Raw genomic sequence first — 56,630 nt, 5'->3', positions numbered from 1 at the left:
CTCCTGGTGATGTCCCCGCTCCTGCTGGCGGAACTCGATCACGCGGCCACGCGCGAACTCGGGCGGGAGGCCGCCATCAGCGCGATCGATGACCTGCGGCGGTGGATGAGCCGGGGTCGGATCGTCATGCCCGAGATCACGCAATACCACTTGGGCGCCGCGCAGTCCGTCCGAGTCCGCTACGGCGCGCTCGACCTGGACCTGGCCGACGCGGTGAACGTGGCGCTCGCCGCCGACTACGACACCGACGCGATTCTCACCCTCGACCGAAGGGACTTCCGGGCCGTACGACCATTGGGCCGCCACAAGGCGTTCCGGGTACTCCCGGACGACCTTCCGCTCTGACGCGAGATCCTCGGCGGCCAAGCGCCGGCTCCCGCAAGGAAGTTGCGCCCCTCTTGTCGAGATGCGCGATGAGCGGTAGGCGTCCGGCGTCGTTCGGGACGGGCAGGCTGAGTGCTCCGACTACGCGAACCTGCTCATGGTTGACGTGAAGTCGCAGGCCAGTGCCGTGCTGCAACGTGAGCGGGCTGCACCCGCAAGGCACTCGTGCCCTCCGCATGCGCCCCATCTTCGAGCGCGGCACGTGCCAGAAAGTGCAGAAGAGCCCCGCTCGTGGCACGCCCTGGGCACGGCGCGGTGACAGGACGGGGCGATGCCCGTGCACGGCGGTTGGTGCTCCGGGTTCGGCTCGCTCCGGTGTCCGGCCCGGGGCATCGTCGCGAGTGCGCACATGGATGGTGACCGCGTTCGCTGTCAGTCCTCCGGCTCGGAAGTGCGTTGGAGGTCGGCTCGGCCTTCGGCGGCGCGGATGAAGCGGGTCATGCCGAACTGGCTCGTCCCGGGGGCGCCCTGAGGGGTGGTCGGCTTCGACTCGGTGGCGCGGGGTGCGGACGGCAGGACGTAAGGGCGGCGGAGTACCTCGTCGAGGATGATGACGGTCTCGGTGGCGCGTACCGCGGGGATGGTGGACAGCTGGTCGGTGACCAGGCGGTGTACGGCGCCGACGTCGCGCACCCGGACCTGGATCATGGCGTCGTGCTCGCCGGTGGTGACGGCGCAGTACTCCACCTCCGGCAGCTGGGCGAGGGCGGTGCGGAACTGCTTCCACAGTTCCTGGCGGACGGTGACGAAGATCAGGGCGCAGATCTCGAGACCGACCCGGCTGTGGTCGACGCGGGCGCTGAAGCCGCTGATCACGCCGTCGGCGCGGAGGGCTTCGAGGCGGGTGTAGGCGTTCGCGCGGGAGACGCCGACGCGCTCGGCAAGGGCGGCGACGGAGATGCGGCCCTGGGTGCGGAGGACGTCGAGGATCTTGAAATGTACGGAATCCAGGGCGAGGCCGATGCCGATCCGTCCAGAGCGGGGTTCGCCGGACGCGTCGGGGCTGGACAAATCTGTCATGGGAGCGCCTTTCCTGGATGCTTCGTCTCGATCGTGTCCCGTTAGTCGGAAGTTGTGGTTAGTTTCAGCCCACCCTAACGGTGAATCGTCCAGGGACTTCCTCCGGCGGCCGTCGATGCCCGCCGTGCCTTCTTCCGCTCCGTCCCCCTGCTCTCGGAGGCACCCATGTCCAGATCGCGCACCGGGTCGTACCCGGCGGCAGTCTCGCTCGTCGCCGTCGCGGCGCTCGCTCTCAGCGCCTGCTCCGGTGGCGGCGGTACGTCCGGCTCGTCGGGCAGGACGCTGGTGATCGACACGACCTTCAATCTGAAGACCGCCGATCCCGGCCGTGAGTTCGAGACGACCGGCGGCATCGTGGACAAGGCGCTGTACGAGACGCTGCTGACGTTCAAGGGCAGCGATGTCACCAAGCCGCTGCCGGGTCTTGCGTCCTCGTACGAGGAGTCCTCGGACAGCAGGACGCTGACCCTGCATCTGCGCACGGGGGCGAAGTTCTCCGACGGCAGTGCGGTCACGGCGGACGATGTCGTGTACTCGTTGCAGCGGGTCATCGACCTCAAGGGCAACCCGTCGTTCCTGCTGGACGGGGTGACGGTGGCCAGGACGGACGCCTCGACGGTGACGCTGACGTCGAAGAAGGCCAATCCGGCGCTGCCCTTCATCCTGCCGAACCCGGCGCTGGGCATCCTCAACGCCAAGGTGGTCAAGGCACACGGGGGCTCGGAGGCGTACCTCAACAAGACCTCCGCCGGCTCCGGGCCGTACACGCTGACGTCCTTCAACACGAACACGCAGGTCGTGCTCGCGAAGAACGCGAAGTACACCGGGTCGAACGAGCCGACGTACGACAAGATCGTGATCCGGAACGTCCAGGCGCCCACGCAGAAGCTGAACGTGCAGCGCGGTGACAGCCAGGTGGCCCTGGACCTGAACTCGGACCAGGTGACGGGGCTGGGCGGCGGGCTGAAGGTGCTGAGCGGGGCGTCGTCGGATGTGATCTTCCTGCTGCTGAACATGGACAAGGGGATCAGCGGTACGACGGCCGACGCAAAGTTCCGTGAGGCGGTCCGCAAGGGCCTCGACTACACCAGCCTGCTGGCGCTCGGCGGGACCGGCGCGGTGCAGGCGCCCGGGCTCATTCCGACGACGTTCGTCGGTGCGCTGCCCTCCTCCCAGGCGCAGCAGCGGGACCTGGCCGGGGCGAAGGCGGCCCTGAAGGCGAGCGGGGTCAGGAACCCGACGGTGAAGCTCGGCTACCCGAGCGACCTCAGCGTGGACGGCCTGTCGCTGCAGACGCTGGCCGAGCGGGTGCAGTCGCAGCTCAAGGAGGTCGGCATCACGGTGACTCTCGCGCCGGCGCCGACCACGACGGAGCTGGACAACTACCGCAACGGCAAGGAGGAGGCCGGCCTCTGGTACTGGGGCCCGGACTACCCGGACCCCAGCGACTACCTGGTCTTCCTGCCCGGCGGCCTGGTCGGCCTGCGCGCGGGCTACAAGGCGGGCGCCGACCCGGCGCTGACGGCGCTCGGCGACAAGGCGTCGACCACGACCGACGCCGCGACCCGGAAGAAGCTGTACGAGCAGATCCAGACCGGGCTGAATGACCGCGGTCCGTTCATCCCGCTGATCCAGCCGAGCCGGCACATGGTGTCGGCCTCGACGGTCACCGGCCTCGCGTACAACCCCGTGTGGACGATCGATGTCGCCGCCCTGGGTGCGAAGTAGGCGCGTGGGTGGTGGGCGGCTCCTCGCCCGCCACCCGCTCGCGCGGTTCCTGCTCCGCCGCACCGCGGTCGCCGTACTGCTGGCCTTCGGGGTGACACTGGTGACGTTCGTCCTCACCAACCTCGTGCCCGGCGATCCGGCGGCGGCCGCGCTCGGGCAGCGGGCGGTCGGGGACCCGGCGATCGTGGCCCAGTTCCGGCACCACTACGGCCTCGACAAGCCGCTGCCGGTCCAGTACGTCACGTATCTGGGCAATCTGTTCCAGGGGGATCTGGGAGAGTCGCAGCAGAGCCATCAGCCGGTGCTGACGGACCTGTCGACGGCGGTGCCGGCGACGCTGGAACTCGCCGGGGCCGCGATCGTGATCTCGCTGGTCGTGGGCGTGGCGTTCGGTGTCGTCGCGGCCCTGCGCCGGGACCGGTTCACCGACCAACTCCTGCGCGTGGTCAGCCTGTTGGGGGTGTCGGTGCCGACCTTCTGGCTGGCGCTGCTCGCCTTCTACGTCTTCTTCTACCGACTCGGCTGGGCGCCGGGCAGTGGCCGCCTCGACCCCGGTATGACCGCCCCACCGGACGTCACGGGCCTGTACACGGTCGACGCGGCACTCGCCGGGCAGTGGCCGGTGTTCTGGAGCGCGGTGGGTCATCTCGCGCTGCCGGCACTGGTGTTGACCGCGTACACCGTCGGCCTTCTCACCCGCTTCACCCGCTCCGCCGTCCTGGAGGTGCTGAACCAGGACTACGTCAGGGCGGCCCGCGCCAAGGGCCTGCCCGGCCGCACGGTCCTCTTCCAGTACGTGCTCCGCGCGGCCCTCGTGCCCGTCATCACGGTCGCCGGACTGGCCTTCGGGGCGCTGCTGTCGGGCACCGTCCTGGTGGAGTCGATCTTCGCCTGGCCGGGCCTGGGGGCGTACGCGTACCGGAGCGCGACGACGCTCGACCTGCCGGCCGTGATGGGGGTCGGGCTGGTCGTCGGCCTGGTGTATCTGACCGTCAACCTCGCCGTGGACGTGCTGTACGGCGTGATCGACCCGAGGGTGAGGGTGCAGTGAGGCTCAACCTGCTGAAACGGCTGCCGCCCGCCTGGCGCCGCCCGCTGGCCGTCACCGGCGGCCTGGTCGCGGCGTTCTGGCTGGTGATCGTGCTCGCCGCTCCGCTGCTCGCCCCGCACGACCCCCTCGCGCAGGACCTGCCCCGGCTGGCGGCCCCCGGCGCCGGGCACTGGTTCGGCACGGACGAGCTGGGCCGGGACGTGCTGAGCCGGGTGCTGTACGGGGCCCGGGTGTCCATCCCGCTCGCCCTGCTGCTCGTGACGATGTCCCTCCTCGTCGGCGGGATTCTGGGCGCCTGCGCCGGGTTCTTCGGGCGCTGGGTCGACGAGACCGTGATGCGGATCGCCGACCTGGTGTTCGCCTTCCCCACCGTCATCCTCGCGATGGTGGTCGCCGCCGCGCTCGGCGCCAGCCTGCAGAACGCGGTACTGGCCGTCCTGGTGGTGGCCTGGCCGTCGTACGCCCGGGTCACCCGGGGCCTGGTCATGGGCCTGCGGACCCGCGAATTCGTGCTCAGCGGGCGGCTGTTGGGCTTCTCCGCCGGGCGCTCGCTGCGGGTGGACATCCTGCCCAACGTGCTCGGGCCGCTCCTGGTGCTGGCCACCCTCGACATCGGGACCGCGACGCTGCTGCTGTCCGGACTGTCCTTCCTCGGCCTTGGCGCCAAGCCGCCGACCGCCGAGTGGGGCGCGATGGTGGCCGCCGGTACGCAGCAGTTCGACAGGTGGTGGATCGGGGTCTTCCCGGGTCTGGCCATCCTCACCGTCGTCCTCGCCTTCAACTTCCTCGGCGACACGCTGCGGGACGCCCTCGACCCGGGCACCGCTCGCACGATCGGCGCGGAGAAGGAGCGTGTGGCATGAAGGAGCGTGTGGCGTGAAGGAGCGTGCGGCATGACCGACGGCAACACCCTCGACGTGCTGAGGATCAGCGGTCTGACCCTCGACCTGGGCGGTCGCCGCATCCTCGGCGGCGTCGACCTCGCGCTGCGGCCCGGCCGTATCCACGGGCTCGCGGGGGAGAGCGGATCGGGCAAGACCATGACCGGTCTCGCCACCCTCGGCCTGCTGCCGCCCGGCGCCCGTACCGGCGGGCGGATCGAGTTCGAGGGCACCGACCTGCTGACCCTGCCCCCCAAGCGGCTCGGGGCGTTGCGCGGCCGGATGGTGAGCATGGTGTTCCAGGACCCGTCGACCAGCCTGCACCCGATGCTCAGCATCGGACACCAGCTCACCGACCACCTGCGCCACCACCTCAAGGTGGACCGCAAGGCCGCGAAGGTGAAGGCCGCCGAACTGCTCGCGCAGGTCCGCATCCCCAACCCCCGCGAGGCGCTGGGACGTTACCCGCACCAGTTCTCCGGAGGCATGCGGCAGCGCGTCGCCATCGCGATCGCGCTGGCCTGCGAGCCGAAGGTACTGATCGCCGACGAGCCGACCACCGCCCTCGACGTGACCGTGCAGGCCGGTGTGCTGCGGCTGCTGCGCGGCCTCTGCGACGACCTCGGCCTCGCCGTCCTGCTGGTCACCCACGACCTGGGCGTGATGTCCGCGATCGCCGACGAGGTGAGCGTGATGCGCCACGGCCTGGTCGTCGAGACCGGCCCACGCGGCCAGGTCCTCACCGACCCGCGGCACGAGTACACCCGTACGCTCCTGGACGCGCTCCCCGGAAGGAGCACCGTATGACCCCCCACGCGACGGCCCCTCTCCTCGCGGTCGACGACCTCGTCGTCCAGTACCACCGGCCGGGCGCGCCGCCCACCCGCGCCGTCGCCGGGGTCAGCCTCCAGGTGCGGGCGGGGGAGGTCGTCGGGCTGGTCGGCGAGTCGGGCTGCGGCAAGTCCACGCTGGCCCGCGCGGTCTGCGGCCTCACCCCACCGGCAGCGGGCCGGATCACCTTCGACGGCACACCGGTGCGCCCGCTGCGGGTGCGCCGCCGCGACCCGGCCCTCACCGGCGTCCAGATGGTCTTCCAGGACCCGTACAGCTCCCTCAACCCCCGCCGCCGGGTGGGCGCGCAGATCGCCGACGGCATCCGTACCGCGGCCGAGCGAGGGGAGGCGCCCGAGGGCACCTCCCCGGAGGACCTCCTGACCCGGGTCGGGCTGCCGGCGAGCGCCGCACAGGGCTACCCGCAGGAGTTCTCCGGCGGCCAGCGGCAGCGCATCGCCATCGCCCGCGCGCTCGCCGCCCGCCCCCGGCTGCTCGTCGGGGACGAACCGATCTCCGCCCTAGACGCCTCCGCCCAGCTCCAAGTGGCCACGCTGATGCGGTCGTTGGCCGTCGAGTCGGGCGCCGGGCTGCTGTTCATCAGCCACGATCTGTCCGTCGTACGGTTGATCGCCGACCGGATCGCGGTGATGTACCTCGGGCGCATCGTGGAGACCGGCCCCACCGCCGAGGTCTGGGACAGCCCACGGCACCCCTACACCCGGGCGCTGCTGGCCGCCGTACCGCAGCCCGACGGGGCGGGAGTGCTGCCCGCCGAACTTCCCGGCGACGTGCCCGACCCCGCCGACCCGCCGAGCGGCTGCCGCTTCCACCCTCGCTGCCCACGGGTCTTCGACGGCTGCGACCGCGAGGAACCGCAGCTGATCGCCGGGGGCGTCGCATGCCGCCTGTACGTGGCCTGACCTGGGCCGAACGGCCTGCGGGGTGGGGCCCGCCCGGTACGCGCGGCCCGGTGACTCACCCAGGGTTGCACGGCCGACCCACGGTGTCGCCCGGCCCGCCCGCCGCGTTCCCGGTGGCTCCGCGTGAGCCGCACACCGCGCGTGACCATCCCGCCCGCACAACACCTCACGACCTCACGACCTCACGGAGAACCGATGCCCGACGCCCCGATGCCGGACGACAACCACCCCGGCCACCCCGGCCACCCCGGCGAACCGATCGCGAACCTGTACCCGGCCGACCGCCTTCGCGTCGCCCGGGAGGCCACGGCCCGAGCCGGTCTGGACGCCCTGCTGATCTCCCCCGGTGCGGATCTGCGCTACCTGACCGGCTACGACGCCCTGCCACTGGAGCGGCTGACCTGCCTGGTCCTGCCGGCCGACACCGACCCCTTCCTGCTCGTGCCGGCCCTGGAGGAACCTGCCGCGCAGGCATCCCCGGCCGGCGACCTGGGCATCGAGATCACCGGCTGGAACGAGACCGACGACCCCTACGCCCTCGTCGCGGCCCGGCTGCCCTCCCGGACGGCCCGCCTCGGCGTCGACAACCACATGTGGGCAGAGAAGACCATCGCCTTCCGCACCGCACTTCCGGGCGCCCACCAGGAGTTGGCCTCAGACGTGCTGAACGAGCTGCGGATGCGCAAGACCCCGCAGGAGGCGGCCGCCCTGCGCCGGGCCGCCGCGGCCATCGACCGGGTGCACGCCGGCATGGGCGAGTGGTTGCGGGCCGGACGTACCGAACGCGAGGTCGGTCGGGACATCGCGGACGCGATCATCGCCGAGGGACACGTCCGCGTCGACTTCGTCATCGTCGGCTCCGGCCCGCACAGCGCCAGCCCGCACCACGACCTGTCCGACCGCACGATCCGGCCCGGCGACCCCGTGGTGGTCGACATCGGCGGTACGACCCGGGACGGCTACTGCTCCGACTCCACCCGGGTGTACGCGGTGAGCGAGCCGCCCGCGGACTTCCGCCGACTCCACGACGTACTGCTGCGTGCCCAGTGCGCTCAGACCGACGCCATACGGCCCGGCATCACCGCCGAGCGGCTGGACTCCATCGGCCGGGACATCATCTCCGACGCCGGATACGGGCCGTACTTCATGCACCGCACCGGACACGGCATCGGTCTTGAGAGCCACGAGGAGCCCTACATCGTGGCCGGCAACCAGCTCCCGCTGGAGCCCGGCATGGCCTTCTCCGTCGAACCCGGCATCTACCTGCCCGGCCGGTACGGAGCGCGGATCGAGGACATCGTGATCTGCACCGAGGACGGCGGGGAGCGCCTCAACCGCACGGCCCGCGACCTGGTCGTACTCCCCTGATCCTGTGACCCCGACAGCACCTCACCCACCCACAGACAGGAACAGGTACCGCGATGACCCACGAGCCCAGGGCCCGTCCCACCGTCCCCGCACAGCTGCGGGTGTCCGGCGAGGGCCTCTCCTGCGCGAGTGGACCGAGAACGACCTCCCCGCCATGACGGAGCTGTTCGACGACTCCGAGATCGCGCACTGGACCCCGCTCGTCTCACCGTTCGACCTGGCCGCAGCCCGCGCCTACCTCGCCACCGCCCGGCAGGCCCGCGTCGACGGCCTGCGCATCCAGCTGGCCATCACACCCGACGGTCGTCTTCCCCTGGGCGAGGTGCTGATCATCCACAGGAACGCCGACGACCGTACTGCGAGCCTCGGTTACTCCGTGGGCGCCGCACACCGTGGCCGACGCCTGGGGTCCAGGGCCCTGACGGTCATGACGGAGTACCCCCACCACACCATGGACCTGCCCCGAGTGACGCCGAGCATCGAGGCGGAGAACGGCGCCAGAGCTGCGGTGGCCCGGGCTGTGGGCTGTCGCCTCACCGACGAGCCGCCGATCCTCACCGTCGACCAAGGACGGTCGCTTGCCCTGCGAACCTGGGCCCACGACCGCCCCTGACCCGGCTGCACCTGCTCCGCCACCCCACCGAAGGGACCCAGCCATGCCCGTTTCGCCGCCCCGTACCGCTCAGCCCGCACCCGGCGGCGCCCGCCCGGGTGGCGCACCCGTCGACCTGGCGGCGGTGTGGGCGGTGATCACAGACATGTACGCGGGCTACACCGCAGGCGATCGCGAGCGCATCGACTCCTACCTGGACCCGGATGCCACCATCTGGGACTCCGCCACCCCCGAACTGCTCTGCGGCAAAACCGACTTGGACCGCGTCCGGGACAACCGCCCCACGGCCGACGCCGGCCACGCCGAGACCGGTCTCACGCCATACGGGCAGGTCATCGACGTCTTCGGAGAACTGGCCGTGGCCCGCTACTGGCTGCGGGTCGACTTCCCCACGGCGCTGCCGGAACTGGCGCGCAACACCGCAGTCCTGCGACGCGCCCGCTATGACGGCCCCTGGCTCCTCGTGCATCTGCACGAGGACATCCAGAGCGCTCCGGACGCGTAGCGACGTGGCGGAGAACCGGAGCCGACCGCCGAGCCGGTGACCCGGCCGGAGAGGAGAACGGCATGGAACAGCAGGCTGAGGGCTCTCACTCGGTGAGTACGCGGCATCCACCAAGCCCTCGTGCCCTCCGTGTGCCCCGTCTTTTCAAGAAGAGCGGGTGACGAGAATCGAACTCGCGCTCTCAGCTTGGGAAGCTACGTACGGAGCTCGGTCCTCGGACGGCCGCATGCTTCAGCTTGTTGGCAGCTGACTCTGGTGTTTTCAGCGTTGTCGAGACGGTCACGGTCAGAGCCACGGCCAGGGCGACCGCGGCGAATACCCGGCGGCGATGGCGCTGTACAAGCGCGCGGCTCCCGGCGTGAGCCGCAGTGATGCCTCCGTGCGCCGTGTGATCGCGTGCGGCACACGGCGTGATCTGGTCAGCCGATGGCCACAGTGACAGAGTGATCAGAACTCTTCGCATTCTGGTGTTGGTGCTGCTATCGGCGCTGGCGGCTGTGGTACCTGTGGAGGCTGCCCCGGCCGGACTGCCTGGCGGCAAGACCAACTTCGTCGTCTCCACGGGATATTTCAGGGACGGTGCTGCCCACGACAACTGGGTCCGTCTCGGGACGTACGTCTTCGACCGGGCGAGCGGGCGGGTTACGGCGCGGATGTATCGCTGGGACCAGAGACATCCGGTCGGAAGGGAGAGGGCCGGGGTCACCCCCGACATCGGCTGTGCCCCCGTGGGCAGGTGGGACTTGCCAGGGCGGCGACGATGCCCGGTCATGACGGCGGAAGGCTTCCGAGGGGCGCCGAACGAGGTCCGTACTGGTGGCTACCTCCTGCGCTCGGGCTCGGGGAGTGATGCCGACCGGGACGTCGTCTCGATCTCCTGGGGCGGCGGCATCGCGCCGGAGGAGTGGTACGTCGTCCCGGGTGAGGGGCTGGTCCGGCTGGAGTTCAAGGGCGGGGGCGGCGCGACGAAGGGCTACGGCTACGGGAGTGACGCCCCACTCGACCGCGGGCGGCCCATGTCCTCTGTGCACGACCACCCCGAGACCCCGCAGCTCAAGCTGGACACCATCGGATGGACCCACGACAAGGCCGGCCCGTCTCCCACCGGCAAGGTCTTCCACCACCGGAAGTTCTCCCCATGTACCGAGACGACGCGGTGCATGACCCTGACCGCGAAGTCCTCGGGGAAGGCATGCCGCGCCGACGGCGGCTGCCCGCGGTACGGCACCGGCGGTACCGCCACGGGCAGGACCGACAGCACGATCCAGAACTACCTCGCCCGGGTGGGCCCGCAGGACCGCCGTGACACCTTTTGGCACTGGTGCACCTGTTTGGCGATGGAGCACAAGCAGTTGTGCCACCGGGGCAATTCGCACGTGAAGCCGATGCTCCAGATCCTTGACGACGCCGGTGCCTTCCGCGGTTGGGTCGGGGTCGAGGCGTCCTTCTACCCTGGCACTGAGTCCGAGCACGGCCCTCGATGGCACGACATGCTGGGCGTCTTCCGGATGGCGGACTAAAGGTGAGCGACGGCCCGGACACGCCGCCGTGGCGTGTCCGGGCCGATGCCTCAGGCCACCCAGTAGCTCCAGGTGACCGTGGTCCAGCTGCCCGTCGGGTCCACGGCCCGCATGGTGATGCCGGCTGTCTTGGGCTTGTTGCCTGCCGAGAACACTGCCTGGGCGGAACCGCCTGCCCTCAGCTCGATGCACCTGCCCGAGCACACGTCGATCGGGGTGTCGTCGTCCGTGGCGTGGATGACGACGTACAGCGACTTCCCGGCCGGCACCGGGATGTTGCTCGCGACGCGGTTGCGCTGTTCGGCGCGGATGTCGGTCTTCTGGCGTACGGGTGCCTGGGCGGCGACCGAGGTGACGTCGGTCTGGGAGGCGGCCGCGGTGGCAGGGGTCGCCAGTGACGCGGCGGGCAGCGCCAGGGTCGTGGCGAGAGCGGCCGCGGTGGCCGCGGTGAACAGACCGGTCCAGATCTTTGCCTTCATGGAACGGCTTCCTTTCGTGCAGGGCGCATCGCCGCGCCGCAAGAGGGTGATGGGGATGCGGGGTCACTGTCGGGATCGTCACTCGATGTGTTGATCCGGCCCGCTGACATCAACCTGCCCGGTCGAGCGGCGGCACGCTAGGAGCACCGCGTATCCCTTCCGCCCGAGGACTGGAATACGCCTTGTGAGCAGGGAGAACGGGATGCAGCAGGAGACGGGGCCGGAGGACTTCGCGGCGGCGATGCGCCGCCTGCGGACCGAACGCGGACTGTCACTGGCCGAGCTGGCGATCGCGACCCGGTACAGCAAGAGCCACCTGTCCAACGTGGAGCACGGCCGCAAGCGCCCGCACCGCGATCTCGCCGAGCTGCTCGACCGCGTACTGAAGGCGGGAGGCGAGCTGCGTCATCTGTGTGAAGCGCCCGCACCCCGTCCGGGCCAGCGGACTGGGCCGTGCCCCTACCGTGGACTCGCCGTGTTCGAGCAGGGTGACGCCCGCTGGTTCTTCGGGCGTGAGAAGGCCACCGCGCTCCTGGCGGGCCGGGTGCGACAGGCGGCGCGGGACGGTGGCCCTGTTGTGGTCGTCGGCGCCTCGGGGGCAGGTAAGTCCTCGCTGCTGCGGGCCGGGATGCTGTGCCAGGCGGCGGAGGGATCCCTGGGAGGCGGGGACTGGCAGGGTGTGGTGGTCACCCCTGGACCCCGACCTGTCCAGGCCCTGGCCGACGCCCTCGCCCCAGCAACGCACTGCAGCAAGGAGGTCATCGCCGAGCAGATCCGGGTCGGCGATCCTCCGCCGGGTATGGACCGGATCCTGCTGGTCGTGGACCAGTTGGAGGAGGCGTTCAGCCTCTGCGAGGACCCTGCGGAGCGCACCGTCTTCCTCGACGCGTTGTGCGCCGTACCGCTAGGCGTCCTCGCGGTGCGCGCCGACTACGTCGACCACTGCCTCACCCACCCCGGCCTGGTGGCCGCGCTGCAGCGGCCCGTCGCACTCGGCGGCATGAGCCGCAGCGAACTCACCGAGGCGATCGAGCGGCCCGCCGAGCTCGCCGGGCTTGCTGTGGAGCCCGGCCTGGTGGACGTCCTCCTGCGGGATCTGGATCCTGGCGGCCACGGATACGATCCCGGTGCCCTCCCCTTGCTCTCTCACGCGCTGCTCACCACCTGGCAGCAGCGCACCGGCAAGCGCCTGACCATCGCCGGGTACCACCGGACCGGCGGCATCCGGGGCGCCGTCGCCGAGACCGCCGAACGCACCTACCTCGACCTCTCCGGCGAGGACCGGGCCGCCGCCCGGTGCCTGATGCTGCGTCTGGTGCGGGTCGGGGAGGAAGGGTCGGATACCCGCCGCCGCGCCGACCGTGGCCACCTGGGCATGGAGGAGGAGCGGGCGCTGGCCGCCTTCACCCAGGCCCGGCTGCTCACCGTGGACGGCACCGCAGTGGAGATCTCCCACGAGGCGCTGCTACGGGCCTGGCCCCGACTGGCCGGCTGGATCGACGCCGACCGGGACGGCATCCGCACCCATCAGAGACTGGCCGAGGCAGCCAGGACCTGGAAGGAGGCTGACCGCGCTCCCGAACTGCTGCTGCAGGGCGCCGGGCTGGCCGTCGCCGTGCAGTGGGCGGCCGACCGTCCCCATCAGGCCGAGGAGATCGAAAGGGAATTCCTGGCCGCGAGCACCCGTGAGGCACGCAGGGGACTGCGCCGACTGCGCCGCGCCCTCGCCGCCCTGGTCGGCCTGACGGTGCTGCTGATGGCGGTTGCCGGGTTCGCCGTCGACCGAGGGCTCACGGCGGCCGGCCAGGCGCGGCAGGCCACGGCCCGGGCCATGGCCGAGAGAACCACCGTGCTCCGCGCCACGGATCCGGCCCTCGCCGCGACGCTCGCTCTGGCCGCCTATCGCACCGACCCCGGTGAGGATCAGGCACGGCAGGCACTGCTGAGCAGTTCCGGGAGGCCCTATCCGCAAGTGATCACCGGCAACGGGGCAGCGGTGTCCGCCTTCGCCGCCGGACGCCAGGGCAGCGCCGCCGAGCGCCTCTTCGCGACGGGCTCCCAGCAGGGACTGGTGCGGCTGTGGCGGCTGCACGGCGCCGTTCCCCGGCCGAGCGCCGAGCTGAGTCTCGGCAGCGACCATCCCGTCTTCGGCCTCGGCTTCACCCACGACGGACGTGCCCTGGTCATCGCCAACCCCCAAGAGGTCCGCGTCTGGTGGCTGCGGGGAACCCGACGCCTGCTGCCCGGTCCGCGGCTTCACTCCTCCGGCGATGTCCGCGACGCCCGCATGTCGCCTGACGGGCGCCTGTTCGCCGCCGCATACCACGACGGCACACTGCGCTTGTGGGACCTCACCGACCCTCACCATCCCGGACCGGTACGGGAACTGACTGCCGACCGCAGGCGCCTGGTGTCGGTGTCGTTCAGCCGCGACGCCTCCCGCATCGCCACCGGCGACAGCGACGGCGCGGCCGTCATCTGGGCGCACACCGCGCACGGCAGCTACCGCGCCGTCGACGTCGAGCCGTTCACCCAAGCAGTAGTCGAGGCTGCCCTCGCCCCCGACGGCAGACACCTCGCCGTCAGTCTCGCCGATGGGGCCCTGTGGCTGTGCGACCTCGACAGCCGCGGTGCCTGCCCGAGGCCGCGCATCGCCCCATACGGGGGCAACTACGCCGCCGGGCTCGCCTACAGTCCGGACGGCACCCGACTCGGCGAGGCCGACGCCCTCGGCCCGCTCCGGCTGCGCGACCCGCGCACCGGCCACGTCCAGCTCACCCTCCTCAGCCCGCGCCCCCTCCAGTCCCTGACCTGGGCACCCGACCGGCCCGTCCTGTTCACCGGCTCCGCGGACGGCGGCGCCGCCCACCTCTGGTATTTCCCGCTGCCCTTGCTCCTCGGCCACACCAACGAACTCACCAGCATCGCCGTACGCACCGAACACGGCCTCGCCGCCACGGCAAGCCACGACCACACCGTGCGTCTCTGGTCGATCCACGACCCGGACCACCCCGTGGCCCGAAGCGTGCTGGCCCACCACGGCCCAGTGACAGCCGTGGCCCTCGCCCCCGACGGCCGTCGCGTGGCCGCGGGCACCAAGGACGGCAACGTCCACCTCTGGGACACCGCCGACCCCACGGGCCCCCTGCACACCGACCACCGACTACGCGAGCGGGTCTCGTCCCTCGCCTTCACCCCGGACGGCCGTCGACTGGCCGCCGCCTCCACCAGCGGCAGCACCGCTCTGTGGGACCTGACAGGCAAACAGGACCACCTCACCCGCCGGGGGTTGTTCACCGACGCAAAGGTCACCGGGGTCAGCGACGTTGCCTTCGCCGCCGGCGGGCGTCTGCTCGTCACGGCGGACAGCGACCAGCGGGCCCGGATCTGGGACGCCCGAGCCCAGGGAACGGTACGCAGCCCGCTCCACCGACTGCCCGGTCACGACTCCCTCGTGACCACGGTCGCGACTGGCGGACCACTCCTGGCGACCGGGGCCAAGGACGACACCGTCCGGCTGTGGCAATTCGACCTACAGCACCCCTTGCGCCGCCCGGCCCCAGCGTCCGGCGCACTCCGCCCCCACACAGCCCACCTCGTGGGACTCGCGTTCACCGCCGACGGCCACACCCTCCTGAGCGCGGCGCAGGACGGCACCGCCATCGTGTGGAACACCACGCAGCCCCAACGCCCCACCGTCACCAACACCCTGCACAGCCCAGGCGAGACCTTCACCGACGCCGCGATCTCCGCCGACGGAGACCAGGTGTGGACCACCGCCGGCTTCACCGGCCGCCGCTGGGCCACGGATCCGGCGCACACGGCGGACCTCATGTGCGCGAGGGCAGACACGCTGCCCGCCCGGCGTGAATGGGAAAGCCGACTACCGGACTTCGCATACCGGCCGCTGTGCGGATAACGGCCCCTGCGGCTGCGTGGCAGCTCTGGAACTCCTGCGCGCCCTCGTCGGTGCCGCCGTTCGCGTCGAGGTAGACGTCCCGGGCGTCGAGGTTCCCCCACAGAGCCGAGCACGTGGTGCCCTCGTACGGGCAGAGGGCGGCACAGACCGAGCCGCTCGCCGTGGCCCCGGACGCCGTCAGCGTGGCGGAGCCGTCGGTGGTGAGGGTGCGCACGGACGTGGTGTCCGCGGTGGCGTTCGGGTCGTCCTCGGCGACACGCAGGCTGGCGCGGCTGAGCGCGATGCCCGTCTTGGCGTTCTCCACCGCCGGGGCCTGCTGGACCTTCGCCTGCTTCAGCGTGCCGTCCTCGGCCTGGCTCACCCGCCGCACCCACCAGTCGGTGACTTCGGCGCCGCCGGTGACCAGCGCGCAGGAGCGGGGTCTGGGACGGCGCAGGTCCGGGAGACGGACGTCGTCCGGGCCGGCTGTCCTGGCGATTGCGCAGGTCGGGCCGCGCCGCTGTCAACCATGACCGTCCGCTCCTGTGGGCACGCCGTGGGAGCAGACCGAGGCCGCGCGAATGTTGGTGGCGTATCCTTCTTTGTACATCACCAACATCACCAACTTCGTGCAGGAGGTGCCGCGTGTCTGTGACCCAGATCGACATCGACGACGACGCTCTGGAACGTGCCATGGCTTTGTCCAAGGTCAGGACCAAGAAGGAGGCAGTCAACCTCGCCCTGCACTTCTATGCCGAGCAGCAGGAGCGTGCGGCGCGCATCAGCCGCCACTTTGAGCGTGCGCGTGAATGGGGTGCCGTCGAGGACGCGGAGCGTCTGCACCGGGCGGAGAAGAACAGCTCGTGATCTACCTGCTCGACACCTCCGGTCTGGTCCGGCTGCTCCGCGATCCAAAACTGCAGTCGGCCTGGTACGACGCGATCGACGCCGGGGTCATCGCATCCTGCTATGTGCAGCGCGCCGAGTTCCTCCACAGTGCCCGGAACGGACGCGAGTACGACGAGATCACGGAGATGTTCACCGACCTCTACCCCGATGCGGCCGTACCGAAGAACGCGGGGCGCTGGATCGGTGCGGTGCAGCACCGTATGGCCCGGGCCGGAGAGCATCGCAGTGCCTCGGCGGTGGACCTCGTCATCGCCGCGACCGCAGCCCATCACGGACTGGCTGTCCTGCACGACGATGCCGACTACCGCGCCATTGCCCGGCACGCATCCGACCTGACCGAACACAACATCCACGACATCGTCTGAGAGGTTTCCACCGTGCCTGCGTCAGGCGAGGGTGGCGGACCATGTCGTCACGCCGGAGAACCGTAAACGCCATCCGTCTCTCCGAGGGGACGGACAAGCTGAGAGCTCACAGACGTGGCGGATGGGGCGGACACAGCGAAACTGCAGGTCCGCGGCGGGGTCCGAAACGGTGAGCCTGCCATGGCGCCGAGAACTCGTGCCCTCCACGTGCCCGATCTTCGTGCATCTTCAGACAGGTCTCCGCCGGAAAGTCCCCGCCAATAGACAAGCCCCAGGTCGCTGACCTGAGGCTTCAAGAAGAGCGGGTGACGAGAATCGAACTCGCGCTCTCAGCTTGGGAAGCTGATGTTCTACCATTAAACTACACCCGCGTAAGACGCCGACTGGTGTCGACCGGACCAGCGCCGGAACGCACCGTCACTTTACCCCATGTCCCGCCCCCGGCGCTGAAGCCCTGGGGGCCTCAGCGCGTTTCAGGGGTGGGACATGGCTGCGGGGCGCGGGAGTTGGGGCGTACGGTGGAGGCGTGGGAGAGGGTCCGGGTGGGTCGGGGTGCCGCCTGGAGAGTCGTTCCTTTGATCCCGTAACGTGGCTTTTGTCGTCAGGCAAGTAGTAGCCAGACGCGGCTCTTGGGGAAGGGACTCGTGGACTTGATGGAGCGCACCGTCGTCCGATGTGCCGATGGGCACGTGTTCAGCACCGCTTCGTTCCCGATGCAGCAGGCCGAGCGGCTCGGCCCTGGTCGGCTCGTTCGATGTCCACGGTGTGCCCGGCTTCGCAGTGTGGTGCCGGTGACCTTGGAAAAGCGGTAGAGAAGCAGTGGACAAGCAGTAGGCGAGCAGTAGACAAGCAGTCGCTGTACCGGCGCGCGGTCGTCCGATGGTGGGCGGTCCGCGCGCCTTGCGTATCCTCGGGGCGTGCTTCTCTCAGACAAGGACATCCGGGCCGAGATCGACGCCGGGCGGGTACGGATCGATCCCTACGACGAATCCATGGTGCAGCCGTCGAGCGTCGATGTGCGGCTGGACCGCTACTTCCGGGTGTTCGAGAATCACCGGTACCCGCACATCGACCCCTCCGTCGAGCAGGTGGATCTCACGCGGCTCGTCGAGCCGGAGGGGGACGAGCCGTTCATCCTGCACCCTGGGGAGTTCGTCCTCGCCAGCAGCTACGAGGTCATCACGCTTCCCAATGATCTTGCCTCGCGGCTGGAAGGGAAGAGCTCCCTCGGACGGCTCGGGCTGGTCACTCACTCCACCGCCGGGTTCATCGACCCGGGGTTCTCCGGGCACGTGACGCTCGAGTTGTCCAACCTCGCCACCCTGCCCATCAAGCTCTGGCCGGGCATGAAGATCGGGCAGCTGTGTCTGTTCCGGCTCACCTCGCCGGCCGAGTTCCCGTACGGCAGTGAGCGGTACGGGTCGAGGTACCAGGGGCAGCGGGGTCCCACCGCCTCCCGGTCCTTCCTCAACTTCCACCGGACCCAGGTGTGAGCGGCATGAGCGACGTGCCCGATGTTTCTCCCATACGCGAGAACCTCACCTACGAGGGGTTCGGCGTCGCCGTCCGCGAGCTCGCGCAGACCATCGCCGACGACGGGTACGAGCCCGACATCGTGCTCAGCATCGCCCGCGGGGGCGTCTTCGTCGCCGGCGGGCTCGCCTACGCCCTCGACTGCAAGAACATCCACCTCGTGAATGTGGAGTTCTATACGGGCGTCGGGACCACCTTGGACATGCCGGTCATGCTCGCGCCCGTCCCCAACACCATCGACTTCTCCGCGAAGAAAGTGCTCATCGCGGACGACGTCGCCGACACCGGCAGGACGCTCAAGCTCGTGCACGACTTCTGCGTGGACGCCGTCGCCGAGGTGCGTAGCGCCGTCATCTACGAGAAGTCGCAGTCGCTCGTGAAATGCGAGTACGTGTGGAAGCGCACCGACGACTGGATCAACTTTCCGTGGAGTGTCGACCCGCCCGTCGTGCGGCGGTCGGGACAGGTGCTCGACGCCTGACCCGACCGACTGTGACAGTGAGAAACCGAACTAGACCGAACTAGAAGGTGCCCAGCTTCACGATCGACAGCAACGCGATCAGCTGGATCGCCGACGCGCCCAGGGCCTTCGGCCAGGGCAGGTCGTGGGAGCGGCTGACCATGACGGTCAGCAGGGCGCCGGCCGCGACCCAGGTGGCCCAGCCCAGGATCTGGACGAAGCCGGCGTTGCCGCCGAAGAACATCGCGACGACCAGGCGGGGGGCGTCCGTGAGCGACATGATCAGCATCGAGAGGCCGACCGTCGGCTGCCAGGCGCCGTCGCCGCCGAGCTGGCGGGCCAGGGTGTGGGTGACCACGCCCAGGACGAAGGAGCTCAGCACCAGCGCCACGGCGGTGACCAGGACGATGGGCACCGCGTTCGACAGTGTCGCGTTGATCGCGTCCTCGCGGGCGCCGTCGAAGCCGAAGACCGCGAGTAGGCCGTAGAGGAAGGTCACGATGAGGGCTGGGCCCCACATCGTGTAGTCGCGCATCCGGAGGAAGGTCTGGTTGGGGGACGTGAGGATGCCCCTCAGCAGCTCCTTCCAGTGCAGGCGCGGGCCGAGCGGGGCCGCCGGGGCCGAGCCCGCGCGGTAGGTGTCGCCCTGGTTGTAGGGGTCCTCGCCGACCGAGAACGCCTGGGTGTGGCCCGGCTGGTTGGCCGCGTAGGGGTCCGGGCCGCCCTGGGGCGCGTACGCCGGGTCGTCGCCGAAGTACTCCGGTTCGCCGCCGCCCTGGCCGCCGTACCCTCCGTGCCCGCCATGACTCCCGCCGTGCCCGCCCTGACCGCCGTTCGCCTGCGGCCACGGACTGCCGCCGCCGCGGCTACCGCCGTACGGCGGCTGCTGCTGCGGGTACGGCTGCGGCGCCGGCGGGTAGCCGTACGATGACGGTCCCTGGGGCGTCTGCCGTCCGTGCGGGGGTTGTTGCGGTCGCGCTTGCGGGGCGGTGCGGTTGTCCCGGCCGCCGCGTCCGATCCTGAATCCAGCCACGCTCTCGAACGTACCTGGTCCCGGAGAGTCACGTGTCGGGCCCGGCGTTTCGGACCTGCCTTTGCGGCCGAGCTGTGACATCCCCTAAGGGGACCCTGAGGAGGTATGGCCCTCAGGGGGATTCCCGGGTGTCGCTACGGGGAGCACAATGCGCGGGCCGACCGCGGGACGGTGACCGCGCCGCCGGTCAGGCCGGATGCGCCGCCCTTCGCGTCGCGGTGGCCGCCACGGTGGCGTACGGCATCGCGAAGCCGCCGCCCCTGGCGTCGATGGCCGCTCCGACGCCCTCCAGCACCTGCGCCAGCTTGTCCGGCGGGAGCTGGGTGAAGGCGCCCTGGGTGGGCATCTGGTCCAGCCACTCGTCCCGGGTGTAGGTCCGCTCCCAGTCGAACCGCCACCGCTCCGGGGCGTCGAACGCGCCCGCCTCCCGGATACCGTCGGCGGCCTTGTCGAGCATGATCTGGTACGAGTCCACGGCGGGCCTCGCCAGCGCCGCACGGAAGTCGAACGGTGCGTCGGGCATGACGCGTTCGCAGACCTCGGCGACGGCTTCCGCCACGTCGGGCGGCAGTTGGAACGCGTGCCAGAACGGTGCCAGCCGGCCGCCGGGCCGCAGCACTCGCGCGGCCTGCGCCGCTCCCGCGACCGGGTCGATCCAGTGCCAGGCCGTCCCGGCGACGACCACGTCGAACTCCCGGCCTGCCGGGTCCCAGGCCTCGAACGTCGCCACCTCGACCTCGACACCGAGCCGTCGCGCCAACTCGGCCATCCGTACGTCGGGTTCGACGCCGAGGACTCGGCAGCCGGCCGCCTGGAACTGGCGGGCGGCGATTCCGGTGCCGCAGCCGACGTCCAGGACCGCAGGAGTGGCGGGGGCGGTGGTGAGGATCCGGTGGATCAGGGCGTCGGGGTAGCGGGGGCGGGTGCGGTCGTAGCGCTCGGCGTCCGTGCCGAACGACTCGGCCATCTGCCGGGCCTGATGAGGTTCCTGCGGAGGCCGATCGGGTTCCTGCGGGGTCTGATCGGGTTCCTGCACGGTCCGATCGGGTCCCTGCGGGTCGTGATCGGGCTCGTGTGGGGAAGGGTTCGGTTGCTCACGGGGCTTAGTGGGCATGCGCCCACTATCCTGAGCGAGGATCCGATCGTCAATGGGTCGTCAATGGGTCAATGGGCGAGCGCCCACTCGTGAAGGGAGACGTGCGACATGCCGACCGGGGTGGCCATGCGCGACGCGCGCCGGCAACTGTTCGACGCCGCCGAGCGCATCCTGCTCCGCGACGGCCCGACCGCGCTCACCAGCCGGGCGGTCACCACGGAGGCGGGCTGCGCCAAAGGGGTCCTGCACCGGCACTTCGCCGACTTCGACGCCTTCCTCGCCGAGCTCGTGCTGGACCGCATCGCCCGGCTCGAGGGCCAGTCGGCGGCGCTGCGCGCGGCGGCCGGGACCGGCACCGTCGTCGACAACCTGGCCGACGCGCTGACGGAGCTGTTCGAGTCGGTCGCCGTGGCGATCGTCGGCCTGATCGTCTTCCGGGACGATCTACGGAGCCGGCTGCGGGCGGCCGGCGCGACCGGCGTCCCTCTCCTCGCGGAGGCCACGGCCATGATCGCCTCCTACCTCACCGCCGAGCGCGCTCGCGGACGCCTCGCGACGGACGCCGACGTCGACACACTCGCCCCCACCCTGATCGGGGCCGCGCATCTGCTGTTCGCCGACCGGGAGAGCGGTCCGCCGGACGCGGGGGCGGTGCGCAAGGTGGTGCGTACGGTCGTCGGGGGCGCGGTGCGATAGGCGTGGGCGGGACGGAAATCGTTCGCCGGCCGCGAGCGCACACTTCTACCCTGGGGCAGGTGATGACAGCTGACGACGTGTTGTTCGTCCTGACCCTGTTACGTCAGGCGAAGGTGGATGTCTGGATCGGCGGGGGATGGGGGATCGACGCGCTGATCGGTGAGCAGACCCGCAACCATCGCGACCTGGACCTGCTGCACCGACAGGACCACGAGGGCGCCGCGGTGGCGGCCCTCTCCGAGGCGGGTTTCGTGGAGAGTCAGGACGGGAGGCCGATCCGGTTCGTGGTGACGGCTCCGGACGGGCGGGAGATCGACCTTCATCCGCTGGTCCTCGCCGAGGACGGCTCCGGGGTACAGGCATCACCCGAACCGGAGCGCCCATTCATCTATCCCGCCTCGTGCTTCGTGACGGGCACGATCAAGGGCGAGCCTGTGCCATGTCTGTCCGCCGAGCAGCAGGTCAACTTCCACCAGGGTTACGAGCCGTCGGAACGCGACCGGCACGACATGGCCCAACTCCGCCGCGTCTTCGGGATCGCCACGCACTTCTGATCCCCGAGGCCGGCAACAGAAAAGTGACGCCCCCTGCCCGGCGGGGCAGGAGGCGTCCGAACTCGTCGAGACCGTCGGTCACTTCACCGGCTGCGGCTCCGGCTCGCTCGCCACGCCCGTCTCGCCCGCCGGGGGCTCGTCGTCCGGGACCGGTGTCCTGACCGACTCCAGGAGCAGCTGGGCGACGTCGACCACCTGGATCGATTCCTTCGCCACGCCCTCGTTCTTCTTGCCGTTGACCGAGTCGGTCAGCATGACCAGGCAGAACGGGCAGGCCGTCGACACGATGTCGGGGTTGAGGGAGAGTGCCTCGTCAACCCGCTCGTTGTTGATGCGCTTGCCGATCCGCTCCTCCATCCACATCCGCGCACCACCGGCGCCGCAGCAGAAGCCGCGCTCCTTGTGGCGGTGCATCTCCTCGTTCCTGAGGCCCGGGACGTTGGCGATGATCTCGCGCGGAGGCGTGTAGATCTTGTTGTGCCGGCCCAGGTAGCAGGGGTCGTGGTAGGTGATGAGGCCCTCGACCGGGGTGACCGGGACCAGCTTGCCCTCGTCGATCAGGTGCTGGAGCAGCTGGGTGTGGTGGATGACCTCGTAGTCGCCGCCGAGCTGCGGGTACTCGTTGCCGATCGTGTTCAGGCAGTGCGGGCAGGTGGCGACGATCTTCTTCGCCGACTTCGGTTTCCTGGTCTCGGGGGACTCGTCGTCTTCCCCGAACGCCATGTTCAGCGAGGCCACGTTCTCCATGCCGAGTTCCTGGAACAGCGGCTCGTTGCCGAGCCTGCGCGCCGAGTCGCCCGTGCACTTCTCGTCCCCGCCCATGATCGCGAACTTGACGCCCGCGATGTGGAGGAGTTCCGCGAAGGCCTTCGTCGTCTTCTTCGCGCGGTCCTCCAGCGCGCCCGCACAGCCGACCCAGTACAGGTACTCGACCTCGGACAGGTCCTCGATGTCCTTGCCGACGACCGGCACCTCGAAGTCGACTTCCTTCGTCCACTCCAGGCGCTGCTTCTTCGCCAGGCCCCAGGGGTTGCCCTTCTTCTCCAGGTTCTTGAGCATCGTGCCCGCCTCGGACGGGAAGGAGCTCTCGATCATCACCTGGTAGCGGCGCATGTCGACGATGTGGTCGACGTGCTCGATGTCCACGGGGCACTGCTCGACGCAGGCACCGCAGGTGGTGCAGGACCACAGGACGTCCGGGTCGATGACGCCGTTCTCCTCCGCGGTGCCGATCAGGGGGCGCTCGGCCTCGGCGAGAGCGGCGGCGGGAGCGTCCGCCAGCTGCTCCGCGGACGCCTTCTCCTCGCCCTCCGCCGACTTGCCGCCGCCCGCCAGCAGATACGGCGCCTTGGCGTGCGCGTGGTCGCGCAGGGACATGATCAGGAGCTTGGGGGACAGGGGCTTGCCGGTGTTCCAGGCCGGGCACTGCGACTGGCAGCGACCGCACTCGGTGCAGGTCGAGAAGTCCAGCAGGCCCTTCCAGGAGAACTGCTCGACCTGGGAGACGCCGAAGACGTCGTCCTCGCCCGGGTCGGTGAAGTCGATCGGCCGGCCGGCCGAGGTCATGGGCTGGAGCGCGCCCAGGGCCGTACCGCCGGCGGACTCGCGCTTGAACCAGATGTTCGGGAAGGCCAGGAAGCGGTGCCAGGCCACGCCCATGTTCGTGTTGAGCGAGACCGTGATCATCCAGATCATGGTCGTGCCCAGCTTGATCATCGCGGTGAAGTAGACGAGGTTCTGGAGCGCCGTGACGCTCAACCCCTTGAAGGCCAGGACCAGCGGATACGACGCGAAGTACGCGGCCTCGTAGTGGTCGACGTGGTGCAGGGCGCCCTCGAGGCCGCGCAGCACGTAGATCGCCAGGCCGATGATGAGGATCACGTACTCGACGAAGTACGCCTGGCCCATCTTCGAGCCCGCGAAGCGCGACTTGCGGCCGGGCCGCGAGGGAAGGTTCAGCAGGCGGATCGCCATCAGGACCGCGATCCCGACGGTCGTCATCGCGGCGATGAACTCGATGTACAGCTCGTACGGCAGGAAGCCGCCGATCACCGGGAGCGTCCAGTCGGCCTCGAAGAGCTGGCCGTAGGCGGTGATGATGGTCGGCGGCAGGGTCAGGAAGCCGATCGCCACGAACCAGTGGGCGATACCGACGATGCCCCACCGGTTCATCCGGGTGTGCCCGAGGAACTCCTTCACCAGCGTCACACTGCGCTGGTAGGGGTTGTCGGTCCGGGCGCCGGCGGGTACGGGCTGGCCGAGCTTGAAGTACCGGACGAACTGACCGATGGCGCGTGCGAGCAGCGCGACGCCGACCACGGTCAGAACCAGCGACACGATGATCGCGGCGAGTTGCATTTCGGGGCTCCTCGGGCCTGCGAGGGGTTCTCGAGACTGCTCGGCGGTACGTCAGCGGTACTTCAGCGGTACCAAGCGGTCCGAGATTACTAAGCGGTAACTTATGCGGTTGGTCTGAGACTACCCCCATCCTCCGTCGCACTGTAGCCAGGAGTGCGGTGATCTGCGTCGCTGAGGGTCACCTTAAGATCCGATCGTGTTATTCACCTTGAAAGGGTATATACGACGCTAATTTAGACCCCGTGCTCTACGGGATCGCCGCCGCCGTCACCGCCCTGTTCCTCGCCGCCGTACTCGCCGCCCTCCTTCGTCTCCCCGCCCTGCGCCTCGGCATCCTCGACCGCCGGTGCCGCCGGCCGCTTCCGCTGGCCGGCGGTGCGGCCGTGGTGCTCGCCGTCGGGCTGGTGGCCGGCGTCGGGGACCGGACCGGGCTCGCCCCGCTCGGGCCCGACATCGGACGGCTGCTCGTCGCCGGGGCCGCCGTCGCCGCGCTCGGCCTGGTCGCCGACGTACGGCGGGTCAAGGCGCGGTTCCTGGTCGGCGGTACGGCCCTCGCGGCGGCGTGCGTGGTGCCGTACGAGGAGACCGGCGTCCTGGGCGGCCTGCTGGCCGTCGGCTGGATCGTCTTCGTGGCCGTCGGCTTCAAGGCGCTCGACCACGCGGACGGTCCGGCGGGCACCGTCGGGGTGGTGACCGCCCTCGGGGTGGGGGTCATGGCGGCGGCCGAGGTGATGGACGGGCTCGCGATGCTGCTGAGCGTGCTGGCCGCCGCGCTGACCGGGTTCCTCATGCACAACTGGCATCCCGCGCGCGTGGGACTCGGCGTGTGCGGGTCCCTGTCCGCCGGGTTCGTGCTCGCCTCGGCGGCCGTGTTCACCCGTACCGGCCATGAACTGGCGTCCAGCGCGGGCGTGTTGTTCGCGCTCGTGGCCGTGGCGGGCGCCGACCTCCTCCTCGTCGTGCTCTCGCGGCGGCTGGCCGGGCGGCCCCTGCTGCGCCGCGGCCCCGACCATCTCGGGCACCGGCTGCGGCGGCTCGGCCTCACCCAGCAGGGCGTGACGGTCGTGCTCGGTGTGGGGTCGTTCTGCGGGGTACTCGTCGCGGTCCTCGTGCATCTGGGATGGATCGCGGAGTCCGGGGTGTTGTGGGTGGCGCTGGGCGCCCTGGTGGCCGTACTCGCGCTGCTGTGCGTCAAGCCCCACGGTCATCACCTTCACGGCCACCCCCACGGGCGCTCCTACGGCCCTCGCCCCACCGCGTCTACGCAGGTCGGAGCCCGGTTGCGTGTAAGGAACGGATAAGAGTTGAGTCTGTGCGACTCAGGTCTGTTGACCGAGCGGGGGTCGTCGTGCACACTTGAGTCCGTTCCACTCAAGTCAGCTGGAGGAATCACAATGGCACGTGCGGTCGGCATCGACCTGGGCACGACTAACTCCGTCGTCAGCGTTCTGGAGGGCGGCGAGCCCACCGTCATCACCAACGCCGAGGGCGCCAGGACCACGCCTTCCGTCGTCGCCTTCGCCAAGAACGGTGAGGTGCTCGTCGGTGAGGTGGCCAAGCGGCAGGCCGTCACCAACGTGGACCGGACGATTCGTTCCGTGAAGCGTCACATGGGCACCGACTGGAAGATCGAGCTCGACGGGAAGCCCTTCAACCCGCAGCAGATCTCCGCGTTCATCCTGCAGAAGCTGAAGCGGGACGCCGAGTCGTACCTGGGCGAGAAGGTCACGGACGCGGTCATCACCGTCCCGGCGTACTTCAACGACTCCGAGCGTCAGGCGACGAAGGAAGCCGGCGAGATCGCCGGTCTCAACGTCCTTCGTATCGTCAACGAGCCGACCGCGGCCGCCCTGGCCTACGGGCTCGACAAGGACGACCAGACGATCCTCGTCTTCGACCTCGGTGGCGGCACCTTCGACGTGTCGCTCCTGGAGATCGGCGACGGCGTCGTCGAGGTGAAGGCCACCAACGGCGACAACCACCTCGGTGGTGACGACTGGGACCAGCGCGTCGTCGACTACCTGGTCAAGCAGTTCGCCAGCGGCCACGGCGTGGACCTCGGCAAGGACAAGATGGCGCTCCAGCGCCTGCGCGAGGCCGCCGAGAAGGCCAAGATCGAGCTGTCGAGCTCCACCGAGACCTCGATCAACCTGCCCTACATCACCGCGTCCGCCGAGGGCCCGCTGCACCTGGACGAGAAGCTCACCCGGGCTCAGTTCCAGCAGCTGACGGCCGACCTGCTGGAGCGCTGCAAGACGCCGTTCCACAACGTCATCAAGGACGCCGGCATCTCCATCAACGAGATCGACCACGTCGTCCTCGTCGGTGGCTCCACCCGGATGCCCGCCGTGGCCGAACTCGTCAAGGAACTGACCGCCGGTCAGGACGCCAACAAGGGCGTCAACCCGGACGAGGTCGTCGCCATCGGTGCCGCGCTCCAGGCCGGTGTCCTCAAGGGCGAGGTCAAGGACGTCCTGCTGCTCGACGTCACCCCGCTGTCCCTCGGTATCGAGACCAAGGGCGGCATCATGACGAAGCTCATCGAGCGGAACACGACGATCCCGACCAAGCGGTCCGAGATCTTCACCACCGCCGAGGACAACCAGCCCTCCGTGCAGATCCAGGTCTACCAGGGCGAGCGCGAGATCGCGGCGTACAACAAGAAGCTCGGGATGTTCGAGCTGACGGGCCTGCCGCCGGCCCCGCGCGGTGTCCCGCAGATCGAGGTCGCCTTCGACATCGACGCCAACGGCATCATGCACGTGACCGCGAAGGACCTCGGCACGGGCAAGGAGCAGAAGATGACCGTCACCGGCGGCTCCTCGCTGCCGAAGGACGAGGTCGACCGCATGCGCCAGGAGGCCGAGCAGTACGCGGACGAGGACCACCGCCGCCGCGAGGCCGCCGAGACCCGCAACCAGGGCGAGCAGCTCGTCTACCAGACCGAGAAGTTCCTCAAGGACAACGAGGACAAGGTCCCGGGCGAGATCAAGACCGAGGTCGAGGGCTCCGTCGAGGAGCTGAAGACCGCGCTCAAGGGCGAGGACACCGCCGAGATCCGCACCGCCACGGAGAAGGTCGCGGCCGTCTCGCAGAAGCTGGGCCAGGCGATGTACGCCGAGGCCGGGCAGGCCGCAGGCGGCGCCTCCGCCGACGCGGGAGCCGGTCCCGGCGCCGATGAGGCCAGGGCCGACGACGACGTCGTGGACGCCGAGATCGTGGACGACGAGCGCAAGGACGGTGCCGCGTGACGGAGGAGACCCCGGGCTTCGAAGAGAAGCCCGACGTCCCCTCCGGCGCCACCCCCGATGACGCCGAGCCGCAGGCCGCCTCCCCCTCGAACGGGGAGGGGGCGGCCCCGGCCGGGGACGCATCAGCACAACAGCAAGTAGCCGGCCTGACGGCCCAGCTGGACCAGGTACGCACGGCGCTCGACGAGCGCACCGCGGACCTCCAGCGGCTCCAGGCCGAGTTCCAGAACTACCGCCGACGGGTCGAGCGCGACCGGATCGCGGTCAAGGAGATCGCCATCGCGAACCTCCTGACCGAGCTCCTGCCCGTGCTCGACGACGTCGGCCGGGCACGGGAACACGGCGAACTCGTCGGCGGCTTCAAGTCCGTCGCCGAGTCGCTGGAGGTCATCGCGGCGAAGATGGGGCTTCAGCAGTTCGGCAAGGAGGGCGAGCCCTTCGACCCGACGATCCACGAGGCCCTGATGCACAGCTACGCGCCGGACGTCACCGAGACGACCTGCGTGGCGATTCTCCAGCCCGGGTATCGCTTCGGCGAGCGCACCATCCGCCCCGCGCGGGTGGCCGTGGCCGAGCCGCAGCCGGGAGCGCAGACGGTCAAGGTGGATTCTTCGGAGTCCGAGGAGACCGCCGACGACAAGGAGAGCGGTGGCCCGGACGAGGGCTGAGCTTGAACCAACGAGGAAGGAGGGACGTCGGGGATGAGCACCAAGGACTTCATCGAGAAGGACTACTACAAGGTCCTCGGCGTCCCCAAGGACGCCACCGAGGCCGAGATCAAGAAGGCGTACCGCAAGCTCGCCCGCGAGTACCACCCGGACGCCAACAAGGGCAACGCCAAGGCCGAGGACCGCTTCAAGGAGATCTCCGAGGCGAACGACATCCTCGGTGACCCCAAGAAGCGCAAGGAGTACGACGAGGCACGCACCCTCTTCGGCAACGGCGGCTACCGCCCGGGGCCGGGCACGGGCGGCGGCGGCTCCTTCAACTTCGACCTGGGCGACCTCTTCGGAGGCGGCACCCAGGGCGGCGGCGGGCCGGGCGGGGCCGGCGGAGCCGGCGGCTTCGGCGGCGGCATCGGTGACGTCTTCGGGGGCCTGTTCAACCGGGGCGGCGCGGGCCCGGGTACGCGTACCCAGCCGCGGCGCGGCCAGGACATCGAGTCCGAGGTCACCCTCAGCTTCACCGAGGCGATCGAGGGCGCGACGGTCCCGCTGCGGATGTCGAGCCAGCAGCCCTGCAAGGCCTGTTCGGGCACCGGCGACAAGAACGGCAACCCGCGCGTGTGCCCGACCTGCGTCGGCACCGGGCAGGTCGCCCGAGGCAGCGGCGGCGGCTTCTCCCTCACCGACCCGTGCCCGGACTGCAAGGGCCGCGGCCTGATCGCCGAGGAGGCCTGCGACGTCTGCCACGGCAGCGGACGGGCCAAGTCCTCGCGCACGATGCAGGTCCGCATCCCCGCCGGGGTCTCCCACGACCAGCGCATCCGCCTGCGCGGCAAGGGCGCACCGGGCGAGCGCGGCGGCCCGGCCGGCGATCTGTACGTCACGGTGCATGTCGACGCCCACCCGGTCTTCGGCCGCAAGGGCGACAACCTCACGGTGACCGTGCCGGTGACGTTCACGGAGGCGGCCCTCGGCGGCGAGGTCAGGGTGCCCACCCTGGGCGGCCCGCCGGTGACCCTCAAGCTGCCTGAGGGCACGCCCAACGGGCGCACCATGCGCGCCCGCGGCAAGGGCGCGGTCCGCAAGGACGGCACTCGCGGCGACCTGTTGGTCACCGTCGAGGTGAGTGTCCCGAAGGACTTGACGGGGAAGGCTCGTGACGCGCTCGAGGCGTATCGCGAAGCCTCTGCGGGTGAGGACCCGCGGGCGGAGCTGTTCCAGGCCGCGAAGGGAGCATGAGTCAGATGGACGGTCGTCGGCGCAACCCGTATGAACTGACCGAGGAGACCCCGGTCTACGTCATCTCGGTGGCGGCCCAGCTCTCCGGCCTGCACCCGCAGACGCTCAGGCAGTACGACCGCCTGGGCCTGGTCTCGCCCGACCGCACCCCGGGCCGGGGCCGGCGCTACTCGGCCCGCGACATCGAACTGCTGCGCACCGTCCAGCAGTTGTCGCAGGACGAGGGCATCAACCTGGCCGGCATCAAGCGGATCATCGAGCTGGAGAACCAGGTCGCCGCCCTTCAGTCCCGCGTGGCGGAACTCCAGGCGGCTCTGGAGGGCGCCGCGGCAGCGATGCAGCAGCGCGAGGCGGCGGTGCACGCCTCGTACCGCCGCGACCTCGTCCCGTACCAGGAGGTCCAGCAGACCAGCGCGCTGGTGGTGTGGCGGCCCAAGGGGCGGCAGACGTCGGACTGACCCGTGTGTAGGTGAAGTACGGGTGTATGTGAAGTACAAGGAAGGGGCCCGGAGGATGATCCTCCGGGCCCCTTCCCTATGAGCCTGTGCGGCTCAGAGCCAGGAGTCCCAGATGCCGTACGCCGTCGACCGGGTCACGACTTCCGCGCCCGAGGCGTCCAGGCGGACGACGCGGTAGTAGTACAGGCCCAGCCGGTCCTCGTGCACCGTGGTGTCCACGTAGAACGTGGCGTCGCCCGTCTCGCCCTCGGTGAGGGTGACGTAGGCGGCCGAGGCCGGGTCCCAGCGTTCCACGCGGTAGCGGGCCAGCTGGGCGCAGTCCCCGAGGCCGGAGTTCTCGGAGCAGCCGACGTACAGATCGGGGTACTGGTCCTCACGGATCTCGGTCCCCGTCCAGCCCGGCGGGCGGGTGTCCGGCAGGCTGACGGAGATGTCGGCGGGGTGGTAGGCCTCCGGGCCGTCGGCCGGGTCGTACAGGCCGGAGTCGTCCAGGGCGGCCACCCGGTAGACGTGGGTGGTGCCGTCGGGGACGGTCGGGCAGAGGATCTCGGTCGCGGTCAGTGAGTCTCCGTCCCAGCAGTTCCGCTTCCAGACCGTCTCGCCGGTCTCCGGGTCGGTGCCGCTCTGCCATACGGCGTAGCCGGTGACGTCGTCGTCCGCGGGCGGCGTCCAGGTCAGCCGGACGCCGAGCGGGATCTGCTCGGCGGCCAGGTTCTCGATCGGGTCCGGGCGCCGCGTGTCCGGCGTGGTCGCCGTGGCGGCCGGTCCGGGCTGCGAGGCGTGCCCGTACGTGTCGACGGTCACGATCCGGTAGTCGTACGTCGTCTCGGACGTGCCGGAGACGTCCCAGCAGGTGCCGCGGATCAGCTTGTCGCCGGCGTACGCGGGGACGTCGTCATCGGCCCACCACCAGGACACCGAAGGGGGCTCCAGCGTGTCGTCGAACAGCCGGTTCGGCTTGCACAGGTCCACGGTGGTGCTCTCGCCGGTCGCCGGGTCGGTGCGGACGATCTTGTACGTGAGGTACTTGCCGCCGTCGAAGGTCCACGGGTCGACGGAGGCCCACTCGATCATCACCCCCTCGTCGAACACGCTCGCGGTGGTCTCGTACGCGGGGATGGCCTCGGGCCGGTCGGCCATCGTCAGGGTGAGCTCGGCCGGGACGGCGGCGTTGCCCTTCGCGTCCACCGAGCGCACCGCGTACCGGTAGGTGTCGGCGATCGCGAGCCGCTGGCGCGGCACGGCGTCGGTCTGCGTCGTGGTACCGCCCCCGGGCAGGGCGTCGAGATAGCCGCCGGTCGCCGGGTCGTACTGGAGGACCTGGTACGAGGCGGCCCCGGTGACGGGGGACCACAGCAGGTGGGGAACGCCGGAGCGGTACTCGACGCGGACCTCGGAGACGGGCGCCGGGGGAGTCAGGTCGGCGGTGGTGAAGGTGGTGGCCGCCGAGTACACGGACCAGTTCCCGGCGGCGTCACGGGCCCGCCCGCGGTAGGTGACCTTGCTGCCGTCGAGGGCGTACCCGGTGTCGCAGATCGCGCCCTTGGCTCCGGTGTAGACGGTGCTCCAGGTGCCGGTGGCGGGGGCGAGCCGCTGCATCTCGTACCAGGCGATGTCGGCCTTGTTCGCCGCGGTGGTGACGAGCTGCGGGGCCGCGTAGGGCGACAGGTCCGGGCACGCGTCCATCTCGACGAACGGCGCGGCGGGCGGGGTCTTGTCGACGGTCGTGACGGGCTGGTCGGCGCTGCCCGCCGACACATTGCCGGCCTTGTCGTAGGCGCGGACCTCGTAGTAGTAGACCGCGCCCGTCTTCGGCACGGTCGCGTCGGTGTACGAGGCGGAGGTGGTCGTGGCGAGCGGTGAGCCGCCGTACGACGTGCCCTTCAGGCGGCGGAAGACGCGGTAGCCGGCGAGGTCCATCTCCTTGTTCCTGGCCCAGGCGAGCGTGGCCTTGCCGGTGGTCTTGTCGTACGAGACCGAGGTCCCCGTCGGGGTGAGGGGCTTGACCTTGTCGACGGTGGCCGAGGTGCGCGGCGTGTAACCGAACTTGACGTTGGCCGTCCCGGCCCAGTTGACGAAGTCCACGCGCAGGGTGTGCAGGCCGGAGGGGATGGTGACATTGACGGTCTTCGTCACGGTCGACGAGACGTTCCTCCAAAGGTCGACCTTGCGGACGCCGTCGAGGTAGACCCGGATGCCGTCCTGCGCGGAGGCCGCGAAGGAGAAGGGTCCTCCGGAGCCGAAGTCCCGCGCCACGCTCCAGCGGACGCCGAAGTTGTTGGCCGGCAGTCCGGCAGCCGGGGCGCCGGTGCCCCAGTTCTGGTCGATCGCGCTGTCGCAGTCCGTCTTCTTCGGGGTACCGGAGAAGGTGGTGTTCGCGAAGAACTGCCGCTTGAAGACGGGGGAGGCGCAGGTCGTCGCGGCGGAGGCGGGGGCGACGGCGGTGAGCAGCCCGCCCGCGGTGGCGAGCACGACGGCGGCCGAGGCCACGACGGTCGTGCGTCTGGCTGGGTTCATTCGGTCCTTCGGTCCTTCGGTCCTGATCGTCAACGACAGGCAAAGCCGTTGATGATCACGACCGGCGAGGGGGGAGTTTGGTTGTACGGAACTCCCGACCTTCTTGGCTTGATTTCGCTCCTCGGCACCGACCGCATCTCCCGACCACCCACACGGACCCTCACGTGCCCCCACACATTGGTGACCGGTACGTGCTCGAAAGCTGCCAGAATTTTCGACATCGCCGCGCTCCCGTCACAAGCCGCACACAACAAGCCGTTTTCATCTCGTTAGCCAGTTCGACTTGACGGCCGGGGTCGCGCACGCGTTGGCTTTTTCGGTCACCTGGGTCGCACTGCTGCGCCCAGTACCGGAAGGCATCAGAAGTGAGCACCCGCATGCGCCGTATCGCCATATCCGTGGCCGCGTCCACGATGACCCTTTCGCTCGCTGCCTGCGGCACGCTCGGGGTGACCGGGGACAGCAGCGAGGCGAGCCCGACCAAGGGCGACGACATCACCGTGGGCGTGCTGATGCCGGAGGAGACGAACACGCGGTACCGGGAGTTCGACTACCCGATCATCCAGAAGAAGGTCGCCTCCCTCACGGGCGACAAGGGCAGGACCGTATACGCCAACGGCGGGGCGGACGCGAAGAAGCAGACCGCCCAGATGGAGAAGATGATCTCCGACCAGGTCGACGTGATCCTGCTGGACGCCGTCGACTCGAAGTCCATCGCGGACACCGTGCGGAAGGCGAAGGACGCCGGCATCCCGGTCATCGCCTACGACCGGCTGGCCCAGGGCCCGATCGACGCCTACGTCTCCTTCGACAACGAGCTCGTCGGGGAGGTCCAGGGCCGCTCCATCATGGAGGCGCTGGGCGGGGAGACCGACACCTCCACCAAGATCGTCATGGTGAACGGCTCGCCCACCGACCCGAACGCCGGCCAGTTCAAGGCGGGCGCGCGCTCCGAGCTGAACGGCAAGGTGACGATCGCCAAGGAGTACGACGTCGACGGCTGGAGCCCGTTGATCGCCGAGTCCGACATGACCGAGGCGATCAACGAGATCGGCAAGGACAATATCGCCGCCGTCTACTCCGCCAACGACGCCATGGCGGCCGGGATCATCAAGGCCCTGGAGGCCGCGGGCGTGACCGAGCTGCCCCCGATCACCGGTCAGGACGCGGAACTGGCCGCCGTGCAGCGGATCGTCAGCGGTGAGCAGTACATGAGCGTGTACAAGCCCTATCCGCAGGAGGCCGAGGCCGCCGCCGAGATGGCCGTGGCGAGGGTCCAGGGCAAGAACATCCAGTTCGAGGCCCTCGCCTCGGACCGGGTCGACAGCCCCACCGACAAGGACATCCCGGCGCAGCTGGTCCCGGTGGTCGCCCTGACGAAGGACAACATCAAGTCCACCGTCATCCAGGATGGCATCTACAAGCTGTCCGATATCTGCACGAGCGAGTACGAGAGCGACTGCGAGGACGCGAAGCTGAGGTAGGTCCCTATGCGTCGCGGTTGTCCGTGATGTGCTGGAGGAGGGCGGCGAGTTGGGCGGGGGCGGTGGTCAGGATGATGTCTGGGGTGTCGCTCTCGCGGAGGCGGATGGTTTTGTCGGGGGCGGTGGCGACGTTGAGGCAGTTCTGGTCGGGGGCTCCGCTGAACGAGGACTTCTGCCAGTGCAGTTCGGGCATCCGGGCCTCCTAGAGCGCGTAGAGCAAGTGCTGGATGAAGGACAGCGAGTCCTTCACCGAGTGTGCTTCGGGGGCCAACGATACGTCGACGGGGTCGAGGGCGTTCTCGGCGAGGCGGTCGAACAACGTGCTGTACTGCTCCAGTTGTGCCGGCTCGCGCAGATAGTCGGTGCCTGTCGCGCGGTCGAGGACCACGGTGCCGAGCTGCGGTGTGCCAGGGATGACGTGGACGAAGTTCCCGCTGAGGGCCGCGTACGCCTGCGCGCTGAACGGATAGATCTGGATGGTCACGTGGGGAAGGCGGGCCAACTCGATGAGCCGCACCAACTGCTCGCGTACGACCTGAACGCTGCCGAATCTCATGTGCAGCGCCGCTTCGTGGATCACGGCATGGACGGAGGGCGGGTTCTTGCCGGTCAGGATGCGCTGCCGTTCCGTGCGGAACTTCACGGCTTCGTCGATGTTGTCGAAGCCCAGCTTGGGGCTGTTGAAGATGGCCCTTGCGTAGTCCGCGGTCTGAAAGATCCCGGGGATGAACAGCGACTCGTGCATCCGTAGGGACACGGCCTGGGTCTCCAGTTCGGCGAGGTTGAGACCGCCTGACCCCAGGTGCTTCTTGTATGCGCTCCACCATCCCTTGCCGGTCGCCTCGGACATGGACACCAGTGCGTCAATGTAGGGCTTGTCTGTGCAACCGTATGTGTGGCACAGCTCCAGCAGCCGCTCGGTCAGGATCGACGTACGGCCCAGCTCGATGTGGCTGAGCTGGGCCCGGCTCATGCCGATGCGCTGAGCGGCTTCAGCTGCGTTCAACCCCGCTCGTTCGCGCAGCTGTTTGAGTTCGAAGCCCAGGCGGCGCTGGCGTTCGCTGATGGTGGTGCGTAGTCCCACGGTTACTCCTTGGCGGCTTCCTCAAAGTCTGCACTGCGCGGGGTGGTTGGTCCATCAGGTTCAGCGAACGGGTTGAGATGTATATCCCTTCTCCTCTACGGTGAGTAGGGAAGCAGTCACGCACTGAAGCCATGTCAACCTCCCCTGCCCGTAAGCCGACAGAGCACCCGCACCCGGGCACCGCCATCGCCGGGCAAGGAGACCCCCACCCCCACCCCCACCTCCACAGGAGCCCCCCATGAACCCTGCCCGCACCCCCGCTCACCGCCCCACCCAACTCACCCACGAATACAGCCTCTTCGCCCCCGCCGACGCCACCGCCCCCCGCGTCTGCCGTGACTTCGTGCGGGCCGTCCTCTTCACCCACGACCGCGAACCCCTCGTCATGCCCGCCGCCCTGTGCACCTCGGAACTCGTCACCAACGTCCACCTGCACACCAAGGGCACCGCCATGCTCCGCATCCGCCTCACCCCGGCCCGCTTCCATGTGAGCGTCTTCGATGAGAGCCCCGATCCACCTGTCGTCACGCGCCCCGCTGCCGGAGCGGTCGCCTGCTGGGGGAGAGGGCTCGCGCTCGTCGCGGAGATGGCGGATACGTGGGGTGTCGCCGACGAGAGGGCGGGGCGCTTCGCCAAGGGGGTGTGGTTCGAGCTGGGCGGCGCGGCCGCGGGCGCGCCACTCGTCCGGTCGGGAAGGTGATGATCAGTGCTCCTCAGTTTTCGCGTCGCGAATCACCGGTCCATCAAGGAGGAGCAGCGGTTGCTGCTCGCGCCGGTATACGAGACGGACCGGCCGGAAGGCACGGAGCGGGCAGCGGTCCCGGTGGCGGCGGTCTTCGGAGCGAACGCCGCGGGCAAGTCGAATGTGGTGGACGCGTTGCGCTACATGGGCCGCATGGTCCGCTCCTCACATCGTGAAGCGGAGCCCGGCGAGAGGATCGAGCGGTATCCGTTCGCGCTGGACGAGGAATCCGGGCACGAGCCGTCATGGTTCGTCGTGGACCTGATGCTGGAGGGTGTCCGGTACACCTACGGCTTCAGCGTCGAGGACGAGCGTGTACTCGACGAGTGGCTCTACAGCTATCCGCACGGCCGTAGACGGGTGGTCTTCCAGCGCGGTGGAGAGGGCTTCTCCTTCGGAGACACCCCGCCTCGCAAGGAGCTCGATCTCGTCCGCAAGATCACCGCCCCGAACGTGCTCTTTCTGTCCGTTGCCGCGCGTTCCGAGCAGCAGGCGGTGTGGCCGGTGTACCGGTGGTTCTCCAAGGCGCTTGCCTTCGAGTCGGGGGACTTCCGTCACCGGCGGCTGCCGTCGATCGTCGGCCTTCTTCGCGCGGCAGACCTCGGCATCGTGAGCGTCGGAGTCGAGCGGGAGGAGGATGAAAGGGGGCCGGTCCGAGCCCGGGACATCGGGATCCCCCGCGTCTGGGTCGAACAGCAGGCCCGCCGCGGCACCGTCCGGCTGCCCTACGACGATCAGTCGGCGGGCACGAAAGCCCTGCTGGCCTATGCGGGCCCCGTGCTCACCGCGCTGGAGGACGGAGGTCTTCTGGTCTTCGACGAGATCGACTCCAGCCTGCACCCACGGCTCACCGCTCACCTCATCGGGCTCTTCCAGGATCCGACGACCAACCCGCACGGCGCGCAGCTCCTGCTCACCACCCATGACGCGAGCCTGCTCGGCCGCAGCGGCGGCGAGGACATCCTCAAGCGGGACCAGATCTGGTTCGTGGAGAAGGACACCTACGGAGAGACGACCCTCTCGGCCGCACTCAGTTCGAGTGCGGCCGACCGTCTCGGACCCAGGTCACCACAACCAGAGCTGAGGTGACGTACATCAGGACGCTGAAGGTGGATACGGATTCGACGTACTGCTCGTAGCCGCCTGCGCGCAGCTCAAGCGCCAGGGAACCAAGCGCAGTCCCAAGCGCCGCGGTAGCGGCGGCCATGGCCACGAACGGGGCCTTCGTCATTGGTGCTTCCTCCAAGCCACGAGACGATTGATCACGACCGAGCCTACATACGTTGCGGTCCGCCTTCGCTCGAACGGGTGAACAGGGAGTATTTCCCCTGGTCAGCCGAACAGTCGTACCTACGGTGATCGTGTTGCTTGTGCCGCGTGCACGCCCAGCCCACACTTGAGGAGGTGACGCCCATGACTGCTGTTGCGCACGAAAGGCCCGAGACCATGACCGAGATCAGGACCGAGTCCGTCTCCCTGGCCGAGAACGGCCCCGAGCTGGACGAGGTCCTGTGGCAGGTATGGAAGGCCGTGGAACTCCCCGAGGGCTACCGCGCTGAGATCATTGAGGGAGTCATCGAGGTGTCGCCCACCGGACGCTTTTCGCACGCCCAGGTTGTCAACCGTCTGAGGGACGCCCTGGGGATCTTTCTGCACGACAGTGAGTACGGTGCCTGGAACGACACGAATGTGATCCACGCGCTCAAGGCTTGGATTCCGGACGGGTTGGTAGCTCCTCGGGACGGGGCCGAGGCGGAGAACGGCCTCGGTATCAAGGCCTCTGAGGTCGAGATGGTCGTCGAAGTCGTCTCCCCCGGCAAGCGCAACCAAGACCGCGACCGCATCCGCAAGCGCCGCGAATACGCCCGCGCCGGCATCCCCGTCTACGTCCTCATCGACGACTACGACGACCAGGGCGCCGTCACCCTCTTCACCGGCCCCCGCCCCGACAAGGCCGACTGGGAAGACATCCACCGCGTCCCCTACGGCACCGAGGTCACCGTCCCCGAAGGCCCCGCCAAGGGCTTCGTGATCGGCGAGGCGATCACGGGCCCCAAGCGGGGCTGACAGGGCTGACAGGGATGAGAGGGCTGACAGGCGAGCCCCTCACGCCACTCGCGTGAACTCCACCGTCACCTCCGGCAGTCCCCCCGCCACCCCCCGGTACACCCCCTTGTGCGGGGTCACGTCGTCGTAGTCCCGCCCGCGGCCCACCACCACGTGCGACTCGTCGGCGCGCATCCGGTTCGTGGGGTCGTAGCCGCACCAGTCGCCCGCCCAGTACTCGACCCAGGCGTGGCTCTGGCCCGCGACGGGGCGGTGCAGCTCTGCCTCGCGCTCGGGGTGCAGGTAGCCCGAGACGTACCGGGTCGGGAGGCCCAGGCCGCGCAGCAGGGCGATGGTGACGTGGGCGATGTCCTGGCAGACGCCCGCGCCCTGTTCCCAGGCCTCGGCGGCGGAGGTGGTGACGCCGGTGGAGCCGGGGAGGTAGGAGACCCGGTCGGCGACCAGGGAGGACACTGTGGCGGCCGTCTCGTGCGGGTCGAGGCCCGCCGCTGCCTCCCTCGCCTGCTGCACCAACTCGGCGGTGAGGGTCGTACGGGGTGTCGGGGCCGCGAACTCCAACAGGCGGGTGCGTGCGGCCTGTTCGGCTATCTCCGGCCAGTCAGGCGCCGGCGGGAGGGGGCCCGGCGCCTGGGTCTCGACCAGGCTCGACGCCGTGATGGTGAGGTCGGCGTGCGGGTCCATCAGGTCGAAGCCGGTGACCTGGGTGCCCCAGTAGTCCCAGTACGACCAGGTGCCGGCGGCCGGGCTGATGGTGATCCGGGCGTCCAGTGTGGTCTGGAGGGGCAGGGTCAGCGGGGTCATGCGGACCTCGTTGTGCGAGGAGACCGCGGCCTGGGCGTAGGAGACCCGGGTGACGTGCCGGATGCGCAGGCGGCGCATTCCGATGGTGGTCAGCATGGGCATCGTGGTCATCTCAGGCTCCTTCTGTAGCCCACTCGACGGGCCCCTGGTAGGGGAAGAACCGCTCCGCCACCGCGTCAGCGGACGCCATGCAGGACTCTCGCAAGTCCCGCAGAAGCGTGGGCAGTTGGTCTTCCAGGGTCTGGGAGTCCAGGTACTCCAGGCGCGTACGCATCCGGCCGATCGGGCGGCGTGCCGGGTCCTGGCGGGGGCGGCCCAGGGCGGCCAGGCACTCCTCCGCCGTCGTCAGCGCGTGCAGCGCGGAGCGCGGGAACTCCCGGTCCAGGAGCAGGAATTCGGCCACCCGCGGGGTGTCGCCGAAGCCGCCGTACACGCGCGCGTACGCCTCGTCGGCGCCGCTCGCGCTGAGCAGCGTCGGCCAGTCGGGCGCGTGCGCCGCGTCCAGTACGCGCACGGACAGCAGTCGTACGGTCATGTCCACCCGTTCGAGACTGCGGCCCAGGACGACGAAGCGCCAGCTGTCGTCCCGGCTCATGGTGGAGTCGGCGAGGCCGTAGAAGAGGGCCGCACGGCGCCGTACGAGTTCCAGGTAGGCGTACGGGCCCGTACGGCGGGCCGCGAGGCGTTGGTCGGCGAGGGCGTGCCAGGTGGAGTTGAGGCACTCCCACATCTCGGAGGAGACCGCCTCGCGGGCGCTTCTCGCGTTGAGCCGGGCCGCGCCCAGGGCGCCCTCGATGGAGCAGGTCGAACGGGCGTCGAAGGCGAGCTGGTCCAGGACCTGCTGCATGTCGACGGGCTCGTCGCCCGCGTCCACGCCGAGGATCGCGTACAGCGACCGGCAGGCCGTGTCCTCGTCGCGCCAGGGGTCCTCCAGCAGGCGGTGCAGATAGGCGTCGAGGATGCGGCCGGTGGCGTCCGCCCGCTCTACATACCGGCCGGTCCAGGTCAGGGCCTCGGCTATCCGGGAGAGGATCACGTCGTTCACTGCTGCTGCTCCCCTTCCTGTACGACGGTGGGGGTGCCGTCGGGTCCGAGCTGGCGGGGGGCTACGTCCGGCAGGGCGCCGGCGCTCACCGGAACGGGCTGCTCCGCGGGCCCCTCGGCCAGCACCCAGGTGTCCTTGGAGCCGCCGCCCTGGCTGGAATTGACGATCAGGTTGCCCTCCTGGAGGGCGACCCGGGTGAGGCCGCCGGGCAGCACCCAGACGTCGGTGCCGTCGTTGACCGCGAACGGGCGCAGGTCAATGTGGCGCGGCGCCATGCGGTCACCCGCGAGGGTGGGTGAGGTGGACAGGGCGACGGGCCGCTGGGCGATGAAGCCGCGGGGGTCGGCGATGACGGCGCGGCGGGTGGCTTCGAGGGTCTCGGCGTCGGACTTCGGGCCGATGACGATGCCCTGTCCGCCGGCCCCGTCGACCGGCTTGACGACGAGCTGGTCGATCTGGTCGAGGACGGCTTCCAGCTGGCCGGGTTCGTCCGGCCGGAAGGACTCGACGTTGGGGAGAATCGGTTCTTCGGAGAGGTAGTAGCGGATCAGGTCGGGGACGTACGTGTAGAGCAGCTTGTCGTCCGCGATGCCGTTGCCCACGGCGTTGGCGAGGGTGACGTTGCCCGCCATGGCGGCGCCCATGATGCCGGGGCAGCCGATCAGCGAGTCCGGGCGGAAGTGGAGCGGATCGAGGAAGTCGTCGTCAAGGCGCCGGTATACGACATGGACGGGCACCTCGCCGCGGGTCGTACGCATCCACACCCGGTTGCCGCGGCACACCAGGTCGTGCCCCACGACCAGCTGTACGCCCATCAGCCGGGCGAGCAGGGCATGCTCGAAGTAGGCGGCGTTGCTGGGGCCGGGGGTCAGGACGACCACCCGCGGGTCGTCGGTGCCGTCGGGTGCGGCGGCCCGCAGGGCGGCGAGCAGCCGTTGCGCGTACCCGTCGACCGGCACGACGTGCTGCTCGGCGAAGAGGGAGGGGAAGATCCGGGTCATCGCCCGGCGGTTCTCGATGACGTACGAGACCCCGCTGGGCACCCGCACATTGTCCTCGAGGACCCGGAAGTCCCCGGCCTCGTCCCGTACGAGATCGATGCCGGCGACATGGATGCGTACGCCGCCCGGGGGTTCCACCCCGTGGGCCGCGCGGTGGAAGTGGGAGGAGTTGAGGAGCAGCCGCCAGGGCACGACGCCGTCCTCGAAGGCACGGGCCGGCCCGTAGGCGTCGGCGAGGTAGGCCTCCAGGGCTCTGACTCTCTGGCTCACCCCGCGTTGTATGAGATCCCATTCGAGAGCGTCGAGGATCCGGGGCACGAGGTCCAGCGGCCAGGGCCGTTCCTCGCCCGCGAAGGCGTAGGTCACGCCCCGGTCGGTGAACGCCCGGGCCATCTGGTCCGCCCGAAAGCGCAGTTCGCTTGGTTCGATCGGCTGTAGCGCCGCCAGCACCGGCTCATAGGCGGTCCTGACCTCACCCGGCCGCTCGAACATCTCGTCCCACGCGTCGGCCAACGCGTATGCGTCAAATATGTCCGCCATAAGGGGACGTTAGAGGCGGGACGTAACGCGGCGATCTCTCGGTGATTTCCGGCAGCTCACGCGCGGAATGGGGTGCTCCGGGGTGGGGCGGGTTGAGGGGGGTCGCTGGGGCTGGCGTCCGGCCGCGTTTGGACCGGCGTCCGGCCGTGTTGGGAGCGGTGTTCGGCCGTGTTGGGAGCGGTGTCCGGCCGTGCTGGGACCGGTGGCGGGTCGCGTTGGGACGGGCGTCCGGCCGTGTTGGGACCGGCGGCGGGTCGCGTTGGGACGGGTGTCCGGCCGTGCTGGGACCGGCAACCGGCCTTGCCGAGATGGGCGCCCGGCTGTGCTGGGACCGGCGTCCACCGGGCACCACCGTCAACGCCCGCGCCTGGCCTGGCCGAGACCCGCCCCTGGCCGGAATCGACCGCCGGCGCACTTTGGCTGCCGTGCCGCGCACCACCGTCAACGCCCGCCCCTGGCCTCGCCGGGACCTGCACCCGGCCGGAATCGACCGCCGGCGCGCACCGGCCGCTGTACCGGGCACCACCGTCAACGCCCGCGCCCGGCCTCGCCGGGACCCGCCCCCGGCCGGAACCGACCCCCGCCGCGCACCGGCCGCCGTACCGCGCACCACCCGTCAACACCCGCGCCCGGCCTCGCCGAGACCTGCCCCTGGCCTCGCCGGGACCCGCCCCCGGCCGGAACCGACGGCCGGCGCGCACCGGCTGCCGTGCCGCGCACCACCCGTCAACACCCGCGCCCGGCCTCGCCGGGACCCACCCCCGGCCGGAACCGACCCCCGCCGCGCACCGGCCGCCGTACCGGGCACCACCGTCAACACCCGCACCCCACCCGAACCAACGTCCACCCCGCACCGGCCGACCTACCCCGCACCACCGTCAACTTGTTGCAACCGGACGGACGGAGGCCCGGAAATAGGGGGGCGAACTGGTGCTTTCCGGCGGGCTGGTCGTGGGGAGCCGTGTTGCGGAGCCGGTCCGGGCCGCGCATAGTTGCGAAGCCGAAGGGACGTTGGCGCCCGGCGGGCGGACAGGGGCAGGGCGACGCGGGAGGCTGGAACCGGGGGTGGGATGGGCGATGGCCGGGCACGGGACGGAGGAGCATCCTCACGGTGCTGACCGACTGTGCGAGGCCGGGGATCGCGTGTATTCCCGGGCCGTACGGCGCGGCCGTGTGCCGCGCGGGGACGCGGAATGCGTGCCCTGCCTCCTTGAACTCGCCCTGCTGCACCCGGACCCCGACGACATGGACTGGCTGGTGCCGACGGCGCCGCAGGAGGTCATGACGCGGCTGCTGCGCGGGGTGTACGACGACGTCAGCGCGAGCCAGCGACGCGTGGGCTCGGCGGTGGCGGCCGTCGAGTGGTACGCCGGTCTCGGCCCCCGGGTGCGGGCGGGCGCGCCGGAGGGTACCGCGATCCGGGTCCTGGACGGCCTGTCCCGCATCCAGGCCGCGATGGACGAGGCGACGGAGGCCTGCACGACCGAGGTCCTCACCGTCCAGCCCGGCGGCATCCGCCCCGAGCACGAGCTGGCGGAGGGCCTGCACCGGGCGCTCGCCCTGCGCGGCCGCGGGGTCCGTATGCGCGACCTGTACACGCATGTCGCCCGGCACGGCCAGGGCTTGCTCAACTACCTGGAGCTGATGGGCGGCACGGTGCAGGCGCGCACGCTGGACGAGGTGATCGACCGCCTCATCCTCTTCGACCGTACGGTGGCCTTCATCCCCGCGAACGCGGACCGCACCCTCGCCCTGGAACTGCGCCACCCGGCCCTCGTCGAGTACCTGGGCACCGTCTTCGAACGGCTCTGGCGCCTGGCGATCCCGCTCACCGCCCCCCTCCCCGACACCGGCATCGAGGGCATCTCGCACCGGGAGCGGTCCATCGCGGCGCTCCTCGCGGAGGGCCACCAGGACGCGGTGATCGCGGAACGCCTCGGCATAAGCGTCCGTACCTGCCGGGCGCATATCGCGCGGTTGTCGGAGACTTTGGGCGCGGCCAGCCGTACGCAACTGGGCGTCCGCATCGCCCAGGTGGGCCTGGACGGTACGTCCCGTCCCGCCGACGTGGGACCGGGGGCCGCACCGGGAGCGGGACCGGGTGCCGGGGCGCTCACTCTTCCTGATCAAGGATCCCGGACCGTCCGATGAGGTAGCCGAGCTGCGCCCGGCTCTCGCTGCCGAGCGTCGCGGCGAGTTTGGCGATGTGGACCCGGGCGGTGCGGATGTTCATCCCGAGGCGATCGGCGATGACGGCGTCGGTGTGGCCTTCGACGAGAAGGGTGGCTATGGCCCGTTGGCGGGAGGTGATGCCCTTGAGGACGGGCGGCTCGGTGGAGCGCGGGTACATGGGGGTGGCCAGGCGCCACAGGCGGTCGAAGGTGGTGGCGAGGAAGCCGACGATGGCGGGGTGGCGCAGTTCCAGGGCGAGGGTGCGGTCCGCGTTCGCGGGAATGAAGGCCACCGTACGGTCGACGATGATCAGGCGCTCGGTGATCTCGTCCAGCGTGCGCGCCTCGACATCGCCGACGAGCTGTTCGTAGCGGGCCAGGACGGTCGGTGCGTGGCGCAGGGTGTGCTGGTAGAGGGTGCGGATACGGCCGCCGCGGTCGAGGAAGTCCTGGTCGCGGGCCAGGGCCTGTGCGTGCCGGGCAGGGGGCGTACGGGTGTGACTGGTGTGCGGCTGGATGGTGAGCAGTTCACCGGAGCTGCCGGCGGCCATGGCCTGCGCGATGGCTCCGATGATGCGGTCCAGCCCGCTGAGGACGCTGACGGTCGGGACACCGTCGGTTCCCGTCCGCCGGCCGTCGATCCGCATGAGGGGCTCGAACAGGTCGGCCAGCCGGGCCTCGCGCCGCCGTTCGTGGGCGATGCGGTCCTCCGAGGTCCGCAGCAGCCGGTACAGGGCGATGGCGGGTGCGACGGGCTCCAGCCGGTCCAGGTTCTCGACCGAGGGGTGCAGAAGTCTGAAGTCGATCAGACAGGGTGCTCCGTCGGCATCCTCGGCGCGTACATGACCTTCGCGCAGCGCGCGTTCGTACAGGGCCGCTCCCGCGGAGCACAGCTCTTCGGCACTGTGCTCCGGATGCGTTGCCGGGGTCACCGCACTCCCTCCTCCTGGATCTTCCTGGATCCTCCGGGACGCTCCCGGACCCTCCTGGATCAGAGCTGCTGATCCTGATCCAGGATCCCCGACTGGGCTATGAGGAAGCCGAGCTGGGCGCGGCTCCCGCTGCCCAGAGCGGTGGCGAGCTTGGCGATATGGGCCCGGCACGTGCGGACGTTCATGCCCAGGCGCCGGGCGATCGCCTCGTCGACATGGCCCTCGACCAGGAGCTTGGCGATGGAGTGCTGGATGTCCGTGATGCCGTCGGGGGCGGTTTCGTAGGGGGCGCCGGCGCTCAGCGGCACCGCGCGGCCCCACATGAACTCGAAGACCTTGATCAGGTAGCGGACGAGCCCCGGGTGACGGAGTTCGAGGGCGACCTGTCCGTCGTCCCGGGTCGGGATGAAGGCGACGGTCTCGTCGCAGATGATCAGGCGCTCGACGAGTTCGTCGATGGTGCGGTACTCCACCTTGCCGGTGGCGAACTGGGCCACGTAGGCCAGCGTCTCGGGGCTGTAGCGGGCCGGGTGCTGGTAGAGGGTCCGGATGCGGCAGCCCCGTTCGATCAACGGTCTGTCGCGCTCCAGCGCCTTGGAGAGGGTGTGCTCCAGGCGGCGGCGGCTCGGCTGGACGGTGAGCATCTCGGTCCGGCACTGGGTCGTGGCCAGATCGAGTGCCGCGTTGATCCGGTCTATGCCCTCCAGCACGGTGATCGAGTGCGTGGTCGACGTGGCCTGGGCGCTGAGCGTCATGAACGGCTCGAAAGCATCGGCCAGCTCGATCGACTGCCGCCTTCGCTGGGTGATCTCGTGTTCGATCGGGTTCAGCCGCTGGGCGAGGGCGATCGACGGGGGCACCGGGCGCAGCCAGTTCGCGTCGTCAGGGTCGGGATGAAGCAGGGCGAACTCCATCAAACACGGAGCGGGCTCCACGTCCGCACGGGCGATGCGTCCCGTGCGCAGAGCGTTCCCATACAGACGGCGACCCTCCTCGCACAGCTCGGTCAGCGAATGAGGATGTGTCTGCTTTGTCTCATGTGTTGTCAAATCTCCACCCCCCAGGGTCCTGAACGTGCAGGAACATGATGCATCGATTGTGTGGCCATGACGTGCCCGAATGGGCCATCGTCGTAGTCGACGGGGGAGAGGTGACCTTCAAATGAGGACGAAGCCGACTATGCATAAGAGAATGCTTCGCTCGGCGCTTGCCGCCGCCTTCTCCACCGCTGTGGCCTTCGGGGCGCTGATCAGTTTCACGGGAACGGGAAGTGATGTCCCCGCGGACAGCAGTTGGCGCACGGAAGCTGTGACTGCCGCCCCTCCGGGCGACAGTAGTTGGGTGATCGCGGCGTCTGACGACCCGAACGACAGCTCATGGGGTCAGGACGACAGCAGTTGGGCCGTTCCGGCCGACAGCAGTTGGGCCGCCCCGTCATGACCACCCCACCCGACGACCGCTCCTTCCGCCGCGAAATGGCGACCGCCTACCGCTCCGGCTGGCACTTCATCGACCTGGTCACCGCGATCCCCCACGCCGGTGACTCGTTGATGGTGACTGTCTTCGGTGAGCCGGTCGTCGTGACGCGGGACGAGGAAGAGGACGTACGGGCGTACCGGTGCCTGCGCCGGCCCCGGGGGGCGCCGCAGCCCGTGCGGTGTGCCATCCGGTACGGAATGATCTTTGTGAATCTCGACCAGCGGGACCACCGGCTCGTGGAGCCGGACGTCCCGCCCCTACGGACCATCTCAGCCACCCCCCGCAGTGCCTGACGCGATTCCCCCGTCGTAACAGATCGCTCAGGCGCTTCCCCCCGCAGCGGCGTCACCGTGACCTGAACACGGTGACGCCGCTGCAGTTTTGCGGGATATTTCCGGGTATCGGGCGAATCGGGCATTGGCTGAAGACAGCCGGTCGTGGGTGCTTCTTTACCGACCGGTCATGCGCTTTTCGTCGCCTCCCCTCCCCGTCCCTCCTTCGCCCCGCCATGTCGGCCGGTTGTCGGCTGGTTTTTGTGGGCCCGCCCGCGTGGTACCGCGATGGGTACACAGTGGTGGCCCGGGGCTCAGTCGTTCATGGCGCCGCTACCTTGAGCGGAACTACCTTGAGTGGAATAGACTCAAGTTTGTGTACGCTGATTGAGTCAGCATGACGGGACGGCTGACGCAAGGAGGAGACAGCGAACGTGGACGCCGAGCTGACCAACCGGAGCCGGGACGCCATCAACGCGGCCGGCAATCGGGCCCTGACCGAGGGGCACCCCGACCTCACCCCCGCCCACCTGCTCCTTTCTCTGCTGGCGGGGCAGGAGAACGAGAACATCACCGACCTGCTCGCCGCGGTCGACGCCGACCAGGCGGCCGTACGCGCCGGCGCCGAGAAGGTCCTCGCCGGCCTGCCGAGCGTGACCGGGTCCACCGTCGCGCCCCCGCAGCCGGGTCGCGAGCTGCTCGCCGTGATCGCGGACGCCACCGAGCGTGCCAAGGACCTCGGCGACGAGTACCTCTCCACCGAGCACCTGCTGATCGGCATCGCCGCGAAGGGCGGCGCGGCCGGCGACGTACTCTCCGGGCAGGGGGCCACCGCGAAGAAGCTGCAGGAGGCCTTCCAGAAGGCGAGGGGAGGGCGTCGGGTGACCACTGCGGACCCGGAGGGCCAGTACAAGGCCCTGGAGAAGTTCGGCACCGACTTCACGGCCGCCGCACGCGAGGGCAAGCTCGACCCGGTCATCGGCCGGGACCAGGAGATCCGGCGGGTCGTCCAGGTGCTGTCCCGCCGTACGAAGAACAACCCCGTCCTCATCGGCGAGCCCGGCGTCGGCAAGACCGCCGTCGTCGAGGGGCTGGCCCAGCGGATCGTGAAGGGCGACGTGCCGGAGTCCCTCAAGGACAAGCGGCTGGTCGCGCTCGACCTCGGCGCGATGGTGGCCGGCGCGAAGTACCGCGGTGAGTTCGAGGAGCGTCTGAAGACGGTCCTGGCCGAGATCAAGGACTCCGACGGCCAGATCATCACCTTCATCGACGAGCTGCACACGGTCGTCGGCGCGGGCGCCGGCGGCGACTCCGCCATGGACGCCGGCAACATGCTCAAGCCCATGCTGGCCCGCGGTGAGCTGCGCATGGTGGGTGCGACCACGCTGGACGAATACCGGGAGCGGATCGAGAAGGACGCCGCCCTGGAGCGCCGCTTCCAGCAGGTGCTGGTCGCCGAGCCGAGCGTCGAGGACACCATCGCGATCCTGCGCGGACTCAAGGGCCGCTACGAGGCCCACCACAAGGTGCAGATCGCGGACAGCGCGCTGGTGGCGGCCGCCACGCTCTCCGACCGGTACATCACCTCCCGCTTCCTCCCCGACAAGGCCATCGACCTGGTCGACGAGTCGGCCTCCCGCCTCCGTATGGAGATCGACTCGTCCCCCGTCGAGATCGACGAACTCCAGCGCGTCGTGGACCGGTTGAAGATGGAGGAGCTGGCGATCGGCAAGGAGACCGACCCGGCCTCGCGCGAACGCCTGGAGAAGCTGCGCCGCGACCTCGCCGACAAGGAGGAGGAGCTGCGGGGCCTGACCGGCCGGTGGGAGAAGGAGAAGCAGTCCCTCAACCGCGTCGGCGCGCTCAAGGAGAAGCTCGACGAACTGCGCGGACAGGCCGAACGCGCCCAGCGCGACGGCGACTTCGACACCGCGTCCAAGCTGCTGTACGGCGAGATCCCCACGCTGGAGCGGGACTTGGAGGCCGCCTCGCAGGCCGAGGAGGAGGCCGCCAAGGACACCATGGTCAAGGACGAGGTCGGCGCCGACGACATCGCGGACGTCGTCGCCGCCTGGACCGGCATCCCGGCCGGCCGCCTCCTGGAGGGCGAGACGCAGAAGCTGCTGCGCATGGAGGAGGAGTTGGGCCGCCGTCTCATCGGGCAGCGGGAGGCCGTCCAGTCCGTGTCCGACGCCGTACGCCGCACGCGCGCCGGCATCGCCGACCCGGACCGCCCGACCGGCTCCTTCCTCTTCCTCGGCCCGACGGGCGTGGGCAAGACCGAACTGGCCAAGGCCCTCGCCGACTTCCTCTTCGACGACGAGCGGGCGATGATCCGCATCGACATGTCGGAGTACGGCGAGAAGCACACCGTGGCCCGCCTGGTCGGCGCCCCGCCCGGCTACATCGGCTACGAGGAGGGCGGCCAGCTGACGGAGGCGGTACGGCGACGCCCGTACAGCGTGGTGCTCCTCGACGAGGTGGAGAAGGCGCACCCCGAGGTCTTCGACATCCTCCTCCAGGTGCTGGACGACGGTCGCCTGACGGACGGTCAGGGCCGCACGGTCGACTTCCGCAACACCATCCTGGTGCTGACGTCCAACCTGGGCAGCCAGTTCCTGGTGGACCCGATCACCAGCGAGGCGGAGAAGAAGGAGCAGGTCCTGGAGACGGTCCGGGTCTCTTTCAAGCCGGAGTTCCTGAACCGGCTCGACGACCTGGTCGTCTTCTCGGCCCTGACGAAGGACGAGCTGAGCCGTATCGCCCGCCTCCAGGTCGACCGCCTGGCCCAGCGCCTGGCGGAGCGCCGCCTCACCCTGGAGGTCAGCGACGACGCCCTGGCCTGGCTCGCCGACGAGGGCATGGACCCGGCCTACGGCGCCCGCCCCCTGCGCCGCCTGGTCCAGACCGCCATCGGCGACCGCCTCGCCAAGGAGATCCTGGCCGGCGAGATCAAGGACGGGGACACGGTGCGGGTGGACAGGTTCGGGGAGGGACTGATCGTGGGGCCCGCGACGGGAAAGACACTCTGACCTGGATGATCGGTGGCACGGGCGGTCGCGGCTCTCGCTGACCGCCCGTGTCATACGTGTCATACGTGTCATACGTGTCACACGGTGAAGGCCGAGAACCGCACCAGCGCGGTGTCGGCGTCCTCGTATACCACGTTCACTTGCACGGCGTCGGCGTCCACGGTGTCCGGCAGGTGGTCGGCGTAACCCAGGTCGAGACACAGATCCGCGTCCTCGTCGGCGCAGAACTCCGTCTCGGGCGCCGGGGCGTCCGGATAGGTGTGCGTCAGCCAGTCGCGGACGTCCGCACGCGGCATCCGGAACGTCGCGGAGTAGGCGATGTCCTGCCAGCCCTGCTCCTCGCAAGCCCCGACGATCTGGGCGCCCGCCGGAAGCCTTGCCCCGCCGAAGTCCAGCGCCTCGGAACAGGGGACCGTCTCGGGTTCCCCGCCGAGCGGATAGTCCATCCGCGACCAGGCCACCACCAGGATGACGAGGCCGGTCAGGGCCAGTACCGGCAGCGCGACGACCGCCGCGAACAGGCCCCACCTCGTACGGCCCCGTGGCCGCGCCGCCCCGCTCTTCACTCCCGCCATGAGCCCCGCCTCCGCACACCAGTCCGCCCCGACCGGCCAGATCATGTCAGCCGAGGGCCGACAGACCGGGCCCGGGCTTGCCACCCCCCTCCCCGCATGGGGGAGGATGGCGAGATCCGTACGAAGGGAAAATCACGGTGACCATCGACCCGTCCTCGATTCCGAACTTCGGGGGCCAGCCCGAGCCGCAGCCGCAAGGACCGGCGGGCCCCGTTGTCCCGGATCAGGACCTCGTGAAGCAGCTCCTCGACCAGATGGAGCTCAAGTACGTCGTCGACGACGAGGGAGACCTCGCGGCGCCGTGGGAGCAGTTCCGTACGTACTTCATGTTCCGTGGTGAGGGAGACCAGCAGGTCTTCTCGGTGCGCACGTTCTACGACCGCCCCCACAAGATCGACGAAAAGCCCCTGTTGCTGGAGTCCATCGACGACTGGAACCGGCGCACCCTGTGGCCCAAGGTCTACAGCCACACCCACGACGACGGCACCGTCCGCCTCATCGGCGAGGCGCAGATGCTGATCGGCACCGGCGTGAGCCTGGAGCACTTCGTCTCCTCCACGGTCAGCTGGGTGCGGGCCGCCATCGAGTTCGACAAGTGGCTCGTCGAGCAGCTGGGCCTGGAGCAGGAGGTCAATGACGCGGAGAAGCCGGAGGAGAAGCCCGAGGACGAGGACTAGGTCCCTCCGGCGGCTGAAGCGGCGCGTCCGCGATCACGATCAGATACGCGCCGTAGGCGAACGACAGCCCGGCCAGGGCGCAGGCCACCACCGGCCGCGTGCCAGGGCCGGGCTTTCGCTGTCCGCACCAGCGGGAAGGCGGGCAGCAGGAACCGGGGCTTCGACGCGAAGAAGCCGGACCGGCTCAGGGCGGTAGACCAGGTCCAGCAACGGCAACGGCAACGGCAACGGGGCGCGGTCGGCCGGCAGCAGCGCGTACCGTGCGGCAGCAGACGCCGTACGGTGCGCAGCGTGCCGCGCCCGAAGTCGAAGCGCGAGCCCCACAGGCGCCGCACCCGGAAGTAGCCGCCGAGCAGATCGCCCATGCGGCGGCTCACCCACAGCACGTACGCGAACCAGCCGAGCGACGCAAGCACGACCCTTATCCACAGCCTGTGGATAACTTTCCCGCGCCGCTCCTGGACCCGCTTCCGGATCGGCTTCCGGATCCGCTTGCAGATCCCGTACGACGCCGCAGCCGGCACCGCCGCCGCGACCGCGACCCCGTTCGGCCGGGCGAGCCCGCCGGCGCGGCCACCGTGCCCGCCCACAGCCACCGCCCGTCGAGCACGGCACACAGCGCCCAGGCGGCGAAGGCGGTGAGCACCGGCTCGGTGTACGCCATCGACAGCGCCACCGAGTGCGGCAGCAGGCCCCAGAGCAGAACCAGCGCGCCGGCGCCGGCCCGGCCGCGCCCCCGCCCAGCGGACTCGCCGCGGTCACGGCCCGCACCAGCGCCGGATAGAGCGGGAGGAACGCCAGGCAGGGCGTCCGCGAACACGGGCGAAGCTAGCAGGGCGCGGATCCGTGGATGGATATCAGAGTGCAGTCAGAGTATGGTCTGAGGTGTGGGTATCGCACACTTGGCATTCGAATCGGACGCAGTCACGTTCACCGATCTGTCCCGGAACCCGAAAGCCGTGGCAGCCAAGGCTGCCGCTTTGGGGAGTCTGCGCGTCACGCACAGGGACGCGCCCGACATGGTGCTGACCACGGCCATACACGCGGAGCGCACCGAGGAGAACCTGACCACTGCGTCTCGGCTGTTCCTCGCCCTGATGAAGCAGGACGACGGCGTCAAGTCACTCCTGCTCGCGCTGCCCGAGGTGTTCCCATGGGTGCGTCACCTGGACGGCGAGGAGGTCAGGGAATTCACTGTCGAGCTCCTGGACGCCCTGTCCGATGCCGCTGAGCTGGGTACCAGGGAGGCCGTACACCGAGCGATCGTCTCGTGGCGAGCGACCGCCCGCATCAACGCCGACCCTGACCAGCTCAGGGAAGCACTCCGTCCGCTGGGTGACGTCGATCTCGGCCCGGTCGAGGTGCACGAGTGAGTCCGAAGAAGGGGGATCGGGTCAGCGTGCCCCCGCTGAGCGGCTGGAACGTCATCCACGGAACGACGGAGGCCGCGACCGGTTGGGAGGAGCTGTGCCGGGTGGCGTTGCCGAACGCGCATCGCTGTCTGGAAGCCCTTCGCGCAGACCCGCTGTCCCGTGCCAACTGGAACCGACAGCACCAGCTTCGCGGCAGGCACGCCACCATGTTCGCCTCCCCACGGCATCCGAAGGACACCGAGTAGCGTTCCGTCGCTCAAAGTGGTTACGCGGGCTCCTCGGTTCAGGTGCCGAGATCGAGAGCCACGTAACAGACGGCTTCGATGCTCTGCTCCTCGCCGTAGCGGTGTGTGGCTTCGCCGGTCCTGAGCCAGCCGAGACGCTCGTAGAGACGAATGGCGGCCGTGTCCTTGGTCATGACGTCCAGTACGAGGCGGCGGTCGTGGCTCAGTCCGTAGTCCATGGCCGTCCGGACCAATCGCTCTCCTACGGCGAACCTCCGGGCGTCCCTGACGACGAAGAGCCGGGCCAGCACCGCCACGCGCCCCTCGTCGTCCCCGTTCTGCTCGGTCCACAGGGACACGGCGTCTTCCCCGTCCGGCCGCATCACCGCCACGTGTCCGACGACCCTTGCTCCTCCCCCTGTCTCCGCGACCCAGGCGGCCAGTACGTTCTCCGATCGAAGCCAGCTTTCCGGGTCGGCCACGCCTTCGACCGGGTACCCGTCGGTGGCGTGCACTTCGGCGAGTGCTGCCGCCGCACCAGGCAGATCCTTGTTCTCGAAGGGGCGGATGACGGTGCTCACCATCCGGGGCTCCTTGTCCGTTCGGTGTTCACTCGACAGATAGCTCGTAGAGCAGGCCCGTCCGGTCTGCGCGGTGCGCCCTCCTGGTTCAGGCTGGTGTGCGGGACTTCGAGGACCGCGCTGTGGCTCTCGTACGAAGACCCCAGACCCCACGTCCATGACGAGCCGTCACCAACCCTCGCACTGCGGCGAGTCCAACGTTCGCCAGCATTCGCCACCCCCGAACCACCGCTTGCGCTACTGGAGTGCCGGTTAGCTTGCGGAGGGTCCGATGCGTCTCTCCCCGCACGCCCACCTGAATCGGGTGGGACCCAACTCCGTTGGGAACGTTGAGAGATGGGAGATCGGACCAGATGGAGAGATCGACGCGGCGAAGGCAGTGCCGCAGGCGAAGCCAGTTACCGGACTGGGTTCAGCTGGCGGCCCTGATTCTTACGACGGTCACTGCCATCGCGGGGTGTGTCGAGCGCTTTGTGTGATGCGCCAGAGGTAGTCCGGACGGCTGGTTGGGCGGCAAGCGAGCCCGGCCGTTACCTATTCGGCCGGACTCGCCCATAACCCCGCATGTGAGCCTGGCTTCGGGATGTCGCCCGGAGCCAGGCCCTATGCGTAGTGCGGAGCCTTTCGGCTCCATGACGAGGAAACCTCAAGTCACCGGGAGCATCAAGCTTCCGAACCAGAGTCATGATCCAGATCATGGCGAAAATCCGTAGCGAGCTGTGGCGTTGAGGGGTGGCGCGGACTCCAGCTGACGTAGATCATTTAGAACCGCCTGATGAGCGACCTGTGGAGGGTGGCGAAACCTGGCGAATGCTGCCGACAGCCGCTGAGCGTCCGGGGTGTGCGACCGCGACGTCCTACGTCCTACGGTTCGGTCTGCTCCCGGTACGCAGGGGGGCGACTGAACCCTCCGCCTCAAGCCGATTACCTGCCAGGTCATCGCCCCCGGCACAGCCGGCTGCCACGATCATCCGCGTACGGAGCCCGACCGACCGGAAGGACGCCAACGCCATGCCCGCCTACGTCATAGCTCACCTGCAAGAGGCCGCCCCGCACCCGGAGATCGCCGAGTACATCGAGCGCGTTCCCGGCACCTTCGAGCCGTACGGTGGTCGCTTTCTCGTGCATGCCGCGCGGCATGAGGTGAAGGAGGGCGACTGGCCCGGGCATGTCGTGGTGATCGGCTTTCCCGGGGGTGCTGAGGCGCGGGGCTGGTGGGACTCGCCCGCCTACCAGGAGATCGCGCCGTTGCGCTCGCGGCACATCGAGGGCGACATCGTTCTCGTCGAAGGCGTTCCCGAGGACTACGATCCGGCTGCCACCGCGAAGGCCATGCGGGAGGCCCTGTCTGGCGATGCCGATTGAGTTCCGGCCCCCGGGTCCCAGCAGGCCCAGCAGGCCCAGCAGGCCGCCGGTTGCGTGCCTCAGGGAGTGAGTCGTTTGAGGCGGGTCACCGCCTCGTCCAGAACGCTCAGTCGCTTGCAGAACGCGAACCGGACGAAGGGTGCGCCCTCCTCCCGGTGGTCGTAGAAGACGGCGTTCGGGATGGCGACGACGCCCGCTCGTTCCGGCAGGGCGCGGCAGAAGGCGAAGCCGTCCGTTTCGCCGAGGGGGCGGATGTCAGTGGTGATGAAGTAGGTGCCGGCCGGGCGGAACACCGCGAAGCCCGCTTCCGTCAGCCCCTTCGCCAGCAGGTCCCGCTTGGTCAGCATGTCCTCGCGGAAGGCGGCGAAGTAGGTGTCGGGCAGGGCGAGCGCCTCGGCGACGGCGTACTGGAAAGGGCCCGACGCGACGTACGTCAGGAACTGCTTCGCCGAGCGTACGGCGCCGACCAGGCCGGGCTCGGCGGTGATCCAGCCCACCTTCCATCCGGTGAAGGAGAAGGACTTTCCCGCCGAACCGATGGTCACCGTCCGCTCGCGCATGCCCGGGAAGGTGGCGAGGGGCAGGTGCTCGGCTTCGTCGAAGACCAGGTGCTCGTACACCTCGTCCGTGACGACGAGCAGATCGCGCTCGACGGCCAGTTCGGCGATCGCGGTCAGTTCCTCGCGCGTGAGCACCGTGCCGGTCGGGTTGTGCGGGGTGTTGATCAGCAGCAGACGGGTGCGGTCGGTGACGGCGGCGCGCAGTTCGTCGAGGTCGAGGCGGAAGGAACCCTCGTGCGGGCGCAGGGTGACCGGCACGCGCCTCCCGCCCGCCATCGCGATGCAGGCCGCGTACGAGTCGTAGTACGGCTCGAAGGCGACGACCTCGTCACCGGGCTCCAGCAGGGCCAGGAGTGCGGCGGCGATGGCCTCCGTGGCGCCCGCGGTGACGAGGACCTCGCTGTCCGGGTCGTACGACAGGCCGTAGCGCCGCTCCTGGTGCGCGGCGATGGCGGTGCGCAGCTCGGGGATGCCGGGGCCCGGCGGGTACTGGTTGCCGCGGCCGTCGCGCAGCGCCCGTACGGCCGCCTCTCTGATCTCTTCGGGCCCGTCCGTGTCGGGGAAGCCCTGGCCCAGGTTGATCGACCCGGTCCGCAGGGCGAGGGCGGACATCTCGGCGAAGATCGTCGTCCCGAACTCGGCGAGCCGGCGGTTGAGGAGGGGGCGTGCGCTGGAGGTCATGCCCGTCATCCTCCGTCCAAGCTCTGGAGTTCCTCAACTGACGCTCGCGGATTCGCACCTGGGAGGGTGCCCAACGTGGGCCGCCCGCGGACGGCCCACAGAGGGTCCGGCTTGCGGGGCCCGATCCGCTGCTGTCGTTGGCGGCAGGGGCCGCTGGCGCCAGCGGCCAACACCGTCAGGTGACCAGCACGTCAGCGGATGGCGGCCCGTCTGGGCAGACCCCGGAATCGCCCCGCCCGACGGCTCCTGAGGGTGCCGCCGGGCCGCTGTCGGGGCGGCGCTGCAGGGCAGGGAATGCGTGCCGAGCGGCCCCAACACCCGCAACGGCGTGACGCTGCCTGCTGTAACCGCCAACGCGCTCGTCGCCTGCGGTCCCGGTCGCTACTGGCGGGTGGTCCTTCTGATGCAAGCGAAGTAGGCCTTCCCGGTCGTCCTCGAACAGCCACGGGAGCTCGTGCGGTCGGTTGCCGGTCAGTCATCTGCCGCAACCCGGCCCCCGGTGCCGGTGTCGCCCCCCGCCTGTTGTCACTTGATGAATCACAATCATGACTCCATGTAAGGGGCGAGCCGAGACGGCCGCGCACCCCCACACCCCGAGGTGACACATGCCACTGCTCCAAACCAGACGGCGCAGACCGAGAACCGCCCTGCCGACGGGACTGCTCGTCCTGCTGACCGCGCTGGCTGCATGGGCGCTGCCCGCCGCGCCGCCGGCCGCTGCCCAGGTACAACGCGTCGAGTCCTGGGGCGGCAACTACTACGGGCAACTCGGCGACGGCACCACCGACGAGCGGCACACCCCGGTCACCGTGGCCGGACTGACCGCCGCCAACGTCACCAGCGTCGCAGCAGGCGACGGCCACGGCCTGGCCGTGCTGTCGAACGGCACCGTCAAGGCCTGGGGCGCCAACTACTCCGGGCAGCTCGGCGACGGCACTACCTCCGACCTGTCCACCCCCGACCGCCGCACCCCCGGCACGGTACGCGAGCTGAGCGGGGTGACCGCGGTCGCGGCCGGCTGCTCGTTCAGCCTTGCCCTGCTGTCGAACGGCACCGTCAAGGCCTGGGGCGCCAACTACTCCGGGCAGCTCGGCAACGGCAGCACCGGCTCCATGAGCAATCCCACCCCTGTCACCGTCATCGACCCCAGCAACCCCAGCGCCCCTCTCAGAGGCGTGACCGCGATCGCCGCCGGCTGCGACCACAGCCTCGCCCTAATGTCCGACGGCACCGTCAAGGCCTGGGGCCTCAACGACTTCGGGCAGCTCGGCGACGGCACCATCGGCGGGGACAGCGGTACGCCCGCCACCGTCGCCAACCTCACCGGTGTCCGGGACATCGATGCGGGGCTCTCCCACAGCCTCGCCCTGCGTTCCGATCGCACGGTCAGGGCCTGGGGCGACAACAGCGACGGGCAGCTCGGCGATGGCAGCATCGGCGGGGCCAGCGGTACGCCCGTCACCGTCGCCAACCTCACCGGTGTCCGGGACATCGATGCAGGGTTCTCCTACAACCTCGCCCTGCGTTCCGATCGCACGGTCAGGGCCTGGGGCGACAACAGCGACGGGCAGCTCGGCGATGGCAGCATCGGCGGGGCCAGCGGTACGCC

General features: G+C 69.8%; 53 protein-coding genes and 1 tRNA gene (1 of these 54 only partly in view). 34 read left to right on the top strand and 20 right to left on the bottom strand.

Features of this window, described 5'->3' with window-relative positions:
* On the top strand, nt 1-345 hold the 3' portion of the coding sequence (locus tag AB0I77_RS44590; RefSeq protein WP_363288615.1) for a PIN domain-containing protein. It extends 99 nt beyond the left edge of the window; only the last 345 of its 444 coding nucleotides appear in the window; its start codon lies off the left edge, out of view; it ends in the stop codon at nt 343-345.
* A 411-nt stretch (nt 346-756) separates the two neighbouring features.
* Here the strand turns inward: AB0I77_RS44590 and AB0I77_RS44585 are convergent, their stop codons facing one another.
* Entirely contained in the window at nt 757-1,404 is a 648-nt protein-coding gene (locus AB0I77_RS44585) for an Lrp/AsnC family transcriptional regulator (RefSeq protein ID WP_363288614.1), read from the bottom strand.
* 165 nt (nt 1,405-1,569) lie between these two features.
* Between AB0I77_RS44585 and AB0I77_RS44580 the strand changes: the two genes are divergently transcribed.
* The 9 genes from AB0I77_RS44580 (at nt 1,570) to AB0I77_RS44540 (ending at nt 10,824) form a co-directional block, all read left to right on the top strand.
* Complete coding sequence (locus tag AB0I77_RS44580; RefSeq protein ID WP_363288613.1) at nt 1,570-3,132, top strand: ABC transporter substrate-binding protein; 1,563 nt, start codon at nt 1,570-1,572, stop codon at nt 3,130-3,132.
* 4 nt (nt 3,133-3,136) lie between these two features.
* On the top strand, nt 3,137-4,183 hold the full coding sequence (locus AB0I77_RS44575) for an ABC transporter permease (RefSeq protein WP_363288612.1): 1,047 nt from the start codon (nt 3,137-3,139) through the stop codon (nt 4,181-4,183).
* Nucleotides 4,180-5,046 (top strand): ABC transporter permease, encoded by an 867-nt coding sequence (locus AB0I77_RS44570; RefSeq protein WP_363288611.1) that lies wholly within the window; start codon nt 4,180-4,182, stop codon nt 5,044-5,046. The genes AB0I77_RS44575 and AB0I77_RS44570 overlap by 4 nt, the downstream gene beginning before the upstream one ends.
* 30 nt (nt 5,047-5,076) lie before the next feature.
* Nucleotides 5,077-5,871: an ABC transporter ATP-binding protein gene (locus tag AB0I77_RS44565; RefSeq protein ID WP_363288610.1), complete on the top strand. Its 795-nt coding sequence runs from the start codon at nt 5,077-5,079 to the stop codon at nt 5,869-5,871.
* On the top strand, nt 5,868-6,818 hold the full coding sequence (locus AB0I77_RS44560) for an ABC transporter ATP-binding protein (protein WP_363288609.1): 951 nt from the start codon (nt 5,868-5,870) through the stop codon (nt 6,816-6,818). Before AB0I77_RS44565 ends, AB0I77_RS44560 begins: the two co-directional genes overlap by 4 nt.
* 210 nt (nt 6,819-7,028) lie before the next feature.
* Entirely contained in the window at nt 7,029-8,186 is a 1,158-nt protein-coding gene (locus AB0I77_RS44555) for a Xaa-Pro peptidase family protein (RefSeq protein WP_363288623.1), read from the top strand.
* Nucleotides 8,187-8,340: 154 nt separating this feature from the next.
* Nucleotides 8,341-8,799, top strand: coding sequence for a GNAT family protein (locus tag AB0I77_RS44550; protein WP_363288608.1), 459 nt, complete (start codon nt 8,341-8,343; stop codon nt 8,797-8,799).
* A gap of 43 nt (nt 8,800-8,842) precedes the next feature.
* Nucleotides 8,843-9,304, top strand: coding sequence for a DUF4440 domain-containing protein (locus AB0I77_RS44545; RefSeq protein ID WP_363288606.1), 462 nt, complete (start codon nt 8,843-8,845; stop codon nt 9,302-9,304).
* A 770-nt stretch (nt 9,305-10,074) separates the two neighbouring features.
* Nucleotides 10,075-10,824, top strand: coding sequence for a hypothetical protein (locus AB0I77_RS44540; protein WP_363288604.1), 750 nt, complete (start codon nt 10,075-10,077; stop codon nt 10,822-10,824).
* Nucleotides 10,825-10,874: 50 nt separating this feature from the next.
* Here the strand turns inward: AB0I77_RS44540 and AB0I77_RS44535 are convergent, their stop codons facing one another.
* Nucleotides 10,875-11,303: a hypothetical protein gene (locus AB0I77_RS44535; RefSeq protein ID WP_363288603.1), complete on the bottom strand. Its 429-nt coding sequence runs from the start codon at nt 11,301-11,303 to the stop codon at nt 10,875-10,877.
* Nucleotides 11,304-11,505: 202 nt separating this feature from the next.
* Between AB0I77_RS44535 and AB0I77_RS44530 the strand changes: the two genes are divergently transcribed.
* Nucleotides 11,506-15,222 (top strand): helix-turn-helix domain-containing protein, encoded by a 3,717-nt coding sequence (locus AB0I77_RS44530; protein WP_363288602.1) that lies wholly within the window; start codon nt 11,506-11,508, stop codon nt 15,220-15,222.
* Here the strand turns inward: AB0I77_RS44530 and AB0I77_RS44525 are convergent.
* Nucleotides 15,134-15,583 (bottom strand): hypothetical protein, encoded by a 450-nt coding sequence (locus tag AB0I77_RS44525; RefSeq protein WP_363288601.1) that lies wholly within the window; start codon nt 15,581-15,583, stop codon nt 15,134-15,136. The genes AB0I77_RS44530 and AB0I77_RS44525 overlap by 89 nt on opposite strands.
* Before the next feature lie 263 nt (nt 15,584-15,846).
* On the opposite strand from AB0I77_RS44525, the gene AB0I77_RS44520 reads away from it, so the two are divergent.
* The gene (locus tag AB0I77_RS44520) at nt 15,847-16,068 is read left to right on the top strand and encodes a type II toxin-antitoxin system VapB family antitoxin (protein WP_328748947.1); all 222 of its coding nucleotides are present in this window, start codon (nt 15,847-15,849) and stop codon (nt 16,066-16,068) included.
* Nucleotides 16,065-16,475: a PIN domain-containing protein gene (locus AB0I77_RS44515; RefSeq protein WP_363288600.1), complete on the top strand. Its 411-nt coding sequence runs from the start codon at nt 16,065-16,067 to the stop codon at nt 16,473-16,475. Before AB0I77_RS44520 ends, AB0I77_RS44515 begins: the two co-directional genes overlap by 4 nt.
* Before the next feature lie 300 nt (nt 16,476-16,775).
* Here AB0I77_RS44515 and AB0I77_RS44510 read toward each other — a convergent pair.
* Nucleotides 16,776-16,846 (bottom strand) — tRNA-Gly (locus AB0I77_RS44510).
* A gap of 546 nt (nt 16,847-17,392) precedes the next feature.
* On the opposite strand from AB0I77_RS44510, the gene dcd reads away from it, so the two are divergent.
* The gene (gene dcd / locus AB0I77_RS44505) at nt 17,393-17,968 is read left to right on the top strand and encodes a dCTP deaminase (protein WP_363288599.1); all 576 of its coding nucleotides are present in this window, start codon (nt 17,393-17,395) and stop codon (nt 17,966-17,968) included.
* Between the two features lie 5 nt (nt 17,969-17,973).
* Nucleotides 17,974-18,489, top strand: a complete 516-nt coding sequence (locus tag AB0I77_RS44500) for a phosphoribosyltransferase (protein ID WP_363288598.1) — start codon at nt 17,974-17,976, stop codon at nt 18,487-18,489.
* A 40-nt stretch (nt 18,490-18,529) separates the two neighbouring features.
* Here AB0I77_RS44500 and AB0I77_RS44495 read toward each other — a convergent pair whose 3' ends face one another.
* Nucleotides 18,530-19,582, bottom strand: coding sequence for a Yip1 family protein (locus tag AB0I77_RS44495; RefSeq protein WP_363288597.1), 1,053 nt, complete (start codon nt 19,580-19,582; stop codon nt 18,530-18,532).
* A 106-nt stretch (nt 19,583-19,688) separates the two neighbouring features.
* Nucleotides 19,689-20,468 carry a class I SAM-dependent methyltransferase gene (locus AB0I77_RS44490; protein WP_363288596.1) on the bottom strand — a complete coding sequence of 260 codons (780 nt, stop codon included), beginning with the start codon at nt 20,466-20,468 and terminating at the stop codon, nt 19,689-19,691.
* Nucleotides 20,469-20,705: 237 nt separating this feature from the next.
* Here AB0I77_RS44490 and AB0I77_RS44485 point away from each other — a divergent pair, with 237 nt between their 5' ends.
* Nucleotides 20,706-21,293, top strand: a complete 588-nt coding sequence (locus tag AB0I77_RS44485; protein WP_363288595.1) for a TetR family transcriptional regulator — start codon at nt 20,706-20,708, stop codon at nt 21,291-21,293.
* 62 nt (nt 21,294-21,355) lie between these two features.
* Entirely contained in the window at nt 21,356-21,847 is a 492-nt protein-coding gene (locus AB0I77_RS44480; RefSeq protein ID WP_363288594.1) for an amino acid transporter, read from the top strand.
* A gap of 78 nt (nt 21,848-21,925) precedes the next feature.
* Here the strand turns inward: AB0I77_RS44480 and AB0I77_RS44475 are convergent, their stop codons facing one another.
* The gene (locus AB0I77_RS44475) at nt 21,926-24,205 is read right to left on the bottom strand and encodes a (Fe-S)-binding protein (RefSeq protein ID WP_363288593.1); all 2,280 of its coding nucleotides are present in this window, start codon (nt 24,203-24,205) and stop codon (nt 21,926-21,928) included.
* Nucleotides 24,206-24,447: 242 nt separating this feature from the next.
* Here AB0I77_RS44475 and AB0I77_RS44470 point away from each other — a divergent pair, with 242 nt between their 5' ends.
* From AB0I77_RS44470 to AB0I77_RS44450, 5 genes are all read left to right on the top strand, one after another.
* Complete coding sequence (locus AB0I77_RS44470; RefSeq protein WP_363288592.1) at nt 24,448-25,506, top strand: MraY family glycosyltransferase; 1,059 nt, start codon at nt 24,448-24,450, stop codon at nt 25,504-25,506.
* Nucleotides 25,507-25,599: 93 nt separating this feature from the next.
* Nucleotides 25,600-27,456: a molecular chaperone DnaK gene (gene dnaK / locus AB0I77_RS44465; protein ID WP_363288591.1), complete on the top strand. Its 1,857-nt coding sequence runs from the start codon at nt 25,600-25,602 to the stop codon at nt 27,454-27,456.
* Complete coding sequence (grpE, locus tag AB0I77_RS44460) at nt 27,453-28,124, top strand: nucleotide exchange factor GrpE (RefSeq protein ID WP_363288590.1); 672 nt, start codon at nt 27,453-27,455, stop codon at nt 28,122-28,124. Before dnaK ends, grpE begins: the two co-directional genes overlap by 4 nt.
* 33 nt (nt 28,125-28,157) lie before the next feature.
* A complete protein-coding gene (dnaJ, locus tag AB0I77_RS44455; protein WP_363288589.1) occupies nt 28,158-29,360 on the top strand; it encodes a molecular chaperone DnaJ in 1,203 nt (400 codons plus the stop codon).
* Nucleotides 29,361-29,365: 5 nt separating this feature from the next.
* Nucleotides 29,366-29,818: a helix-turn-helix transcriptional regulator gene (locus AB0I77_RS44450; RefSeq protein WP_363288622.1), complete on the top strand. Its 453-nt coding sequence runs from the start codon at nt 29,366-29,368 to the stop codon at nt 29,816-29,818.
* 93 nt (nt 29,819-29,911) lie between these two features.
* Here the strand turns inward: AB0I77_RS44450 and AB0I77_RS44445 are convergent, their stop codons facing one another.
* A complete protein-coding gene (locus AB0I77_RS44445) occupies nt 29,912-32,335 on the bottom strand; it encodes a PA14 domain-containing protein (RefSeq protein ID WP_363288588.1) in 2,424 nt (807 codons plus the stop codon).
* Nucleotides 32,336-32,712: 377 nt separating this feature from the next.
* Here AB0I77_RS44445 and AB0I77_RS44440 point away from each other — a divergent pair, with 377 nt between their 5' ends.
* Nucleotides 32,713-33,819, top strand: a complete 1,107-nt coding sequence (locus tag AB0I77_RS44440) for a substrate-binding domain-containing protein (RefSeq protein ID WP_363288621.1) — start codon at nt 32,713-32,715, stop codon at nt 33,817-33,819.
* A gap of 4 nt (nt 33,820-33,823) precedes the next feature.
* Here AB0I77_RS44440 and AB0I77_RS44435 read toward each other — a convergent pair whose 3' ends face one another.
* Complete coding sequence (locus AB0I77_RS44435; protein ID WP_363288587.1) at nt 33,824-34,012, bottom strand: DUF397 domain-containing protein; 189 nt, start codon at nt 34,010-34,012, stop codon at nt 33,824-33,826.
* Nucleotides 34,013-34,021: 9 nt separating this feature from the next.
* Nucleotides 34,022-34,903 carry a helix-turn-helix transcriptional regulator gene (locus AB0I77_RS44430; protein ID WP_363288586.1) on the bottom strand — a complete coding sequence of 294 codons (882 nt, stop codon included), beginning with the start codon at nt 34,901-34,903 and terminating at the stop codon, nt 34,022-34,024.
* 238 nt (nt 34,904-35,141) lie between these two features.
* Between AB0I77_RS44430 and AB0I77_RS44425 the strand changes: the two genes are divergently transcribed.
* Nucleotides 35,142-35,603, top strand: coding sequence for an ATP-binding protein (locus tag AB0I77_RS44425; RefSeq protein ID WP_363288585.1), 462 nt, complete (start codon nt 35,142-35,144; stop codon nt 35,601-35,603).
* A gap of 6 nt (nt 35,604-35,609) precedes the next feature.
* Complete coding sequence (locus tag AB0I77_RS44420; protein WP_363288584.1) at nt 35,610-36,734, top strand: ATP-binding protein; 1,125 nt, start codon at nt 35,610-35,612, stop codon at nt 36,732-36,734.
* Here the strand turns inward: AB0I77_RS44420 and AB0I77_RS44415 are convergent.
* Nucleotides 36,676-36,852 carry an SCO3870 family protein gene (locus tag AB0I77_RS44415; RefSeq protein ID WP_363288620.1) on the bottom strand — a complete coding sequence of 59 codons (177 nt, stop codon included), beginning with the start codon at nt 36,850-36,852 and terminating at the stop codon, nt 36,676-36,678. The two genes, AB0I77_RS44420 and AB0I77_RS44415, sit on opposite strands and share 59 nt — an antisense overlap.
* A gap of 206 nt (nt 36,853-37,058) precedes the next feature.
* On the opposite strand from AB0I77_RS44415, the gene AB0I77_RS44410 reads away from it, so the two are divergent.
* Nucleotides 37,059-37,712, top strand: a complete 654-nt coding sequence (locus AB0I77_RS44410) for a Uma2 family endonuclease (RefSeq protein ID WP_363288582.1) — start codon at nt 37,059-37,061, stop codon at nt 37,710-37,712.
* Nucleotides 37,713-37,751: 39 nt separating this feature from the next.
* On the opposite strand, the gene AB0I77_RS44405 is transcribed toward AB0I77_RS44410, so the two are convergent.
* From AB0I77_RS44405 to AB0I77_RS44395, 3 genes are read right to left on the bottom strand one after another with little or no spacing between them, the layout of a single operon-like run.
* Nucleotides 37,752-38,624: a transglutaminase family protein gene (locus AB0I77_RS44405; protein ID WP_363288581.1), complete on the bottom strand. Its 873-nt coding sequence runs from the start codon at nt 38,622-38,624 to the stop codon at nt 37,752-37,754.
* Between the two features lies 1 nt (nt 38,625).
* On the bottom strand, nt 38,626-39,558 hold the full coding sequence (locus AB0I77_RS44400) for an alpha-E domain-containing protein (RefSeq protein ID WP_363288580.1): 933 nt from the start codon (nt 39,556-39,558) through the stop codon (nt 38,626-38,628).
* Nucleotides 39,555-41,099: a circularly permuted type 2 ATP-grasp protein gene (locus AB0I77_RS44395; RefSeq protein WP_363288579.1), complete on the bottom strand. Its 1,545-nt coding sequence runs from the start codon at nt 41,097-41,099 to the stop codon at nt 39,555-39,557. The genes AB0I77_RS44400 and AB0I77_RS44395 overlap by 4 nt, the downstream gene beginning before the upstream one ends.
* Nucleotides 41,100-42,176: 1,077 nt before the next feature.
* On the opposite strand from AB0I77_RS44395, the gene AB0I77_RS44390 reads away from it, so the two are divergent.
* Nucleotides 42,177-43,250: a helix-turn-helix transcriptional regulator gene (locus AB0I77_RS44390; protein ID WP_363288578.1), complete on the top strand. Its 1,074-nt coding sequence runs from the start codon at nt 42,177-42,179 to the stop codon at nt 43,248-43,250.
* On the opposite strand, the gene AB0I77_RS44385 is transcribed toward AB0I77_RS44390, so the two are convergent.
* Both AB0I77_RS44385 and AB0I77_RS44380 read right to left on the bottom strand, forming a co-directional pair.
* Complete coding sequence (locus tag AB0I77_RS44385; RefSeq protein ID WP_363288577.1) at nt 43,213-44,202, bottom strand: helix-turn-helix transcriptional regulator; 990 nt, start codon at nt 44,200-44,202, stop codon at nt 43,213-43,215. The genes AB0I77_RS44390 and AB0I77_RS44385 overlap by 38 nt on opposite strands.
* Nucleotides 44,203-44,261: 59 nt before the next feature.
* On the bottom strand, nt 44,262-45,251 hold the full coding sequence (locus AB0I77_RS44380) for a helix-turn-helix transcriptional regulator (protein ID WP_363288576.1): 990 nt from the start codon (nt 45,249-45,251) through the stop codon (nt 44,262-44,264).
* 387 nt (nt 45,252-45,638) lie between these two features.
* Between AB0I77_RS44380 and AB0I77_RS44375 the strand changes: the two genes are divergently transcribed.
* On the top strand, nt 45,639-45,974 hold the full coding sequence (locus tag AB0I77_RS44375) for a hypothetical protein (RefSeq protein ID WP_363288619.1): 336 nt from the start codon (nt 45,639-45,641) through the stop codon (nt 45,972-45,974).
* Nucleotides 45,975-46,387: 413 nt separating this feature from the next.
* Nucleotides 46,388-48,985: an ATP-dependent chaperone ClpB gene (gene clpB, locus AB0I77_RS44370; protein ID WP_363288575.1), complete on the top strand. Its 2,598-nt coding sequence runs from the start codon at nt 46,388-46,390 to the stop codon at nt 48,983-48,985.
* A 77-nt stretch (nt 48,986-49,062) separates the two neighbouring features.
* On the opposite strand, the gene AB0I77_RS44365 is transcribed toward clpB, so the two are convergent.
* On the bottom strand, nt 49,063-49,560 hold the full coding sequence (locus AB0I77_RS44365) for a hypothetical protein (protein WP_363288574.1): 498 nt from the start codon (nt 49,558-49,560) through the stop codon (nt 49,063-49,065).
* Nucleotides 49,561-49,697: 137 nt separating this feature from the next.
* Here AB0I77_RS44365 and AB0I77_RS44360 point away from each other — a divergent pair, with 137 nt between their 5' ends.
* The gene (locus AB0I77_RS44360) at nt 49,698-50,237 is read left to right on the top strand and encodes a YbjN domain-containing protein (RefSeq protein WP_363288573.1); all 540 of its coding nucleotides are present in this window, start codon (nt 49,698-49,700) and stop codon (nt 50,235-50,237) included.
* Here AB0I77_RS44360 and AB0I77_RS44355 read toward each other — a convergent pair.
* Complete coding sequence (locus AB0I77_RS44355) at nt 50,234-50,653, bottom strand: hypothetical protein (RefSeq protein WP_363288572.1); 420 nt, start codon at nt 50,651-50,653, stop codon at nt 50,234-50,236. The two genes, AB0I77_RS44360 and AB0I77_RS44355, sit on opposite strands and share 4 nt — an antisense overlap.
* A 543-nt stretch (nt 50,654-51,196) precedes the next feature.
* Here AB0I77_RS44355 and AB0I77_RS44350 point away from each other — a divergent pair.
* On the top strand, nt 51,197-51,610 hold the full coding sequence (locus AB0I77_RS44350; protein WP_363288571.1) for a prevent-host-death family protein: 414 nt from the start codon (nt 51,197-51,199) through the stop codon (nt 51,608-51,610).
* Complete coding sequence (locus tag AB0I77_RS44345) at nt 51,607-51,855, top strand: hypothetical protein (protein WP_363288570.1); 249 nt, start codon at nt 51,607-51,609, stop codon at nt 51,853-51,855. The genes AB0I77_RS44350 and AB0I77_RS44345 overlap by 4 nt, the downstream gene beginning before the upstream one ends.
* A gap of 38 nt (nt 51,856-51,893) precedes the next feature.
* Here the strand turns inward: AB0I77_RS44345 and AB0I77_RS44340 are convergent, their stop codons facing one another.
* Nucleotides 51,894-52,418, bottom strand: a complete 525-nt coding sequence (locus tag AB0I77_RS44340; protein ID WP_363288569.1) for a GNAT family N-acetyltransferase — start codon at nt 52,416-52,418, stop codon at nt 51,894-51,896.
* Nucleotides 52,419-53,426: 1,008 nt separating this feature from the next.
* On the opposite strand from AB0I77_RS44340, the gene AB0I77_RS44335 reads away from it, so the two are divergent.
* The gene (locus AB0I77_RS44335) at nt 53,427-53,780 is read left to right on the top strand and encodes a DUF1330 domain-containing protein (RefSeq protein ID WP_363288568.1); all 354 of its coding nucleotides are present in this window, start codon (nt 53,427-53,429) and stop codon (nt 53,778-53,780) included.
* A gap of 59 nt (nt 53,781-53,839) precedes the next feature.
* Here the strand turns inward: AB0I77_RS44335 and AB0I77_RS44330 are convergent, their stop codons facing one another.
* Nucleotides 53,840-55,030, bottom strand: a complete 1,191-nt coding sequence (locus AB0I77_RS44330; RefSeq protein WP_363288567.1) for a pyridoxal phosphate-dependent aminotransferase — start codon at nt 55,028-55,030, stop codon at nt 53,840-53,842.
* Between the two features lie 596 nt (nt 55,031-55,626).
* Between AB0I77_RS44330 and AB0I77_RS44325 the strand changes: the two genes are divergently transcribed.
* The coding region (locus tag AB0I77_RS44325) for a hypothetical protein (RefSeq protein WP_363288566.1) at nt 55,627-56,630 on the top strand (1,004 nt) is incomplete at its 3' end.

The sequence above is a fragment of the Streptomyces sp. NPDC050619 genome (genome assembly GCF_040654815.1).
Lineage (GTDB): Bacteria > Actinomycetota > Actinomycetes > Streptomycetales > Streptomycetaceae > Streptomyces.
This window is presented reverse-complemented; position numbering and strand designations above follow the sequence as displayed.

Coding starts and splice junctions, on each gene's coding strand:
- AB0I77_RS44530 (WP_363288602.1), top strand. CDS start 11,506: ATGCAGCAGGAGACGGGGCCGGAGGACTTCGCGGCGGCGATGCGCCGC.
- AB0I77_RS44340 (WP_363288569.1), bottom strand. CDS start 52,418: ATGGTGAGCACCGTCATCCGCCCCTTCGAGAACAAGGATCTGCCTGGT.
- AB0I77_RS44390 (WP_363288578.1), top strand. CDS start 42,177: ATGGCCGGGCACGGGACGGAGGAGCATCCTCACGGTGCTGACCGACTG.
- AB0I77_RS44480 (WP_363288594.1), top strand. CDS start 21,356: ATGACAGCTGACGACGTGTTGTTCGTCCTGACCCTGTTACGTCAGGCG.
- dnaK (WP_363288591.1), top strand. CDS start 25,600: ATGGCACGTGCGGTCGGCATCGACCTGGGCACGACTAACTCCGTCGTC.
- AB0I77_RS44475 (WP_363288593.1), bottom strand. CDS start 24,205: ATGCAACTCGCCGCGATCATCGTGTCGCTGGTTCTGACCGTGGTCGGC.
- AB0I77_RS44545 (WP_363288606.1), top strand. CDS start 8,843: ATGCCCGTTTCGCCGCCCCGTACCGCTCAGCCCGCACCCGGCGGCGCC.
- AB0I77_RS44450 (WP_363288622.1), top strand. CDS start 29,366: ATGGACGGTCGTCGGCGCAACCCGTATGAACTGACCGAGGAGACCCCG.
- AB0I77_RS44425 (WP_363288585.1), top strand. CDS start 35,142: ATGAACCCTGCCCGCACCCCCGCTCACCGCCCCACCCAACTCACCCAC.
- AB0I77_RS44565 (WP_363288610.1), top strand. CDS start 5,077: ATGACCGACGGCAACACCCTCGACGTGCTGAGGATCAGCGGTCTGACC.
- AB0I77_RS44445 (WP_363288588.1), bottom strand. CDS start 32,335: ATGAACCCAGCCAGACGCACGACCGTCGTGGCCTCGGCCGCCGTCGTG.
- AB0I77_RS44585 (WP_363288614.1), bottom strand. CDS start 1,404: ATGACAGATTTGTCCAGCCCCGACGCGTCCGGCGAACCCCGCTCTGGA.
- AB0I77_RS44435 (WP_363288587.1), bottom strand. CDS start 34,012: ATGCCCGAACTGCACTGGCAGAAGTCCTCGTTCAGCGGAGCCCCCGAC.
- AB0I77_RS44415 (WP_363288620.1), bottom strand. CDS start 36,852: ATGGCCGCCGCTACCGCGGCGCTTGGGACTGCGCTTGGTTCCCTGGCG.
- AB0I77_RS44395 (WP_363288579.1), bottom strand. CDS start 41,099: ATGGCGGACATATTTGACGCATACGCGTTGGCCGACGCGTGGGACGAG.
- AB0I77_RS44335 (WP_363288568.1), top strand. CDS start 53,427: ATGCCCGCCTACGTCATAGCTCACCTGCAAGAGGCCGCCCCGCACCCG.
- AB0I77_RS44410 (WP_363288582.1), top strand. CDS start 37,059: ATGACTGCTGTTGCGCACGAAAGGCCCGAGACCATGACCGAGATCAGG.
- AB0I77_RS44500 (WP_363288598.1), top strand. CDS start 17,974: ATGAGCGACGTGCCCGATGTTTCTCCCATACGCGAGAACCTCACCTAC.
- AB0I77_RS44560 (WP_363288609.1), top strand. CDS start 5,868: ATGACCCCCCACGCGACGGCCCCTCTCCTCGCGGTCGACGACCTCGTC.
- AB0I77_RS44440 (WP_363288621.1), top strand. CDS start 32,713: ATGCGCCGTATCGCCATATCCGTGGCCGCGTCCACGATGACCCTTTCG.
- AB0I77_RS44535 (WP_363288603.1), bottom strand. CDS start 11,303: ATGAAGGCAAAGATCTGGACCGGTCTGTTCACCGCGGCCACCGCGGCC.
- AB0I77_RS44495 (WP_363288597.1), bottom strand. CDS start 19,582: ATGTCACAGCTCGGCCGCAAAGGCAGGTCCGAAACGCCGGGCCCGACA.
- AB0I77_RS44555 (WP_363288623.1), top strand. CDS start 7,029: ATGCCGGACGACAACCACCCCGGCCACCCCGGCCACCCCGGCGAACCG.
- AB0I77_RS44485 (WP_363288595.1), top strand. CDS start 20,706: ATGCCGACCGGGGTGGCCATGCGCGACGCGCGCCGGCAACTGTTCGAC.
- AB0I77_RS44580 (WP_363288613.1), top strand. CDS start 1,570: ATGTCCAGATCGCGCACCGGGTCGTACCCGGCGGCAGTCTCGCTCGTC.
- AB0I77_RS44490 (WP_363288596.1), bottom strand. CDS start 20,468: ATGGCCGAGTCGTTCGGCACGGACGCCGAGCGCTACGACCGCACCCGC.
- AB0I77_RS44365 (WP_363288574.1), bottom strand. CDS start 49,560: ATGGCGGGAGTGAAGAGCGGGGCGGCGCGGCCACGGGGCCGTACGAGG.
- dnaJ (WP_363288589.1), top strand. CDS start 28,158: ATGAGCACCAAGGACTTCATCGAGAAGGACTACTACAAGGTCCTCGGC.
- AB0I77_RS44375 (WP_363288619.1), top strand. CDS start 45,639: ATGACCACCCCACCCGACGACCGCTCCTTCCGCCGCGAAATGGCGACC.
- AB0I77_RS44405 (WP_363288581.1), bottom strand. CDS start 38,624: ATGACCACGATGCCCATGCTGACCACCATCGGAATGCGCCGCCTGCGC.
- AB0I77_RS44540 (WP_363288604.1), top strand. CDS start 10,075: ATGACGGCGGAAGGCTTCCGAGGGGCGCCGAACGAGGTCCGTACTGGT.
- AB0I77_RS44330 (WP_363288567.1), bottom strand. CDS start 55,030: ATGACGGGCATGACCTCCAGCGCACGCCCCCTCCTCAACCGCCGGCTC.
- AB0I77_RS44550 (WP_363288608.1), top strand. CDS start 8,341: ATGACGGAGCTGTTCGACGACTCCGAGATCGCGCACTGGACCCCGCTC.